The 55,404-nt window shown below is 71.9% G+C and carries 50 protein-coding genes and 1 pseudogene (2 of these 51 only partly in view); 16 read left to right on the top strand and 35 right to left on the bottom strand.

What is annotated here, in order from left to right; all coding sequences use genetic code 11:
• Positions 1-176, top strand: a pseudogene (locus EOE48_RS08605) (HAD family hydrolase) (its annotated part extends 391 nt beyond the left edge of the window); the annotation flags it as partial.
• 290 nt (positions 177-466) lie between these two features.
• Positions 467-1,150 carry a response regulator transcription factor gene (locus EOE48_RS08600; RefSeq protein ID WP_127728384.1) on the top strand — a complete coding sequence of 228 codons (684 nt, stop codon included), beginning with the start codon at positions 467-469 and terminating at the stop codon, positions 1,148-1,150.
• A gap of 189 nt (positions 1,151-1,339) precedes the next feature.
• On the opposite strand, the gene EOE48_RS08595 is transcribed toward EOE48_RS08600, so the two are convergent.
• From EOE48_RS08595 to EOE48_RS08565, 7 genes are all read right to left on the bottom strand, one after another.
• Positions 1,340-6,268: a choice-of-anchor I family protein gene (locus EOE48_RS08595; RefSeq protein WP_127728383.1), complete on the bottom strand. Its 4,929-nt coding sequence runs from the start codon at positions 6,266-6,268 to the stop codon at positions 1,340-1,342.
• A gap of 153 nt (positions 6,269-6,421) precedes the next feature.
• Positions 6,422-7,069: a riboflavin synthase gene (locus EOE48_RS08590; protein WP_127728382.1), complete on the bottom strand. Its 648-nt coding sequence runs from the start codon at positions 7,067-7,069 to the stop codon at positions 6,422-6,424.
• Entirely contained in the window at positions 6,997-8,184 is a 1,188-nt protein-coding gene (ribD, locus tag EOE48_RS08585; RefSeq protein WP_281292735.1) for a bifunctional diaminohydroxyphosphoribosylaminopyrimidine deaminase/5-amino-6-(5-phosphoribosylamino)uracil reductase RibD, read from the bottom strand. The genes EOE48_RS08590 and ribD overlap by 73 nt, the downstream gene beginning before the upstream one ends.
• Before the next feature lie 104 nt (positions 8,185-8,288).
• On the bottom strand, positions 8,289-8,813 hold the full coding sequence (nrdR, locus tag EOE48_RS08580; RefSeq protein ID WP_127728381.1) for a transcriptional regulator NrdR: 525 nt from the start codon (positions 8,811-8,813) through the stop codon (positions 8,289-8,291).
• 213 nt (positions 8,814-9,026) lie between these two features.
• On the bottom strand, positions 9,027-10,328 hold the full coding sequence (glyA, locus tag EOE48_RS08575; protein ID WP_127728380.1) for a serine hydroxymethyltransferase: 1,302 nt from the start codon (positions 10,326-10,328) through the stop codon (positions 9,027-9,029).
• Between the two features lie 255 nt (positions 10,329-10,583).
• Positions 10,584-10,793: a SlyX family protein gene (locus EOE48_RS08570; protein WP_127728379.1), complete on the bottom strand. Its 210-nt coding sequence runs from the start codon at positions 10,791-10,793 to the stop codon at positions 10,584-10,586.
• A 152-nt stretch (positions 10,794-10,945) separates the two neighbouring features.
• Positions 10,946-12,235 carry a L,D-transpeptidase family protein gene (locus tag EOE48_RS08565; protein WP_127728378.1) on the bottom strand — a complete coding sequence of 430 codons (1,290 nt, stop codon included), beginning with the start codon at positions 12,233-12,235 and terminating at the stop codon, positions 10,946-10,948.
• Positions 12,236-12,919: 684 nt separating this feature from the next.
• Here EOE48_RS08565 and EOE48_RS08560 point away from each other — a divergent pair.
• Positions 12,920-13,540 carry a LysE family transporter gene (locus EOE48_RS08560; protein WP_187371351.1) on the top strand — a complete coding sequence of 207 codons (621 nt, stop codon included), beginning with the start codon at positions 12,920-12,922 and terminating at the stop codon, positions 13,538-13,540.
• Positions 13,541-13,655: 115 nt separating this feature from the next.
• On the top strand, positions 13,656-14,528 hold the full coding sequence (locus EOE48_RS08555; RefSeq protein ID WP_127728376.1) for an SDR family oxidoreductase: 873 nt from the start codon (positions 13,656-13,658) through the stop codon (positions 14,526-14,528).
• Positions 14,529-14,535: 7 nt separating this feature from the next.
• Here EOE48_RS08555 and EOE48_RS08550 read toward each other — a convergent pair whose 3' ends face one another.
• From EOE48_RS08550 to EOE48_RS08505, 10 genes are read right to left on the bottom strand one after another with little or no spacing between them, the layout of a single operon-like run.
• Positions 14,536-15,474, bottom strand: coding sequence for a choline kinase family protein (locus tag EOE48_RS08550; protein WP_127728375.1), 939 nt, complete (start codon positions 15,472-15,474; stop codon positions 14,536-14,538).
• 19 nt (positions 15,475-15,493) lie between these two features.
• Complete coding sequence (locus EOE48_RS08545) at positions 15,494-16,444, bottom strand: phosphotransferase family protein (protein ID WP_127728374.1); 951 nt, start codon at positions 16,442-16,444, stop codon at positions 15,494-15,496.
• Positions 16,441-17,757: a Zn-dependent hydrolase gene (locus tag EOE48_RS08540; RefSeq protein ID WP_127728373.1), complete on the bottom strand. Its 1,317-nt coding sequence runs from the start codon at positions 17,755-17,757 to the stop codon at positions 16,441-16,443. Before EOE48_RS08540 ends, EOE48_RS08545 begins: the two co-directional genes overlap by 4 nt.
• Positions 17,732-18,484 carry a DeoR/GlpR family DNA-binding transcription regulator gene (locus EOE48_RS08535; protein WP_127728372.1) on the bottom strand — a complete coding sequence of 251 codons (753 nt, stop codon included), beginning with the start codon at positions 18,482-18,484 and terminating at the stop codon, positions 17,732-17,734. The genes EOE48_RS08540 and EOE48_RS08535 overlap by 26 nt, the downstream gene beginning before the upstream one ends.
• 53 nt (positions 18,485-18,537) lie before the next feature.
• Entirely contained in the window at positions 18,538-20,079 is a 1,542-nt protein-coding gene (locus EOE48_RS08530; RefSeq protein ID WP_127728371.1) for an amidase, read from the bottom strand.
• A 56-nt stretch (positions 20,080-20,135) separates the two neighbouring features.
• Positions 20,136-20,861 carry an ABC transporter ATP-binding protein gene (locus EOE48_RS08525; RefSeq protein ID WP_127728370.1) on the bottom strand — a complete coding sequence of 242 codons (726 nt, stop codon included), beginning with the start codon at positions 20,859-20,861 and terminating at the stop codon, positions 20,136-20,138.
• Between the two features lies 1 nt (position 20,862).
• The gene (locus EOE48_RS08520; RefSeq protein ID WP_127728369.1) at positions 20,863-21,609 is read right to left on the bottom strand and encodes an ATP-binding cassette domain-containing protein; all 747 of its coding nucleotides are present in this window, start codon (positions 21,607-21,609) and stop codon (positions 20,863-20,865) included.
• The gene (locus EOE48_RS08515) at positions 21,606-22,676 is read right to left on the bottom strand and encodes an ABC transporter permease subunit (RefSeq protein WP_127728368.1); all 1,071 of its coding nucleotides are present in this window, start codon (positions 22,674-22,676) and stop codon (positions 21,606-21,608) included. Before EOE48_RS08515 ends, EOE48_RS08520 begins: the two co-directional genes overlap by 4 nt.
• A complete protein-coding gene (locus tag EOE48_RS08510) occupies positions 22,673-23,539 on the bottom strand; it encodes an ABC transporter permease subunit (protein ID WP_127728367.1) in 867 nt (288 codons plus the stop codon). The genes EOE48_RS08515 and EOE48_RS08510 overlap by 4 nt, the downstream gene beginning before the upstream one ends.
• A 6-nt stretch (positions 23,540-23,545) precedes the next feature.
• A complete protein-coding gene (locus EOE48_RS08505) occupies positions 23,546-24,796 on the bottom strand; it encodes an urea ABC transporter substrate-binding protein (RefSeq protein WP_127728366.1) in 1,251 nt (416 codons plus the stop codon).
• Positions 24,797-25,085: 289 nt separating this feature from the next.
• Here EOE48_RS08505 and EOE48_RS08500 point away from each other — a divergent pair, with 289 nt between their 5' ends.
• On the top strand, positions 25,086-25,418 hold the full coding sequence (locus tag EOE48_RS08500) for a PilZ domain-containing protein (RefSeq protein WP_127728365.1): 333 nt from the start codon (positions 25,086-25,088) through the stop codon (positions 25,416-25,418).
• Complete coding sequence (gene map / locus EOE48_RS08495) at positions 25,415-26,167, top strand: type I methionyl aminopeptidase (RefSeq protein WP_127728364.1); 753 nt, start codon at positions 25,415-25,417, stop codon at positions 26,165-26,167. Before EOE48_RS08500 ends, map begins: the two co-directional genes overlap by 4 nt.
• Before the next feature lie 208 nt (positions 26,168-26,375).
• Here map and EOE48_RS29125 read toward each other — a convergent pair whose 3' ends face one another.
• Positions 26,376-26,585, bottom strand: a complete 210-nt coding sequence (locus EOE48_RS29125) for a hypothetical protein (RefSeq protein ID WP_187371350.1) — start codon at positions 26,583-26,585, stop codon at positions 26,376-26,378.
• Between the two features lie 347 nt (positions 26,586-26,932).
• On the opposite strand from EOE48_RS29125, the gene EOE48_RS08490 reads away from it, so the two are divergent.
• A complete protein-coding gene (locus tag EOE48_RS08490; RefSeq protein ID WP_127728363.1) occupies positions 26,933-29,287 on the top strand; it encodes a putative bifunctional diguanylate cyclase/phosphodiesterase in 2,355 nt (784 codons plus the stop codon).
• On the opposite strand, the gene EOE48_RS08485 is transcribed toward EOE48_RS08490, so the two are convergent.
• The 11 genes from EOE48_RS08485 to EOE48_RS08435 all read right to left on the bottom strand — a co-directional run bounded on the left by EOE48_RS08485 (position 29,257) and on the right by EOE48_RS08435 (position 39,389).
• On the bottom strand, positions 29,257-30,138 hold the full coding sequence (locus EOE48_RS08485) for a MurR/RpiR family transcriptional regulator (protein WP_187371349.1): 882 nt from the start codon (positions 30,136-30,138) through the stop codon (positions 29,257-29,259). The genes EOE48_RS08490 and EOE48_RS08485 overlap by 31 nt on opposite strands.
• Positions 30,135-31,298, bottom strand: a complete 1,164-nt coding sequence (locus EOE48_RS08480) for a M20 family metallopeptidase (RefSeq protein ID WP_127728361.1) — start codon at positions 31,296-31,298, stop codon at positions 30,135-30,137. Before EOE48_RS08480 ends, EOE48_RS08485 begins: the two co-directional genes overlap by 4 nt.
• 348 nt (positions 31,299-31,646) lie before the next feature.
• Positions 31,647-32,765, bottom strand: a complete 1,119-nt coding sequence (locus EOE48_RS08475; RefSeq protein WP_127728360.1) for an ABC transporter ATP-binding protein — start codon at positions 32,763-32,765, stop codon at positions 31,647-31,649.
• Positions 32,765-33,865 (bottom strand): ABC transporter substrate-binding protein, encoded by a 1,101-nt coding sequence (locus EOE48_RS08470; protein WP_127728359.1) that lies wholly within the window; start codon positions 33,863-33,865, stop codon positions 32,765-32,767. The genes EOE48_RS08475 and EOE48_RS08470 overlap by 1 nt, the downstream gene beginning before the upstream one ends.
• A gap of 45 nt (positions 33,866-33,910) precedes the next feature.
• Positions 33,911-34,729: an ABC transporter permease gene (locus EOE48_RS08465; protein WP_127728358.1), complete on the bottom strand. Its 819-nt coding sequence runs from the start codon at positions 34,727-34,729 to the stop codon at positions 33,911-33,913.
• A gap of 11 nt (positions 34,730-34,740) precedes the next feature.
• Positions 34,741-35,643, bottom strand: coding sequence for an ABC transporter permease (locus EOE48_RS08460; protein ID WP_127728357.1), 903 nt, complete (start codon positions 35,641-35,643; stop codon positions 34,741-34,743).
• On the bottom strand, positions 35,615-36,361 hold the full coding sequence (locus tag EOE48_RS08455) for an SDR family NAD(P)-dependent oxidoreductase (RefSeq protein ID WP_127728356.1): 747 nt from the start codon (positions 36,359-36,361) through the stop codon (positions 35,615-35,617). Before EOE48_RS08455 ends, EOE48_RS08460 begins: the two co-directional genes overlap by 29 nt.
• Positions 36,362-36,509: 148 nt before the next feature.
• Positions 36,510-37,406: a polysaccharide deacetylase family protein gene (locus tag EOE48_RS08450; protein WP_127728355.1), complete on the bottom strand. Its 897-nt coding sequence runs from the start codon at positions 37,404-37,406 to the stop codon at positions 36,510-36,512.
• 192 nt (positions 37,407-37,598) lie between these two features.
• Complete coding sequence (locus tag EOE48_RS08445; RefSeq protein WP_127728354.1) at positions 37,599-38,318, bottom strand: glycosyltransferase family 2 protein; 720 nt, start codon at positions 38,316-38,318, stop codon at positions 37,599-37,601.
• A gap of 53 nt (positions 38,319-38,371) precedes the next feature.
• A complete protein-coding gene (locus EOE48_RS08440; protein WP_127728353.1) occupies positions 38,372-38,974 on the bottom strand; it encodes a glycosyltransferase family 2 protein in 603 nt (200 codons plus the stop codon).
• 16 nt (positions 38,975-38,990) lie between these two features.
• Positions 38,991-39,389, bottom strand: coding sequence for a flagellar biosynthesis repressor FlbT (locus EOE48_RS08435; protein ID WP_127728352.1), 399 nt, complete (start codon positions 39,387-39,389; stop codon positions 38,991-38,993).
• A gap of 200 nt (positions 39,390-39,589) precedes the next feature.
• Between EOE48_RS08435 and EOE48_RS08430 the strand changes: the two genes are divergently transcribed.
• Both EOE48_RS08430 and EOE48_RS08425 read left to right on the top strand, forming a co-directional pair.
• Positions 39,590-40,795: a flagellin N-terminal helical domain-containing protein gene (locus tag EOE48_RS08430; protein WP_127728351.1), complete on the top strand. Its 1,206-nt coding sequence runs from the start codon at positions 39,590-39,592 to the stop codon at positions 40,793-40,795.
• 211 nt (positions 40,796-41,006) lie between these two features.
• Positions 41,007-42,215: a flagellin N-terminal helical domain-containing protein gene (locus EOE48_RS08425; RefSeq protein WP_127728350.1), complete on the top strand. Its 1,209-nt coding sequence runs from the start codon at positions 41,007-41,009 to the stop codon at positions 42,213-42,215.
• Between the two features lie 51 nt (positions 42,216-42,266).
• Here the strand turns inward: EOE48_RS08425 and EOE48_RS08420 are convergent, their stop codons facing one another.
• Genes EOE48_RS08420 through EOE48_RS08410 form a run of 3 tightly spaced genes read right to left on the bottom strand, consistent with a single transcriptional unit; the run spans position 42,267 to position 44,337 of the window.
• Entirely contained in the window at positions 42,267-42,590 is a 324-nt protein-coding gene (locus EOE48_RS08420; protein ID WP_127728349.1) for a cupin domain-containing protein, read from the bottom strand.
• 20 nt (positions 42,591-42,610) lie between these two features.
• The gene (locus tag EOE48_RS08415) at positions 42,611-43,636 is read right to left on the bottom strand and encodes a histone deacetylase family protein (protein ID WP_127728348.1); all 1,026 of its coding nucleotides are present in this window, start codon (positions 43,634-43,636) and stop codon (positions 42,611-42,613) included.
• Positions 43,633-44,337 (bottom strand): GntR family transcriptional regulator, encoded by a 705-nt coding sequence (locus EOE48_RS08410; protein ID WP_127728347.1) that lies wholly within the window; start codon positions 44,335-44,337, stop codon positions 43,633-43,635. The genes EOE48_RS08415 and EOE48_RS08410 overlap by 4 nt, the downstream gene beginning before the upstream one ends.
• Positions 44,338-44,459: 122 nt before the next feature.
• Here EOE48_RS08410 and EOE48_RS08405 point away from each other — a divergent pair, with 122 nt between their 5' ends.
• The 7 genes from EOE48_RS08405 to EOE48_RS08370 all read left to right on the top strand — a co-directional run bounded on the left by EOE48_RS08405 (position 44,460) and on the right by EOE48_RS08370 (position 52,269).
• A complete protein-coding gene (locus tag EOE48_RS08405) occupies positions 44,460-45,224 on the top strand; it encodes a class II aldolase/adducin family protein (RefSeq protein WP_127728346.1) in 765 nt (254 codons plus the stop codon).
• 355 nt (positions 45,225-45,579) lie between these two features.
• Positions 45,580-47,139 carry an ABC transporter substrate-binding protein gene (locus EOE48_RS08395; RefSeq protein ID WP_127728345.1) on the top strand — a complete coding sequence of 520 codons (1,560 nt, stop codon included), beginning with the start codon at positions 45,580-45,582 and terminating at the stop codon, positions 47,137-47,139.
• Complete coding sequence (locus EOE48_RS08390; RefSeq protein WP_127728344.1) at positions 47,136-48,107, top strand: ABC transporter permease; 972 nt, start codon at positions 47,136-47,138, stop codon at positions 48,105-48,107. The genes EOE48_RS08395 and EOE48_RS08390 overlap by 4 nt, the downstream gene beginning before the upstream one ends.
• Entirely contained in the window at positions 48,104-48,961 is an 858-nt protein-coding gene (locus tag EOE48_RS08385; protein WP_127728343.1) for an ABC transporter permease, read from the top strand. Before EOE48_RS08390 ends, EOE48_RS08385 begins: the two co-directional genes overlap by 4 nt.
• Before the next feature lies 1 nt (position 48,962).
• Entirely contained in the window at positions 48,963-50,585 is a 1,623-nt protein-coding gene (locus tag EOE48_RS08380) for an ABC transporter ATP-binding protein (protein ID WP_127728342.1), read from the top strand.
• A 373-nt stretch (positions 50,586-50,958) separates the two neighbouring features.
• On the top strand, positions 50,959-51,891 hold the full coding sequence (locus EOE48_RS08375) for a 2-hydroxyacid dehydrogenase (protein WP_127728341.1): 933 nt from the start codon (positions 50,959-50,961) through the stop codon (positions 51,889-51,891).
• A gap of 144 nt (positions 51,892-52,035) precedes the next feature.
• Complete coding sequence (locus tag EOE48_RS08370) at positions 52,036-52,269, top strand: hypothetical protein (RefSeq protein WP_127728340.1); 234 nt, start codon at positions 52,036-52,038, stop codon at positions 52,267-52,269.
• 3 nt (positions 52,270-52,272) lie between these two features.
• On the opposite strand, the gene EOE48_RS08365 is transcribed toward EOE48_RS08370, so the two are convergent.
• The 3 genes in view from EOE48_RS08365 to EOE48_RS08355 are tightly spaced (at most 5 nt apart) and all read right to left on the bottom strand, a layout consistent with a single transcriptional unit that may run on beyond the window.
• On the bottom strand, positions 52,273-53,862 hold the full coding sequence (locus EOE48_RS08365) for a nitric oxide reductase activation protein NorD (protein ID WP_127728339.1): 1,590 nt from the start codon (positions 53,860-53,862) through the stop codon (positions 52,273-52,275).
• Complete coding sequence (locus EOE48_RS08360; protein ID WP_127728338.1) at positions 53,859-54,656, bottom strand: CbbQ/NirQ/NorQ/GpvN family protein; 798 nt, start codon at positions 54,654-54,656, stop codon at positions 53,859-53,861. Before EOE48_RS08360 ends, EOE48_RS08365 begins: the two co-directional genes overlap by 4 nt.
• A 5-nt stretch (positions 54,657-54,661) precedes the next feature.
• A protein-coding gene (locus tag EOE48_RS08355; protein WP_127728337.1) for an aliphatic amidase crosses the window boundary here: on the bottom strand, positions 54,662-55,404 show its 3' portion. Its footprint extends 304 nt past the window's final position; only the last 743 of its 1,047 coding nucleotides appear in the window; the start codon falls outside the window, past its right edge — the gene reads right to left on this strand; it ends in the stop codon at positions 54,662-54,664.

The following is a 55,404-nucleotide window of genomic DNA, read 5'->3' as shown; positions in this document are numbered from 1 at the left end:
CGCCCTACGACGCCGAGGCCGCCGGCAAGGCCGGCCTCGCAGCGCTCGGGGTCCTGTGCGGCGGCTTCCCGGAGGCCGATCTCGGCGCCGCCGGCTGCCGTATGGTCTACCGCGACCCGCAGGATCTGCTCGACGGCTACGACCGCTCGCCCCTGCGCCTCGGCCTGCCGGATTAGGCCGCGTCGGCGGGGCCGGTGGGATACCACTGTGTGTTGCATCGCCGCCATTGACCGGGCCGGCAGCGGTGGACAATGTGAAATGACAGTGACGAGTTCATCGCTTCCCACATCGCTGCCGTAGCGTCCGCAGGGTCCCGCCCCGGGCCGACCGGAGCCGATTACGCTGTGAGCATTCGTGGCGGCCCGGACGAGGCTCCGGGGCCGGACGGGTGCCGTGCGCGTGCCGGCCTCCGCGGCACGGGGCAGGAACCGGCCGGGCTCGGGCACCCTCTCGGGGTTCTGGTTTCATGTACATCTTCGTCGATGACCGGCAGAGCGTGACTGCGGGATACACGGCGAGCTTCGACCGCGAGGGCATCTCCTCCCTCGGACTGGTCTCCGGCGAGTTCCGGAGCTGGTTCCAGGCGGCCTCCCCGGTCGACATCGACGCGATCCAGGGGTTCCTTCTCGGCGATTTCGACGACCGCCTCACCTGCGCCGGCCTGATCCGCAAGCAGTCGCGGGCGCCGATCATCGCGCTCAGCGACATCCGCTCCCTGGAGCAGACCCTGTCGCTGTTCACCGCCGGCATCGACGACGTGCTGCCCAAGCCCGTCCACGTCCGCGAGATCCTCGCGCGCTCGGAGGCGATCTGGCGCCGGGTCAACGCCCTCTCGGCCCAGCCCGAGGAGGCGCCGCCGGCGAACGAGCGCCTGAAGGTCCACGGCGACGGACGCGACCCCGAGATCGACGGCGAGCCGCTGCCGCTGCCCCGGCGCGAGCGCCACATCCTCGAATACCTCGTGCGCAACCGCGGCCGGCGCCTGACCAAGACGCAGATCTTCAACACGGTCTACGGCGTCTACAGCAACGAGGTCGACGAGAGCGTCGTCGAGGGCCATGTCAGCAAGCTGCGCAAGAAGCTGCGCGACCGCCTCGGCCACGACCCGATCGAGGCCAAGCGCTACATCGGCTACACCTTCGTCGGGTGAGCATCGGTTCGATCGGACGGGATGGCCTGTCTTACGGCTTTCGATTGATCGCTCGGCGATCCCTGCGGGATCGCATTCGCGATGCGAAAATCGGCTTCGCTCATGCGCCGCGCGGTCTGGTGATACGGTTTTCGGAACAGATCGTCCGAAAACCGTATCAGCGGGTCGAAGGGGCTGCGAGCCCCCGGCTCACCCGAAGGAAAAGTTCGCCGCCGTCAGGGTGGCGACCTGCACGCCACGCAGCGTCAGCCCGTCGTCGGTGCCGTAGGCGATCACCGCGTCAGATCCCTCCTGACGGCTCGCCGCCTGCACGGCCGCGAAGTCGGCGAACACCCCGCCGTTGAACGCGATCACGTCGGCCTCCGACCCGCCTGTCACGAAATCGGTGATCGCGTCGCGCCCGTCGCCGCGCCCGAACCCGAAGATGTCCGCCCCCGCCCCACCGGTCAGCACGTCGTCGCCGCTGTTGCCGAACAGGAGGTCGGCTCCATCGCCGCCCTCGATCGTGTCGGCGCCGGCCCCGCCCGAGAGGTCGTCGCCGCCCTCGCCGCCAAACAGCCGGTCCTCGCCGTCCTCGCCGCGCACGAGGTCGTTGCCGGCGTCGCCGGTCAGATAGTCGTTGCCGGTGCCGCCGTAAACCTGGTCGTCGCCGTCCTCGCCGTAGACGCCGTCGTTGCCGTCGTCGCCGAACAGCAGGTCGTTGCCCTGCTCGCCGTGCACCTCGTCGTTGCCCCACCCGCCCGAGCCGAAATCGTTGCCCGAGCCGGTGCCGACGAAGTCGTTACCGTCCTGGCCGTAGACCTGATCGTTCCCGGCGCTGCCGTAGACGGTGTCGGTGCCGGTGCCGCCGTAGACGAGGTCGTCGCCGTCGTTGCCGTCGACGAGATCGTCGTCGTCGTCGCCGAACAGCAGGTCGTTGCCGGCCTCGCCGAGCACCGTGTCGCTGCCCCACCCGCCCGAGCCGAAGTCGTTGCCGGCGCCGCCCTGCACCGAATCGGTGCCGTCCTGGCCGAAGACCTGATCGTCCCGCTCCCCGCCCCGGAGCGTGTCGTCGCCGGCACCGCCCTGGAGGGTATCGGCGCCGTTGCCGCCCGACAGGGCGTCGGCTCCCGCGGTGCCCGTCGCCGCGCGCCCGACCGCCGGGATGCGGAAGCGGCCGAGCAGCGGGTCGTGGTCGCTGGTCTGGTCGGCGAAGTCGGCGTTGATGTGGACCGGCTCGAACCCGGCCCCCTCGGTCAGCGCCGCCGTGGTCAGCATGTGGTCGAGGGTCTGGGCGTTGCCCTCGAACACGTAGTCGTAGCGCCGGTCGGCCGGCAGCAGGTCCTGGAGATCGGTGAGGATCGGGGTGCCGCCGGGGGTCAGCACCGCGCCGGTGCCGGCGGAGGTGGTGCCGGTCAGGGTCGCGGCGCCGCGCAGCACGGTCAGCGGCTCCTCGAAGCCGTAATCGTTGAGATCGCCGGTCACCACCACCCGCGCCCCGGCATCCGCCGCGAGCAGGCCGTCGACGAAGCTGTTCACCGCCTGGGCCTGCGCCGCCCGGGCGATCTCGCCGGCGTTGAACGGCGGCTGCTCGGAGCCGAACAGCGCGCCGCTGCCGCCCTTCGAGGTGAAGTGGTTGCTCACCACCGTCACGGTCGCGTCGTTGAAGACGAAATCGGCGGCGAGCGGCGGGCGCGAGCCGAAGAACGGGTTGTCCGCGTTGGTCTGCTGGTCGGTGTAGGGGCCCGACGCGATCGCGCTGCCGTCGGCCGCGATGGTGCGGACCGAGCCCGGCGCCACGCTCACCCGGTCGGTGCGGTACAGGAACGCGGTGCGGATGTTGCCGCCGGGCTCGCCGCCGTTGGTGTCGTCGCCGATGAAGCCGTTGTCGAGGAAGCCGTAGACCGGGCCGCCGGCCGCCGCGATCGCGTCGACGAGCCGCTGCAGCGTCCCGGAGGCCGAGGTGACGGTCGAGGCGGTGTTGCCCGGGCCGTCGTCGTCCTGCACCTCCTGGAGCGCGATCACGTCGGGGGTGTTGAGCTTGCCCAGGATCTCCGACGCGATGGTGGCGAAGCGGGCGGCGCCGTCGGTCGGGTCGAGGTTCTCGGCGTTGTAGCTCGCCACCAGCAGGTGATCGGCGTCGCCGGTGAGCGTCCCGGGCGCCTTGGCGAGCGGGCTGTCGGCCGTGACGGTGACCGGGGCGGTCGCCAGGACCTCGTAATTGCCGAAGCTGTAGTTGATGACGCCCGTCACGTCGGCGAAGCGGGTGCCGGTGTTCACCTGCGGCAGCGTCACGCCGAGGCCCGGATCGAGGCGGATGCGCTCGGGGTTGAAGTCGCCGCCCCCGCTGTTGGTGGCGCCGAGCACCGGCGTGCCGCCGGCGATCAGCAGGTTGCCGCGGTCGGTGAGGCCGGTCGCGCCGGCGCCGCCGTCGGCCACGGCGAAGATCTCGCCGAAGCCGTTGGTCGGCCCGGTGGCGATCGGCGCCGTCACGGTGGCGCGCATGCCCTCCAGGCTCTCCCAGAACGCGCTGCCGGCGGCGAGGTCGGCGGTCGGCGGGAGGAGGCCGCCGGCGCCGCCGATGCGGACCGCGGCCGGCAGGGCGTTGTCGCGGCTGGTGACGGTGACGCTCGGCGTGCCGCCGATCTGGGTGACGCCGAAGGCGCCGCGGGCGGCGTTGGAGGGGCGGAACTCCTGCACCTGACCGGTCACCGTCACGCCGTCGCCGGCGGTGACGCCCGGCCGGGTGCCGGTGAACACGAACAGCGCGTCGGAGGTGGCGGCGTTGCCGTCGCCGGTCCGGTCCTGGAGGTAGAAGCCGTTGCCGGCGACCGCGGTGACGATTCCGGTCGTGGTCACGGTCTGGCCGACGAGGGCCGAGGTCTCGCCGGTGCCCTGGATCAGCGGGATCGCGGTGAGCGCCGGAGCGGCCTGGTAGACGGTCGTGGTGTTGCCGACCTCGTTGGCCGAGACGACCAGGGCCTGCCCGGTCGGGCTGTCGGCGGCGGAGATGAAGGTCAGCACCTCCGGCGCCGCGTCGGTGGTCCCGCTCGCCGGCGGCTGAAAGGTGACGAAGCGGGCCTGCGACGGCACCGTGATGTCGTAGACCATCACGCCGCCGGTGCGCTCCAGCCCGACGAAGGCGTAGGTGCGGCCGGCCACCGTGCCGATCGTGACGCCCTCCGGCTCCGGCCCCTTGTCGTCGGAGCGGTCGTCGACGGCGCCGTTGCCCTGGTTCTGGTTGAAGATCGCCGGATAGTCGCGGGCGAGGATTTTTTCGAACTCGCCGCCGGTCTCGCGGACCTTGGTGATGGTCCCGTCGGCCTCCTGGCGGAAGATCGAGATGCCGCGACCGCCGAAGGTGACGATCCGGTCGAGGTCGCCGTCGCCGTCGGTATCGCCGTCGATGGTCGAGACGTTGAGGCGGCCGAGTTCCGCATTGGCCTGGAGCGCGGCGGCGTTCGGGAAGGCGGTCGGGTCGAGGGTCAGGGTGCGCAGGCGCGCCACGTCGCTGTCGTCGCTGCGGGCGTCGCCCTCGTTGGCGGTGACGAGGTAGACCGCGCCGTCGGCGGCGGTGAACGACGCGATGGCGTCGGGCATCGGCAGGCCGAAGACCGGCTCGGTGCGGATGCGGATCGAGGCCGGGGTCGCCGGGCCGTCGTCCGAGGCGTCGAGCTCGTTGCCCGGCAGCGAGCGGTCGATGGAGCCGAGCGGCTTGAGGGCGGTCAGGACCGGCGCCGAGCCCGAGATGTCGAACACCGCGATGGCGTTGGCTTCCTGGAGCGTGACGTAGGCGGTGGTGCCGGAGATCGCCGTGTATTCCGGCTCGATGTCGGCGATCGCGCCCGAGCCCGGCGGCAGGCGCACGCCCGCCGCCCGCAAGGCGGCCTCCTGCCCGGCCAGCGCCGAGAAGTCGTAGCTCGCCACCGTGGCGGCAGCCGCGCCCGCCGAGAGGTCGATCAGCGAGACCGAGCCCGACGGGTTGACCGCGACGCCGCCGACCGTGGCGCGCTCGCCCTCGTTGGCGACGAGGATCCTGGTGCCGGCGGCGTTGAAGCTGAGTTGGTCGGGCAGGTTGCCGACCGTCAGCGGCGTGCCGAGCAGCGCGAGGCTCGTGGCGTCGAACAGGGCGACCGCGCCGTTCTGGCGCGGATCAACGTTCTGATAGCCGACCGCCAGCAGGCCGTTGCGGACCGCCACGGTGTTGGCGGCGCCGTAGCCCGGCAGCGCGGTGAGCGCGATGCTGCCGGTGCGGGTCAGCGACCCGTCGGCGCCGATCCGCGTCACGTCGATCACGCCGTCGCGGGCGTTGAGGGTGAACAGCCGGTCGGTCGCGGGATCGAAGGTCACGACCTCGGCCCCGCCGCCGGCCGAGTTGGTGCCCGAGGCCGCGATCGCGCCGAGGCGGGTGAGGACGAGGCTGCCGGTGCCGACCGGGGTGGCGGTGTCGCCGGCGAGCGACGGCGCCGGGGCGAGCAGGGTCGGGGTCACCGGCGTGGCGCCGGCGGCTCGGCTCGTCACCGCGATGTCGTCGACCCCGACCCACTCGTCGCTGCCGGCGGCGTTGGCGGTGATGATCCGCACCTGCAGCCCGGCCTGTCCGTCCGCGGCGGCGGGCAGCACCGCCTCGACCCGGATGTCGGGGCCGGCGGCGTTCGGGCCGGTGGTGGCGTCGGCGACGAAGCCGGCGGGCACGTCGGTCCAGGCACCGCTCGCGCCGATCCGGTATTGCAGCGCCACCGGCTGCACCGCGTTGTCGCCGCCGGATTCGAGGTCGCGCAGGGTGTAGGCCACCGTCACGTCCCGGCGCCCGGTGGCGTCGAGGTGCAGGACGAGGTTCGGGGCGTCGGCGGTGCCGGAGCCGGCGAGCGCGATCGTCGGGTTGGCGAGAGCGAACTCGGTCACGCCGCCGGAGGTGAAGCCGTTCGGGTCGGCGCGGTCGGCGTTGACGTCGACCGTGACGGTGCCGTCGCCGGTCAGCGTGCGCGGGTCGGCCGCCGTCGTCGCCGTGATGTCGTCGCCGCGATAGCCGACGATGCTCGGCACGCCGCTCCAGTCGTCGTCGCGGGCGATGAGGGTCGCGTCGGTCCAGGTCTGGACGAGGTCGCCGTTGGCCAGGACGTGCGGGACGGTGGTCATCGGCGGCTCCGGGGCGGCGGGGAACGGCGGCCCGGAGATCCGTGAACGCGGGTGTCCTCGCGGGGCGAGGCGGCTTAGCGTGGGTGTGCGACACTCCGATGAAACGAACGAGTTACAATACCCGCGGGATCTGCAACCGCAGGTGGCCCGGGCTCAGGGCGCCCGCTCGACCGCCGCCCGCGCCTCGGTCAGCCGCGCGGCGTAGCGGGCGATGAGGTCAACCTCGAGGTTGAGCCGGTCGCCGGCCCGGCGCTCGCCCCAGGTCGTGACCGCGAGGGTGTGGGGGATCAGCAGCACCGTGAACCGGTCGCCCTCGACACCGTTCACCGTGAGCGAGGTGCCGTCGAGGCAGACCGAGCCCTTCTCGGCGATGAAGCGCGACAGTTCGGGCGGCGCGCGCAGGACGAAGCGCTCGCTCGGGCCCCAGGCGTCGTCGGAGGACGTCGTGACCGGCTCGCGCGCGACGATCTCGGCGAGGCCGTCGACGTGGCCGGTGACGAGGTGGCCGCCGAGCTCGTCGCCGATCTTCAGCGAGCGTTCGAGGTTGAGCCGCGTGCCGGCGACCCAGCTCCCGGCGGTGGTGCGGGCGAGCGTCTCGGCGGCGACGTCGACCTGGAACCGGCATCCGCCGTCGCGCGGCTCCACCGCCACCGCGGTGAGGCAGGGACCGGAACAGGCGATCGAGGCGCCGAGCGCGATGGTCGCCGGGTCGTAGGCGGCGTCGATGGTCAGCCGGCGCAGGCGCTCGCCGCCCTCGGCGGCGACGACGCGCCCGACATCGGAGACGAGGCCGGTGAACATGGGGAACTCCGCTCGTAATGGGTGAACAGGTCGGGGCCGGCCCGGACCTCCGCGACGCGGTCGAGGCCGTCGGCGAGGCGGGCGGCGAGCGCCGGTCCGACCGCCGGCAGCCCCGGGACGCTGAGGGACGTGGCCCCGGTGACGAGGCAGCAGGCGTCGATCAGGTCGAGCCGCGCGAGGGCGTCGGCGAGGGTCGGCCCGCCCTCGGAGCAGATCCGGGTGAGGCCGCGGGCGCCGAGCGCCGCGAGGGCCGCCGGAAGGTCGATCCGGCCGGCCTCGTCGCCGGCGACCGTCAGCACCTCGGCGCCGGCCGCCTCCAGCGCCGCGGCGGCGGCGCGGGGCGCTCCCGGTCCGGCGACGACGAGCGTCGGCACCGTGTCGGCGGAGCGCACCAGCCTGGCGTCGATCGGCAGGCGCAGGTGCGAGTCGAGCACGATCCGCACCGGCGAGCGGTCGGCGAGGCCCGGCAGCCGCACGGTCAGTTCCGGGTCGTCGGCGAGCGCGGTGCCGATCCCGACCATGATCGCGTCGCAATGCGCCCGCAGCAGGTGGACCCGGGCATTGGCCAGCGGCCCGGAGATCATCAGCCTCCCCTCCCCGCCCGCGGCGTAGCCGTCGCGGGTGCGGGCGAGCTTCAGCATCACCGCCGGCCGGCCGAGCCGGACCCGGGTGAGATGGCCGCGCTGGTCGCGCGCCGCCTCGCCGGCCCGTACCCCGACCGTGACGGCGATGCCGGCGGCGCGCAGGCGGGCATGGCCGCGGCCGGCGACCCGGGCATCGGGATCCTCGATCGCGCTCACCACCCGGGCGACGCCCGCCGCGATCACCGCGTCGGCGCAGGGCGAGGTGCGGCCGTGATGCGAGCACGGCTCCAGGGTGACGTAGAGGGTCGCGCCGCGGGCCGACTCGCCGGCCTGCGCCAGCGCGACGCGCTCGGCGTGCGGCCGCCCGCCGGGCTGGGTGACGCCCTGGGCGAGGATCCGCCGGGCGCCGGGCGGTCCGCCGACCAGCACCGCCCCGACCGAGGGGTTGGGCCAGGTCCGGCCGAGGTTGCGCCGGCCGAGCGCCAGGGCGAGGCCCATGTAGCGGCGGTCCTCCGCCGCCTGCTGGCCCATGTCGCGGCGGTCTTCCGCCGCCTGCTGGCCCATGTCGCGGCGGTCTTCCGCCGCCTGCTGGCCCATGTCGCGGCGGTCTTCCGCCGCCTGGAGCGAGTCCGCGCTCACGCCCGGCCCCGGGCGCGGCGCGGGGCCGGCTCGTCGGGGACGGCCTGCGCCGGCCCGGCGGTCTCGGCCTGCCCGGCGGCGAGCCGGCCGACCCATTCCTCGAAGTCGCGGGCCTCGCGGAAGTTCTTGTAGACCGAGGCGAAGCGCACGTAGGCGACGTCGTCGAGGCCCTTGAGCGCCTCCATCACCGCCTCGCCGATCGCCTCGCTCGTCACCTCGCCGTCGCCGCCGCTCTCAAGCTGGCGGGTGATGCCGCTGACGAGGCGCTCGACCCGCTCGGGCTCGACCGGGCGCTTGCGCAGCGCGATGTCGACCGAGCGCTGGAGCTTGTCGCGGTCGAACGGCACGCGGCGGCCCGACCGCTTGACCACGGTCAGCTCGCGCAACTGCACCCGCTCGAAGGTGGTGAAGCGGCCGCCGCAATCCTCGCAGACCCGGCGCCGGCGGATCGCCGAGCTGTCGTCGCTCGGGCGCGAATCCTTCACCTGGGTGGCGAGGCCGCCGCAATAGGGGCACCGCATCGGCCGGCCATCTCCTCAAGGCGGTCCCGAGGACCGGGAGGCGCCGCGAACGGGAAGGGCCCGGCCCCGGGAAACCGGGACCGGGCCCTGACGCCCCCGATGTAGGGGATCATACGAAATCCGAAAGATCGCTTCGCGATGCGGATTTCGGATTCGCTCAGGTGCCGCGCGGGCTGGTGATACGATTTCCGGAACGAGGGTCCGGAAATCGTATCAGCCGTAGATCGGGAAGCGGTCGGTGAGCGCGTGGACCGCCTCCTTGGCCTTCGCCTCGCCGGCGGCGTCGCCCGCCTCGCCGGCGCGGTGCAGCCCGTCGAGCACCTGCACGATCAGCTCGCCGACCTTCTTGAACTCGGCGACGCCGAACCCGCGCGAGGTCGCCGCCGGGGTGCCGAGCCGGATGCCCGAGGTGATCGTCGGCTTCTGCGGGTCGAACGGCACGCCGTTCTTGTTGCAGGTGATGCCGGCGCGCCCGAGCGCGGCCTCCGCCGCCTTGCCGGTCAGGTTCTTCGACCGCAGGTCGACCAGCATCAGGTGGTTGTCGGTGCCGCCCGAGGTGATGTCGTAGCCGCCCGAGATGATGGTGTCGGCCAGCGCCCGGGCATTCTCCACCACCTGCTTGGCGTAGAGCTTGAACTCGGGCTTGAGCGCCTCGCCGAACGCCACCGCCTTGCCGGCGATGACGTGCATCAGGGGCCCGCCCTGCAGGCCGGGGAAGATCGCCGAGTTCAGCTTCTTGGCCAGCGCCTCGTCGTCGGTGAGGATCATGCCGCCGCGCGGCCCGCGCAGGGTCTTGTGGGTGGTGGTGGTCACCACGTGGGCGTGCGGGAACGGGGACGGGTGCACGCCGCCGGCCACCAGCCCGGCGAAGTGGGCCATGTCGACGAAGAACACCGCCCCGACGCTGTCGGCGATCTCGCGGAACTTGGCGAAGTCCCAGTGGCGCGGATAGCCCGAGCCGCCCGCGATGATGACCTTCGGCTTGTGCTCGTGGGCGAGGCGCTCGACCTGCTCCATGTCGATGCGCTGGTCCTCGCGGCGCACGGTGTAGGAGACCGGCTTGAACCACTTGCCCGAAACGTTGGGCGGCGCGCCGTGGGTGAGGTGGCCGCCCGCCGCGAGGTCGAGGCCGAGGAAGGTGTCGCCCGGCTGCATCGTGGCCATGAACACGGCCTGGTTAGCCTGGGAGCCGGAGTTCGGCTGGACGTTGGCGAAGCCGCAGCCGAACAGGCGCTTGGCGCGCTCGATGGCGAGGTCCTCGGCGATGTCGACGAACTCGCAGCCGCCGTAGTAGCGCCGGCCGGGATAGCCTTCCGCGTACTTGTTGGTCAGCACCGAACCTTGCGCTTCCAGCACCGCGCGCGAGACGATGTTCTCGGAGGCGATCAGCTCGATCTCGTGCTGCTGGCGGCCGAGTTCCTTCTGCACCGCGCCGGCGATCTCGGGATCGACGTCGGCGAGCGAGGCGGCGAAGAACGAGTTCGACAGGGACGGGTTGGCGGTGCCCACGCTCATGATGGCCTCGGGAGTTGATCAGGACCGCCCGGACGGATCGTCGGCGCGGTTCGGAGGTTTTTCGGGTTCGGCAGGCTTCTACACGCGGTCGCCGGGCAGGCCAATGCCGCCGATTCCCGGCCGCAGCACCGTCCGCGGCGACGGTGCAAGTGGACCGGGCCTCGACCTCAGAGGTAAGATTCAGTCAGACTTGCGTCAAGTCGTTGGCGCTTCAGAAAAAATGAAGACACCGTCAGAAAAACTTGTGCTCGCGGATCAGTAGTGCGGCGGCGGCGGCTCCTCGCCGGTCCCGGCGGGACGCTCGGCCATCTCGCGCAGGCGCTCGCGCAGGGCGGCGACGTGCCGCGTCAGCGCGTCGATGGCGCTCCATTGCTGGGTGACCACCCGGTTCAGGTCCTCGATCACCGAGTCCTGGTGGGCGATCCGGGCCTCAAGCGCATCGAGGCGGTCGTCGGGCTGGGACATCGTCGACACCTCGGGTCTTCCGTCAACGCGAAGCGGCCCGGGCACGGGCCCGGGCCGCTGTCAGGGTCGCGATCGCGGCGTTCCAACGGATCGCGGCGATCCGCGGGATCGCGGCAATCGCCGGATCGTGGCGATCCGCCGGATCGCGAGGATCAGTTGGTCTGGTCGTCGTCGGCGTCGGGGTTGAAGTTGCGCGGGCCGGCGGCCGCGGCGGTCATCGCGGCGGTCGGGGCGCCGACGCCGTCGCGCTTGTAGATGTCGTCGCGGAACTGCACGAGGCCGTCCGGGGTCGACCACGCGGTGATGTAGGTCCAGTAGACCGGGATCGGCGCCACCGGACGGGCATCGACCCGCTGGCCGCCCTGGATGATCGCCTCGATCGTCTCCGGGTTGCTCTGCGGCGTGCCCTGGAGGATCCACGACACGTAGTCGCGCACGTTCTGCACGCGGACGCAGCCCGACGACACGAAGCGGAAGTCGTCGCCGAAGATGCCCTTGGCCGGCGTGTCGTGCATGTAGACGCCGTGCGGGTTCGGGATGTTGATCCGCACGAAGCCCATCGAGTTCAGGTCGACGCCCGGATCCTGGCGGAAGCGGTAGCGGGTCGCCTCGTCGGAGTTCCAGTTGACCTGGTTGGGCGGGATCTCGCGGTCGCCGCTGAAGATGCGGATCTTGTTGTCCGTCAGGTAGGACGGATCCTTCTGCATCTTCGGGATCAGGTCCTTCTTGATGATCGAGGCCGGCACGGTCCAGTAGGGATTGAAGTTCACCTCCTGGATCTTGGCGTTCATGATCGGCGACTGGCGGTCGATCTTGCCGACGCCGGCGGCGTGGCGGGTCGCGACGTGGTCGTTCTCGACCGTCTCGACCAAAGCGGCCGGGATGTTGACGATGACGTAGCGCTCGCCGAGGTTGCCCGAGTAGGAGCGCAGCCGGACCGCGTTCAGCTCGAGCTGGCGCAGGCGCACGTCCGCCGGGACGTTCATCGCCTGCACGGTGGTGATGTTCATCGACCCGGTCTGGTTGAGGCCGTGCCGGGCCTGGAAGCGGCGCACGCCCGCCTCGACGTAGGAATCGTAGACCGGCGAGGAGCCGGCGGCCGGGTCGAGGTCGCCCGAGACGATCAGGCGCTGGCGCAGGGCCGCGACCGCCGGGCTGCGCACGCCGACGCGCAGGCGGTCGGCGCCGTTCACCGCCTGCCAGCCGCCGCGGCCGACGATGTCGCGGTAGCGCTCGATCATCTGCTCGGTCGCAGCCAGGGTCTGGGGCGACAGGATCGGGGTGTTGGAGCGCTGGACCCGCATCGTCGAGGCGGAATCGTAGTTCTGCGCCCACTCGGCCTGGGCGAGGCTGCCGCCGCGATCCTGAGCGAGGGCCGGCAGGGCGAGAGAGGCCAGCAGCGCCAGGCCGAGCGGACCGGAGAGGGGAGCGCGAGACAGCATGGTGGGAAGCTCTTGCACCGTGACGAAGGGGAGGAAGGGGGCCGGAGGAACGGGTCGTCCGAATGCCGGAACCCTGTCGAAGTGCAGTTAAGACTCCATGAGGAGCAGGCCAGATTGTGGCGGCGGGCAGGCTCGGCCGTGGCAGGGGTCCGGGCCGGGTTGATCGTGTCCGAATCGCCACAGTCGCGGCGTCCGGCCGCCGGCGCCTCCCGCCTGATGCCGGGCGAAACGCCAGGATTCTCAACGGCCGGCCGGATCCGGCCACCGCGTCCGCCATAACCCGGCTGAGGCGAGCGGACGGGCACCGGCGCCGGGCACGCCGGCCCGAACGAGGCCGAGGGTGCGGGCCGACCGGAACCGGCCGCTGGTCACGTCGCCGTGAACGGGGCCGGTGACGTGCGCCCCCGCACGTCCCGGGGGAGCGGACGCACCGGTCCACGGAGTCCGGGCCGGCCTGCCGGACGTCAGCAGAGCGGCATGGGGCAACTCTGCCGACGTCCTTGTTCCTGCATCATTTTCGCCGCCGAAACGGTGACCGTTTCGGCGAAGGGGGCCTACGAGGTTCCGCCACCGCCGCCGATGCGGGAATTGCGCGAAATCTCGTTCGCCTCATTCGATTGCAGGAAGCGCTCAGGAGGATTTTCGCGACATCTCGGGCGCGCTGTTCCCGTACCGGTCCACCCGATGCCCGACCCCCTGCCCGCCTTCCTGGCGCCCCTCGCGGCGTCCTATGCCTTGGTCCTGGCGGTGCCCGGTCCGAACCTCCTGGTGGTCCTGCGCAGCAGCCTGTCGGCCTCGACCGGACGCACGGTCTGCACCGCGCTCGGCATCGGCTGCGGCGCCGCCCTGGCGACGGCGCTCGCCGCCGGCTGCGCCGCCCTGCTGCCGGACGGACGGATGATGCAATGGGCCGGCACCGGCCTGTTCGCCTGCCTGCTGGTCCGGATGGCGCTCCAGATCCTCAGCGAACCGGACGCCGGAACCGGACGGGCCGATCCCGCCGGGCCCGGCCGGGGCAGTTTCCTGCCCGGATTGCTGGCGGCGGCCTCCAACCCGATCACGGTGTCGTTCTTCGCCGGCTACTTCCTCGGTCATCCCGGCTCCGGGCTCGGCTCCGGCCCGGCGCTCGCCTGCGTCACGGTGTTCCTGATGGCCGCCGCGTGGTTCAGCCTCGTCGGCATCGCCTGCGTGCGCTTCGCCCGACGGGCGGTGCCGATGCGGTCGGGGCCGTGGCTGCGCCGCTCGCTGGCGGCCGGCCTCGTCGGCTCGGCGGCGCTGGCGCTGTGGCGGGTCGCGCTCGTCTGACCGGCGCACGGGCATCGCGCGGCGACGGTGGCCATCGCGGTCAATGATGCGTAGAGGAAGGTCGGCCCGCACCGTCGGCGGAGCCTCCGCCTCGCCGCCGTGCAGGGTCCCGCGCATGAATCTGTTCGTCTTCGGCCTCGGCTTCACCGCCCGGTGCTTCGTCGCGCGCGAGCGCGCCCGGTTCGGCCGGGTCGTCGCCACCACCCGCGGCACGGAGCGGACGGGCGAGGCGCCGGACGGCGTGACGATGCGTCTGTTCTCCCCCGGGGAGGCCGATCCGCGCATCGCCGACGACCTCGCGGCGAGCGACGCGGTGCTGGTGTCGATCCCCCCCGACGACGGCGGCGACCCGGCGCTCGTCCGCTACGCCGACGCGCTGGCGGCGGGCCCGGCGCGGTGGATCGGCTACCTCTCGACCATCGGCGTCTACGGCGACCAGGGCGGCGCCTGGATCGACGAGGCGACGCCGCCGGCCCCGACGCACCAGCGCACCCGCGACCGGGTCGCGGTCGAGGAGGCGTGGCTGGATTTCGGCCGGCGCACCGGCAAGGCGGTGCAGGTCTTCCGCCTGTCGGGGATCTACGGCCCGGGCCGCAACCCGTTCGTCAAGCTGCGCGAGGGACGCTCGCAGCGCATCGTCAAGGCCGGGCAGGTGTTCAACCGCATCCACGTCGCCGACATCGCGGCGACGCTCGCCGCCTCCCTCGACCGGCCGCATCCCGGCGCGGTCTACAACGTCACCGACGACGAGCCGGCGCCGCCCCAGGACGTCACCGCCCACGCGGCGGGGCTCGCCGGGCTGCCGCTGCCGCCGGAGGTCGATTTCGAGTCGGCGCCGCTCAGCCCGATGGCGCGCAGCTTCTACGGCGAGAACAAGCGGGTCCGGAATGCCCGCATCAAGGCGGAACTCGGCGTCGCCCTCGCCTACCCGACCTACCGCGAGGGGCTGGCGGCGCTGAAGGACGAGGGCGCGGCGGCGGGACCTTGAGCCTTGCTCACAGCCGCCGCAGCCACGCCGGCCAGTCGGGATGGTGGAACAGCGTGCGGGCGCGCTGGTGCTTCCACGAGCCGTACTTGTAGTAGTCGAAGTCGAGGGTCGAGACCGCCTCCTGGATCGTCGCCCAGGTCGCCCATTTGAGGTCGCCGAGGGCCTTCAGCACCTGGATGCGGGCGTCGAGGGCCGGGGTCCAGCGGCCGAAATAGGTCTCGATCATCTCGCGCTCGACCGCCTCCGGAAACGCCATCTCGTCGAACCACAGGGCGAGCTCGTAGGCGCGCTCGTTGTTCGAGGCGTATTCGAAGTCGACCAGCAGCACCCGGTCGGCCTCGTCGATGAGGAAGTTGCCGGCGAGCGTGTCGTTCATGCACGGCACGAGGTCGAGGCCCGCGGCGGTCAGCGCCGCCCTGGCCTCGGCGTAGCCGCGCATCAGGTGGGCCTGATCGGCCGGCAGCCGGCCGCCGACCGCGCGGACCTGCTCGACATGCTCGTCGATCATGTCGAAGATCGTCTTGGTGAGCCCGAGCGGGGCCGAATCGTTGAAGGCCCGCAGGGCCGTGACGGCGTTGCGGCGCACGGCCGGGCGCAGGAAGTCGAGGTTCGAGGAGGCGCGAAAACCCTCGGCGAAGGCGAAGATCTCGACCCCGTCCTCGGGCAGGTAGTCGATCACCGGGACGCCGAAGCCGCACGCCTGGGCGCGCCGGCTGGCGTCGTTGGCGGCGTCGCGGGCGATGAACATCTCAGTGCCGCGGCCCGGGACCTTCAGGAAGCAGTCGGGCTCGCCGTCGACCGCGATGCGCCAGTTGGTGTTGCTGATCCCGCCCGGCACCGGGCGGTAGCGAAGCGCCCGGCCCCGCCACGCCGGAACCCGGGCCAGGATGGCTTCGAGGGCCCGCTCGCTGTCGGTGTCGGCATCGCCGAGGGACGTCCACGTCACGCCAGATCTCCCACGCCGGTCACAGGTTCCGCAGCCACGCCTCGCACTCCCGCGCGCCCAGCGTGGTGCGGGCGTGCAGGAGCCGCCAGGTGCCGTACTTGTAGAACTCGATGCCGGTGCGGGCGGAGGTTACCGCCCGCACCACGCCCCACAGCCCCCACATCACGTCGTCGACGGCGCCGTAGAGGCGGCAGCGGTTGTAGAGGCGCTCCTCGCAGCGGCCGGCGTACCGCTCGATGCCGGCGCGGCGCTGGTCCTCGAACAGGCAGGTCTCGTTGAGCAGCGCCCCGACGTCGAACCACGGGTCGCCGTCGCCGGCGAGGTCGAAGTCGACGAGCCGCACGCCCCCGCCGCCGATCATCACGTTCGAGGCGATGCCGTCGTGGTGGCAGAAGGCGCGGTCGACCCCTGCGGCCGCCACCGCCTCGCGGATCAGGCCGGTCGCGGCGACGAGGCGCCCGGTGTCGTCGGGCAGCGGCGCCCCGACGGCCCGCGCCTCGGCGGCGAGGTTCTCGATGCGGGCGAACGGGCAGAAGCCGGCGCCGATGGGTCCTGCGGCATGCAGGCGCCGCTTGGCGTCGAGGGCCTGCCCCAGCAGGTCCGGATCCTGGAGGTCGCCGACGCGGGCCTCGCGCCAGGGCGCCGGCAGGTCGGCGAGGCCGAGCACGCCGTCCTCGTCCAGCACGACCGCCGGCCCGACCCCGAGATCCCCGGCGCGGCGGGCGGCGGCGGCGGCGTGCGGAACGACGTCGGCGGCCATGTCGGCGTGGCGGATCTTGAGGAAGACCGGGTCGCCGGTCTCGAAGGTCACCCGCACGCAGTCCGAGGCGGTGGCGCGGTGGGTCGGCGAGGCCAGCGGCGCGGCCGCGAGCGTCCAGGCCGGGCCGCGGGCGAGCCAGTCCGGCCGGCCGGCGAGCACGGCCGCGACGCGCCGGTCGAGGGCGGTGGGGCCGGGTCCGTCAGGGTTCATCGCGGGTCTCCGCTCGGGTCGCCGGCGCGATGCAAGGCCCGCACCGGATCGCCCCCGGCCCGGCACAGCCGCGCCGCCGCCCGCAGGGCCACGCGCAGGCCGGCCTCGAGGTCGGCCTCGGCAGTGAACTCGGCCTCGTTGTGGGCGACGCCGTCGCGGCTCGGCACGAAGATCAGGCCGGTCGGGCACAGGCCGAGGAGGCTGATGGCATCGTGCCCCGCCACCGTGTCCATGCGCAGGCTCGGCAACCCCTCCGCCTCGGCGCAGGCGGCGGCGAGGTCGCAGACCGCCCCGGGCAGCGGCCGGATCGGGCGCAGCGAGCGGGAGCGCACATCGACGGCGACGCCGGCCCCCGCCGCGGCGGCGGCGATCGCGGCCTCGGCCCGGGCGGTGGCGGCGGCGAGGAGGTCGTCCTCGCCCGAGCGGATCTCGACCGACAGCACCGCCTCGGCCGGCACCACGTTGGCGGAGTTCGGCGCGACCAGCAGGCGGCCGACCGAGGTGTGGACGCGGTCGGGCCAGTCGTCGGCCAGCGCCCGGACCGCGGTGATGAGCGCGGCGGCGGCGACCAGGGCGTCGCGGCGCCGCCCCATCCGGGTCGGGCCGGTATGGGCCTGCTCGCCGGTGAACACGACCTCGATCTTGGCCGCGCCCCAGTTGCGCGCGACGACGCCGATCGTCGCCCCGGCCTCCTCCAGCCGCGTGCCCTGCTCGACGTGCAATTCGAGGTAGCAGGCCGGCAGCGGCGGCGGCGCGTCGGTCCCGAGCGCCCCGATCGCGGAGAGCGCCTCGCCCAGGCTGGTCCCGGCATCGTCCCGGCACTCCAGCGCCGCCGCGGCGGCGTGATGCCCGGCATAGACCCCGCTGCCGAGCAGGCTCGGGCGGAACCGTGCGCCCTCCTCGTTGGTCCAGTTCACGACGCAGAGATCGGCGTCGAAGGCGGCTCCGGCCCGGCGCGCCCGCATCAGGTCCGCCCCGACCGCCGCCGCTGCCGCGACCCCGTAGGTGCCGTCGAAGCGGCCGGCCCGCGGCTGGCTGTCGAGGTGCGAGCCCAGCATCACCAGGGGCGCGCCGGCGGCCCCGGCGAGGGAAAAAATCCCGAACTGGTTGCCGACCGCGTCGGTGCGGATCGCCGCCCCGGCCTCGCGCAGGAAGCCGGCGAGGACAGCGCGGGCGGCGCCGTCCTCCGGGCTGGCGCACAGGCGGGTGACGCCGCCCGCCGGGGTCGCGCCGCAGGCGCAGAGGCGGGCGAACAGGGCGTGCAGATCGGCCGCCGCGGCGGCGGCGTCAGGAACAGACGATGGCGATGTCATGCTGGGCGAAGCGGTCCTGGAAGGGCGGCGGCGGCGGGCGGTCGGTGACGACGCGCAGGCGTTCGTCGAGGGCGAAGGTGCAGAGGTTGGCCTGACGGCCGAACTTGCGGGAATCGGCGAGCAGCACGGCCTCGCGCGCCTGGCCCTTCAGCACCTTGCGCAGGGCGGATTCGTGCTCCTCGTAATCCATCCAGCCATGGACGATGTCGCAGGCGGCGATGCCCATGAAGGCGATGTCGAAGAAGAACCGGCGCGCATACGCGACGGTCTCGTAGCCGACGAGGGCGTTGTCGCGCGCCCGCAGGGTGCCGGGGGTCAGGTTGATCCGGGCCGGGCCGGACCCGAGCAGCAGCGCGATGTCGATCGAGTTGGTGGTCACCGTGAGGCTGCGCCCGGCGAGCCGGCGGGCCAGCGCCAGCGTCGTGGTGCCGGTGTCGAGGAACACCGACATGCCGTCGCGGATCAGCCCCTCGGCGATCGTCCCGACCCGCGCCTTCTCGCGGGCGTTGGTCTTGCCGCGCTCCTGGAGCGGCCGGTCCTCGTCGAGGCGCAGCGGCACCGCGCCGCCGTGGATGCGTCGCAGGATGCCGCGCTCCTCCAGCGCCTTGAGGTCGCGCCGGATCGTCTCCTCGGAGACGCGCAGGAACGCGGCCACGTCCGAGACCCCGACCCGCCCGCTGCCGTTCAGGCGCGACAGGATCTCCTGGTAGCGGTGATCGGTCAGCATGGCCCGCCCCTCCCTTTCGGCGCAGGACCCTCCGGGACCGGACCCGGCCCCGGTCAGCCAGCGGCGAGAGCGGGCGCCCTCCGGTGGCGGGTGGCGGTCTCGTAGTCGTAGGCGAGGGCGAGCAGGTCGGCCTCGCTCCACAGCCGGCCGACGAGGATGAGGCAGAACGGCGCCCCCGACGCATACTGGCCGGCCGGCACCACGACGCCCGGCAGCCCCGCGATGTTGATCTCGCACACCGTCGTCTCGTGGATCGTCTCCGGGCCGTGCAGCGGCGGCAGGGTGTCGCGCATCTGCGGGAAGACCAGCGCGTCGAGGCCGTGCTCGGCCATCACCGCGTCGAAGACCGCGAGATACTGCTCGCGCGCCGCCAGGAAGTCCGACAGGTCGGGGGGCGCGAGCGGGTCGGCGAGGCAGGGCGCGAAGGCCGGGACCTCGTGCATCCAGGCGAGCACGCCGCCGGGGGCGAACGGATCCTCGGCCTTCGTGGCCGCGGCGAACTCGGCGAAGGAGCGGTAGGCGGCGTCGGGCCCGAGCCGCTGGAGATAGAGCTGGAGGTCGTGGACCACGCTCTCGATGCCGCGGGCGTCGTAATGGTCGAGGCCCGCGACCGGCCGGCCGATCGCCGCGAAGCCGCTGCCGGCGAAGGGGTCCGGCACCAGGGTGGCGCCGCGGGCGGCGATCTCGTCCTGCGCCCGCTCGTAGAGCGCCGTGGTCTCGCGCGACAGCGGGCGGTCGCGCCAGCCCGGCCCGTAGAGGCCGAGGCGGCGGCCCTGGAGCGCGTCCGGCGACAGCCGCGAGGCGTAGCCGCCCTTCGGCCGCCGGCCGATGCCCGCGACGGTCTTGGGGTCGGCGGCGGTGTAGCCGGCGAGCGCGTCGAGGGTCAGCGCCGCGTCGCGCACGCAGCGCGCCACCGGCCCGACCACGTCGCGGGTGCTGCCGGCGAGCGGCACGACGCCGGCATTGGGCACCAGCGCGAAGGTCGGCTTGATGCCGACGAGGCCCTGGGCCGAGGCCGGGTTCTGGATCGAGCCGCCGGTCTCCTCGGCGAGCCCGAGCACCGCGAGGCTCGCGGCGACCGCCGTGGCGGTGCCGGCGCTGGAGCCGCCGGGCAGCAGGTCCGGCGCCATGGCGTTGAGGGTCGGCCCGGCCCAGCTGTCGTTGGCGTGGCTGCCGGTGGCGCTGAGCACCGGCACGTTGGTCTTGCCGAGGATGATGCAGCCCGCCGCCCGCATCCGGGCGACGACCGGCGAGTCGGTCCCCGGCATCAGGTCGGTGCCGCCGGCCCTGGCGCACAGGAAGTGCCAGCCGGCGGTGGTCGGCAGGCCGGCCATGTCCATGGTGTCCTTGACCACCACCGGCACTCCGGCGAGCGGGCCCAGTTCCTCCCCGGCCGCCCGGCGCCGGTCGATCGCCCGGGCGTCGTCGAGGGCGTGCGGGTTGAGGAAGATCACCGCATTGTAGCGCGGGTTGTAGGTCGCGATCCGGTCGAGGAAGGCCTGCGCCAGGGCCTCGGCGGTGACGCCGCGGGCGAAGGCGGCGTGGACGTCGGCGACGGTCATCTCGACGAGGGCGGAGTCGAGGGCGGCATCCATCTGGGGGCTCCGGGGATGGGCGGGAGATGCGGGGGGAGAGAGGAGCGTCGGCGGGATCAGTTCATGCCGACGAACTCGTCGATGAGCGCCCGGTCGCGGGCGACCTCGGGCGGGACCTCGCGGGTGATGACGCCCTTCTGGAGAATCAGGACGCGCTCGGAGAGGCCGGCGATGCAGCCGAGATTCTGCTCGACGAGGAGGAGCGCGATGCCGCGCTCGCGGCCGATCCGCTGCAGCGTCTCGATGATCTCCTCGATGATCGAGGGCTGGATGCCCTCGGTCGGCTCGTCGAGGAGCAGGATGCGCGGGCCGCCGCACAGGCAGCGGGCCAGCGCCAGCAATTGCTGCTCGCCCCCCGACAGGGCGCCGCCGGGCCGGTCGAGATACGCCTTGAGCCGCGGGAAGGTCGCCAGGATGTCGGCGATGGTCTCGTCCTCGCTCCGGCGCGACAGCAGGCAGCCCATGCGCAGGTTCTCGCGCACGCTCAGCGCCGGGAAGATCTCGCGGCCCTGCGGCACGTAGCCGAGGCCGGCCTTGGCGCGGGCGGTGGAGCTGCGCCGCGTCACGTCCTGCCCGTCGAACCGCACGCGGCCGGCGGTGGCCGGCAGGTAGCCCATCAGGGTGCGCAGCAGCGTCGTCTTGCCCATGCCGTTATGGCCGAGGATGCCGACGAACTCGCCCTCGCGCACCGACAGCGTGATGCCGCCGAGGATCGGGATGCGGCCGTAGCCGGAATGCAGGCCCTCGACGGCGAGCAGCGGCGGGGTGGCGGGGTCGCTCATGTCAGGCCGCCTGCTTGCCGAGATAGACGTCGCGCACCCGGGAATCGGCCAGCACCCGGTCGACGCTGTCCTCGACCAGGATCCGGCCCTGGTTGAACACCGTCACGGTCTTGGCGATCATCCGGATGAACGGCATGTCGTGCTCCACCACGATCAGGGCGTGGGTGCGGTTGATCTCGCGGATCAGCGCGGCGGTGCGGTGGACCTCGTCGTGGGTCATGCCGGCGGCCGGCTCGTCGAGGAGGATCAGCTCCGGCTCCTGGGCCAGCACGGTGGCGATCTCGACCCATTGCCGCTGGCCGTGGGCGAGCTGGCCGACGAGGCTCCGGGCGATGCCGGTCAGGCCGAGGCGGGTCAGGGTCTCGTCGACGATGGCGCGGGTGCGGGCGAGGGACTTGCGCCGCCCGGCGGCGACGAAGACGTTCTCGTGCACCGACAGGCCGTTGAAGACGTTCGGCACCTGGGTCTTGATGCCGACCCCGAGCCGCGCGATGGCGTGCGGCTCGGCGCCGGTGATGTCGGTGTCGCGCAGGCGGATTGTTCCCTCGGTCGGCTTGAGCTGGCCGGTGAGGATCTTGAAGAACGTGCTCTTGCCGGCGCCGTTCGGGCCGATGAGGCAGCGCAGCTCGACCTCGCCGAGGGTGAAGTCGACGCCCGCCACCGCCGCGACGCCGCCGAACCGCATGGTGACGCCGCGGGCCTCGATCAGGGGGCGCAGGGGAGCGCCGGGGGTGATGGGGGCACTCATCGGGCTCTCTCCGTCGCGAGGGCGCCGCCGGCCTCGGGGGCGGGGCGGGACGGCGTCCGGCGCTCGATCAGGCGCAGCAGCAGGCCGCGCACCACCGGCACGAGGCCCTGGGGCACCAGCAGCACGAAGCCGACCAGCACGAGGCCGAGGCCGAGGTTGGAATCGACCACGGTCTGGCTGCCCGCCGCGATGATGAGCCACTGGATCAGCACCGCGCCGAGCATCGGCCCGACCAGGGTGCCGAGCCCGCCGACCAGCACGTAGATGATGACCTGGGCCGACATCGACAGGCCGAACACCGTCGGGCTGATGAAGCCGCCCCAGTTGGCGTAGAGGCAGCCGGCGAGGCCCGCGACCCCGGCGGCGATCATGAAAGCGAGGAGCTTGTAGAGGCGCGGATCGTAGCCGATGAGCTGGGCCCGGGTCTCGTTCTCGCGGATCGCGACGACCACCCGGCCGAACCGGCTCGCGAGCACGGCGCGCAGCAGGACGTAGGCGAGGACCAGCGCCCCCATGGCGGCGTACCACAGGCCGTCGTTGTCGAGCGGCTCGTCGGGATGGCCCGGCAGGTTGAGCGCGGGAATCGCCGGGATGCCGTTGAAGCCGCCGAGCTCGGCCGCGCCGATCCGGTACTGGCTGCCCGAGGTGGCGTTGACGAGCTGGAACAGGATCACCGAGACGGTGAGCGTGATGACGCCGATATAGGCGTCGCTGATCCGGCCGTAGAACATGAAGTAGCCGAGCAGGCCGGCGAACAGCATCGGCACCACGATCGCGATCAGCACCGGCAGGGTGCTGTCGCCGAGGTTGATGACCGAGACCGCGTAGGCGTAGCCGCCGAGCCCGAGGAAGGCGGCCTGCCCGAACGACATCACCCCGGCGAAGCCCCAGACGAAGCCCTGCGACAGGCCGAACATCGCCAGCGCCGCGAAGCCCGTGCACTGCACGAGGCCGAACGTGTCGAGGGTGCGGGGCGCGCCGAACAGGATCGCGAGCCCGAGGGCGAGGGTCGCCAGAAAGCCGAGCAGGGACAGGCCCACGGCCGGCGATGGACGGGAGGGGGTCATAGGCTGCGCCTCAGGTAGCGGCCGGTGATGCCCTGGGGCAGGACCCGGATCAGCAGGATCGCGGCAGCGAGCAGCGCCACGTCGCCGATGACCGGCGTGGTCTTGAACGAGACGAGTTCGTTGATGGTGCCGAACAGGCCCGACGCGAGGCCGGTGCCGGTGATGATCGCCGGCCCGCCGCCGAGCACCGTGATGAAGGCGCGGGCGATGTAGGCCGCGCCCATCGCCGGCGAGACGCCGGAGATCGGCGCCAGCACCCCGCCGGCGAGGCCGGCGAGGGCGGCGCCCAGCGCGAAGGTCGCCATGTAGATCCGGTTCGGCGCCACCCCGAGCGCCGCCGCCATGCGCGGGTTCTGCATCGTGGCCCGCAGGATCAGGCCGAACTTCGTCAGCCGCAGCAGCAGGAACATGCCCACGAGGGCGGCGAGCGCCGCCGCCACGATGACGAGGCTGTACAGGCTCGCGCCGTAGCGGCCGATGTCGAAGCTGCCGACGGGGGTCGAGACCCCGCGCACGACGTTGCCGTAGAGCGTGGTGACGAGCCCGATCAGCCCGAGGCTGACGCCCCAGGTGGCGAGCATCGTGTCCATCATCCGCCCGTAGAGGAAGCGGATGACGGTGCGCTCCAGGACCAGCCCGATCAGCCCGACCACCAGCGGCGGCAGGACCAGCATGGCGACCCAGATGTTCACGCCGGCCCCGCTCGCCATCACGGCGGTGTAGGCGCCGAGCATCATGAACTCGCCGTGGGCGAGGTTGATGATCCGCATCATGCCGTAGATCACCCCCAGCCCGAGGGTGATGAGCACGAGCGTCGCGATGCCCGTGACGACGTTGAAGGCGAGCAGGCCGGCGAGGTCCATCCCCGGTCAGCCCTTCATGTCGGGAGTGAACTGCTTGTTCATGCGCGGGTTCTTGACGAGGTCGCAGGCGCCGCCGGTATCGGCCGGGAACGAGTTCGGGAAGGTGGCGAGGATCTCCCACTTCCGGTCCTTGGGCCGGGCGAGATAGGTGTTGCGGATGGTGTGGTGGGTGCCGGGATCCATCGTGACCTTGCCGGTCGGCGAGTCGATGGTGATGCCGGTCTCGAGGGCGGCCACGACCTTGTCGCGCTCGACCGAGCCGGCCTTCTTCACCGCCTCGGCCCAGAACATGATGCCCTCGTAGGTGGCGGTGCACAGCTCGCTGAGGTCGGTGACGTCGGCGCCGAACTTCGCCTGCATGCCGGAGACGAACGCCTTGCTCGCCGGCGTGTCGAGGTCGTTGTACCAGCCGTAGCAGGTGATGATGCCGTTGGTGGTCGAGGTGTCCATCGTGGTCAGCTCGTCGCCGAGGCCGAACACGCTCGACGCGAGCGGGATCTTCGCCTTCATGCCGGCGGCGTCCCACTGGCGGTAGAAGCCCGAATGGTTGGCGCCCACCAGCGCAGACAGCACGAGCTCGGGCTGGGCCTGCTGGATCCGGCTGATCGCCGAAGAGAAGTTGGTGACGTCGAGGGGGAAGAAGTCGGTGCCGGCGACCGAGCCGCCGCCGTCCTTCATGAACTTCGTCATCCAGCTCGCGGTGATGTGGCCGTAATTGTAGTCGGCCGCGATGATGTAGGCCTTCTTGCCCCAGTTCTTGAGCCCGTAATCGACGATGTGGTTGACGGTCTGGGCCGGGGTCGAGCCGGTGCAGAACACGTTGCGGTCGCAGACGCCGCCCTCGTACTGGGTGTTGTAGAAGTACAGGGTCTTGGAGCGGCCGAAGATCGGGCGGATCGCCTCGCGCGAGGCCGAGGTGATGCCGCCCTGGATGACGTCGACCTTGTCCTTGAGGGCGAGCTGCTGGGCGTACTGGGTATAGAGCTGCATCGTCGACTGGGTGTCGTAGGCGACGAGCTGGATCGGCCGGCCGATGAGGCCGCCGGCCTTGTTGAGGAGTTCGACCGCGTACTCGGTCGTCTCGATCATCCGCTTGCCTTCGAGGCCGAGCGCGCCCGAGCCGTCGAGCAGGCTGCCGAGCTTGATCGGCTCGGCGGCGAGCCCGTTGCGGGCGACGAACGGCATCGCGACGGTGCCGGCGGCCGCCGACAGCCCCAGCCTCAGCGCCTGACGGCGGCTCCACCCCCCTTGGGTCATCGGCATCACTCCTGTGTCGGCTCGGGTCGGACGTTCGGTCGCCGGCGGGGGCCGGCCGCCCCGCTCCTTCAAGTTCGATGCCAACAAATCCCACAGATCGGACATCGCCCCGCCTCGCTCGCCGAGTGCCGTGCCGCTGGGCAGGCTGTGCGTCGGCTGACCAGGGCCTGCACCGAAAACCCACAATCCGGTCACGATCCCACATCCCGCCGCGGCCGGGCCCGGCCTCGACGCCGCGCCCGTCCGGCTCTAGGGTTCGCCATCGACCGCCAGGACACGCGCCGCACCGATGAGCCGCCCCCCAGGGACCCAGGGGTCCGCCCCGCCCCGGGCGCGCCCGGATGCCCGCACGCCGGAGCTGCGCGCCGTGCGCCGCCGGCGGGTGCTGCAGCAGGGCCGCATCGTGCTCGGCCCCGACCGGCTGCTCGCCTGCACGGTGAGCGACCTGTCGCCGGCCGGCGCCCGGCTCCTGGTGCCCGGCGACGTCGCGCTGCCCGAGCACTTCGACCTGATGATCGCGGCGCACGACCTGCGCCGCTACCCGGCCCGCCTGCGCTGGCGGCGCGGCGACGTCGCGGGCGTGACCTTCGCGCCGGAGGCCCCGGGAGAGGACGCACCATGACGGTGTCGAGCGACGACGAGCTGACGGCGCTGAAGCGGATCGGGCGCATCGTCGCCGACGCGCTGGAGGCGATGGGCCGGGCGATCGAGCCCGGCATGACCACCGGCGACCTCGACCGGATCGGGCGCGCGGTGCTGGAGGCGGCCGGCGCGCGCCCGGCGCCGGAACTGGTCTACGGCTTTCCCGGGGCGACCTGCATCAGCGTCAACGAGGAGGTCGCGCACGGCATCCCGGGCGAGCGCCGGATCGCGCCGGGCGACCTCGTCAACATCGACGTCTCGGCCGAGAGGGACGGCTACTTCGCCGATACCGGGGCCTCGTTCGCGGTGCCGCCGGCCACCCGCGCGGTCGAGCGGCTGTGCCGGGACGGGCGCCGGGCGCTGTGGACCGGGCTGCGGCAGGTCGGCAGCGACCGGCCGCTGGCGGGGATCGGCCGGGCCGTCGGCGATTTCGCACGCAGGAACGGCTACACGCTGGTGCGCAACCTCGCCAGCCACGGCGTCGGCACGGCGCTGCACGAGGAGCCGACCGAGATCGCGACCTGGCCCGACGCCGCCGAGCGCCGGCGGATGCGCGAGGGCATGGTGCTGACGGTCGAGCCGTTCCTGTCGCTCGGCGCCGAGTTCGCCGAGGACGGCGACGGGCCGTGGACGCTCTACAGCCGCCCCCGCGCCCTGACGGTCCAGTACGAGCACACCGTCGTGGCGACGCGCAACGGGCCGCTGGTCCTGACCATGCCGGGGCGCTAGAGCGCTTCACGATCGCGTTGCAATCGCGAATCTCTCTAGGTCTTTGATTTTGCCGCATTTTCTTCGACGAACCGGTATCCACTTCGTCGGAAAATGCTCTAGGCCGCCGTCGCCGGAGCATCCGGGATTCCGTCGTTTCATACGATTTCCGATTGATCGCTCGGCGATCCCTGCGGGATCGCTGTCGCGATGCGGAAATCGGCTTCGCTCAGGTGTGTGGAGCCTTCGGCTCCACCGCGCGGGCTGGTGATACGGTTTTCGGAACTGATCGTCCGAAAACCGTATCATACGAAATCCGATCGATGGCTTCGGGCGATCCTGCGGGATCGCTTTCGCGATGCGGATTTCGCATGACGATCCGGTGCCGGAAGCTGTCGTTCGCGACCATCGTCACCGCGATGGTGCAGGACGGCAGCATCGTCCGCCGGTGCGAATCCTCGCGCGCAAGTCCTCGGATCTCGGTCGGGCCTCTGAAAATACACGTATCGGTTGTTTTTTCGATCTCGGGCCGGCGCGGGGGCGGCAAGATTGCACGGCGCCGAAGGCCGCGCTCCTCCGGTCCAGCCTCATCATGCAATAAGAGGGAGCAGGCAGGTTTTATACAGGCCGGCCTTTTGAAGTTTTCTCCAGCGGAATCCGTCGCTGCATCTGCGAGAAACATTCCAGCACAGAATAATGCCAAGTGCCCTATCATTGACATTTACAGATTGATAATGATCGCAATGCCAATATCGACGAGTCCTGAAGAGGTCGAACGGGCGCGGAATGGGTCTGAGGCTGAAGGAACTGCCCAGGTTGGTGGTCGAACGGCGAAGCTCTGTCCTGCTCGGCCTGCTCGTCGTGGCGCTCGCCTGGATGGGCGTGGCCTTCAAGCATTGGAGCGACCTGCGCACGGCCCGCCTCGATTCCGACCGGACCAACCACAACTTCGCGATGGTGTTCGAGGAGAACGTGCTGCGGTCGATCGGCGAGATCGACAAGTCGCTGCTCTACATGCGGCGCAGCATCGAGATGCGCAGCGGCTCGGAGGATTACGGCACCATCGCCAACACGACCGACCTCCTGAGCGAGATCATCGTGCAGGTGGCGATCATCGACGCGGCCGGGATCATGCGGGCGACCAATGCCGGGCCGCAGCCGCCGCCGCCGACCGACCTGAGCGACCGCGCCCATTTCCGCGTCCACGTCGACAGCGGCGAGGACCGGCTCTACATCAGCAAGCCGGTGGTCGGCCGCGCCAGCGGCCGGCTCTCGGTGCAGTTCAGCCGGCGCTTCGTCGACCGGCTGGGCCGGTTCGCCGGCGTGGTCGTCGCCTCCCTCGATCCCGGCCACCTGACCAAGTTCTACGACAAGATCGACTTCGGCTCCCCGGCCTCGATCTCGCTGATCGGCAGCGACGGCATCGTGCGCTCCAGCGGCGGCGCCGGCGGCGGCTTCGCGGTCGGCGCCGACCTCACCGAATCGCCGACCGTCGAGCGGATCCGGGCCGGCCGCTCCGGCACCTTCGAGATGCGGTCGGTGGATGACGGGACTCCGCGGGTCGTCACGATCCGCAAGGTCCGCGACCAGCCGCTGTGGGTCAGCGTCGGCGTGCCGGCCCGGGAGGTCTACCGCGACGCCGCCGTCGCGCTGCGCCACGACAGCCTGATCGCGGCGCTGGCGACGCTGCTCGTCGGCCTCGCGGTGGAGCGGCTGCTGCGCATCGAGGAGAAGCGCTCCGAGGCCGAGGCCCACGTCGCCCGCCTCGCCGCGCAGGACCCGCTGACCGGGCTCCCGAACCGACGCGTCTTCCGCGCCGGCCTCGCGGCGGTCGCGGAGCGGCCCCGCACGGGGCCCGAGCCGCAGTCCTTCGCGGTGCTGTTCCTCGACCTCGACCGCTTCAAGCTCGTCAACGACACGCTGGGCCACAAGGTCGGCGACGGCCTGCTGCAGGAGGTCGGGCGCCGCCTCTCGGGGCTGCTCGGCGAGGGCGAGATGCTGGCCCGGCTCGGCGGCGACGAGTTCGCGGTGCTGATGCCGGCCGCCGGCCGGAGCGACGCCGAGCGGCTCGCCCACCGCATCGCCGAGGCGATCGCCCGGCCGCTCCAGGTCGAGAGCCACCAGATCCGCACCAGCGTCAGCGTCGGCATCGCGATCGGCCCCGACGACGGCGCCGGCGCCGACGACCTGCTGATCGCCGCCGATCTCGCGCTCTACGCGGTCAAGTCGAGCCGGCGCGGCGCCTTCCGGTTCTTCGACCGCGCGATGAGCGAGGGGCTCGAGGAGCGGCGGGAGATCGAGGCGGAGTTGCGCCGGGCGCTGGAGCGCGACGAGCTCGAACTCTACTGCCAGCCCTCGGTCGCCCTCGCCGGCGGCCGGATCGCCGGCTTCGAGGCCCTGACCCGCTGGAACCACCCGGTGCGCGGGCCGATCCCGCCGTCGCTGTTCATCCCGATCGCCGAGGAATGCGGCCTGATCCACGCCCTCGGGCAATGGTCGCTCGAGGAGGCGTGCCGCCACGCCGCGACCTGGCCGGGGTCGCCGCGGATCGCCGTCAACCTGTCGCCGGTGCAGTTCGCCGGCCAGGATCTCGTCGCGATGGTGCGGCAGATCCTGACCCGGACCGGCCTGCCGGCCTCGCGGCTGGAGCTGGAGATCACCGAGCAGATGCTGCTCGACAACAGCGAGCACACAAGGCGCGTCCTGCGCGACCTCAAGGCGCTCGGCCTTCGCATCGCGATGGACGATTTCGGCACCGGCTACTCGTCGCTGAACTACCTGCGGGCGTTCCCCTTCGACAAGATCAAGATCGACCGCTCGTTCGTGGCCGGCCTCGGCGAAGGCCCCGGGAGCGGCACGCGGGACGGCGCCCAGACCGGGGCGCACAACGCCGCCATCGTGCGCGCGGTGATCGAGATCGCCCGCAGCCTCGGCATGCACACCACCGCCGAGGGCGTCGAGACGCCCGAGCAGAACCGGGCGCTGGCCGCCCTCGGCTGCGACGAGGCCCAGGGCTACTTCCACAGCCGGCCGGTGCCGGTGGCGGCCGTACCCGGCCTCATCGCCCAGTGGAAGCCGGGCGCGGCGCCCGCCGCCCGGGCGGCGCCGGCTCAGCCGAGGAACGTCCCGAACGTCGCGTAGAGCCGCTCGCCCCGGGGCAGCACGTCGAGCATCGCCTCGCGCCGGCGCCGGGCGACGGCGCCGACGATCAGGCCCGACAGGCTCATCGCCGCAGTGAACGAATCGAACACCGACTGGCTGCGGGTCTCGATCAGCAGGCGGTGGGTGGCGTGCGGGCACAGCGGCGAGAGCGGGCTGTCGGTGAGCGCGATCACGTCGCCGCCCATCTCCCGCCAGTGCGCCGCCGCCCTGGTGGTGTTGGGCGAGTAGCGCCGGATGCTGATTCCGATCAGCAGGTCGTCGGGGGTCGACCACAGCAGCCGGTCGGCGATGCGCGCCTCGCCGGTGTCGAGCAGCACCACGTCGGGCAGGCAGAAGTTCAGGTGGGTCTGGATGTAGCAGGCAATCGGGTAGCTGTTCTTCTCGCCGATGACGTAGATCCGGCCGCGCCCGGCGCAGAGCCGGGCGACCACCGCCTCGATCTGCTCGGGGGCGGCGGCCGCGTAGGTGGCGCGCAGGTTCTCGATCTCGGTCGCCAGCGTCCGGGCCGCGACCTGGGCCAGGGAGGCGTCGTCGTCCGGCAGGCGCGCCCGCTCGGCCGGGGAGTTGAGCTTGCGCGAGACCTCGTCGCGCACCTCGCGCTGCACGTCCTGGAACCGGGCATAGCCGAGCTTGGAAAACAGCCGAACCACGGTCGCCGGGCTCACCCCCGTCGCCCGCGCCATCGCCGAGGCGCTGTCGAGGCAGGATTGCGGGTAGTGGGCGAGCAGGTACTGGACGATGTCGGTCTCGCTCGCCGTGAGGGTGCCGTGGCCGATCTCCAGCCGTTCGAGCAGGGTCGGCGGCTTCCCCCGCGCGGCGGTCGCGGTCACCGGGCGGCCCGGCGCAGGATCGTCAGCGCCGCGGCCTGGGCGCGCGGCACCATCGTGTCGAGGCGGCAATATTCGTCGGGCGTGTGGGCGCCGCCGCCGACCGGGCCGGTGGCGCACAGGGTCGGGGCGCCGGCCGAGGCCGCGACGCCGCTGTCGGCCGAGCCGCCGGTGAACTCGCCCTCGACCGTGAAGCCGAGGTCGCGGGCGCAGGCGGCGTAGTCGGCGAACAGCGCCCGGCCGGCCTCGTTCTCGACCAGCGGCAGGAAGCTGCCCTCGTGGACGATCCGGGCGCGGGTGCCGGCCGGCTCCCCCGCCGCCACGATCGCGTCGATCGCCTCCCGCACCGCCCGCATGGCGGCGTGGTCGCGAAACCGCACGTCGACCTCCAGGCTCGCCTCCGGCGCCACGGTGTTGACCGAAACCCCGCCGCGGACGAGGCCGACATTGACCGTGGTGCCGGTTTCGAGGTCCTGGAGCGCGTGCAGGCGCAGGATCTGGCGCGCCATGGCGTCGATCGCGCTCGCGCCCTTGCCGGGCTCGACGCCGGAATGGGCCGCCCGGCCCTCGATCGCGATGCGCAGGAACAGCGCGCCCTTGCGCCGGGTGACGACGTTGCCCGAGGCCCGCCCCGGCTCGGCGTTGAGGACGAGGACCGCCCCCCTCGCCGCCGCCTCGATCACCGGCCGCGAGGCCGGCGAGGCGATCTCCTCGTCGCCGGTGCACAGCACGGTGAGCGGCATCGGCGCGCCGCCGGTCGCCGCGAAGGCTTGCGCGACGAACACGTTCATGACGAGGCCGGCCTTCATGTCGGCGACGCCCGGGCCGGTGGCGATGCCGTCCGCGACCCGGAACGGCCGCGCGGCGGCGGTGCCGGCGGGAAACACCGTGTCCATGTGGCCGAGCAGCAGGGCGTGCCCGCCCGCCCGCTCGCCGGGCAGGTCGGCCACGAGGTTGTCGCCGTGGGCGGCGTGCGCGACCACCCGGGTCGACAGGCCGGCGGCGTCGAGCCGGCGGCGCAGGACCGCGCCGACCCGGTCGATGCCGGCCTTGTCGGCGCTGCCGCTGTCGAGGTTCACGATCTCGCCGAGCAGGTCCACCATGGCGTCGTGCCGGGCGGCGAGCCAGTCGAGGACGGTGCGCTCGCGGGGGGTGAGGGTCATGGGGATGTCCTGGGTGGGGGCGTTGTGGCTGACCGAGGACGCTTCCGGAGCCGGAAGTGGCGCGGTAGCCCTCCTCTCCCCGCGGGCGGGGAGAGGGTCACGACCCCCTTGTCGGGGTCGTGACAAGCGCAGGCGCAGCCGGAGCGAGGGTGAGGGGGTGGTGCCGGAGTTGCCTCATCCGGAAACTCCCCCTCACCCTCGCCCTGCGGGCTTCCCGAGTACCCGACAAGGGGTACTCGGGCCTCTCCCCGCCGGCGGGGAGAGGAGACAATCTGCGCCATCCTGGTCGGAACCGCGCGCCCGGACAGCGCTGCCGCAGAGGGGGGAGGGTAAGACCGCGCGCCGTCCTCACCCCGCCCGCGCGAAGACCAGCATGTTCTCGGGCCGCACCCCGAGGGTGACCGGGCTGCCGAGGGCCGGCGGGCCGGCATGCCCGTCGCCGTTCGGCGTCATGGCGATCAGCGTCTCGCCGCCGCCGATGTCGACGTGGTGGTAGGTGACCGCCCCGGTATAGACGCTGTGGCGCAGGGTGCCGGCGATGAGGGTGCGGCCGGGCCGGGCGGCCTCGGGCGGGTCGACCTCGACCTTCTCGGGCCGGACCACGAGGTCGACCGCCTGCGCCGGCGCGATGTCGGCCTCGGCCGGGACCCGGATCGTCTGGCCCGAGCCCATCGCCACCGTGGCGGTGCCGGCCTCGACCGCCTCGACCCGGCCGCGCACCGCGTTGGTGAAGCCGATGAAGTCGGAGACGAAGCGGCTGCGCGGGCGCTCGTAGACCTCCGACGGCGTGCCGGTCTGGACCACCCGGCCCTCCTCCATCACCACGATCCGGTCGGACAGGGTCAGCGCCTCCTCCTGGTCGTGGGTGACGAAGACCGTGGTGATGCCGACCTCGCGCTGGAGCTGCTTGATCTCGACCTGCATCTGCTCGCGCAGCTTGCGGTCGAGGGCGGCGAGCGGCTCGTCGAGGAGCAGCACGCTCGGCCGGGTCACGATCGCCCGCGCCAGCGCCACCCGCTGGCGCTGGCCGCCGGAGAGCTGCGACGGGCGCCGGTCGGCGAGGGGGGCGAGGCGCACCTGCGCCATCGCCGCCGCCACCTTGGCGTCGATCGCCGCCCGGCCCTCCCGCCGCATGGCGAGGCCGAAGGCGACGTTCTCGGCCACGCTCATGTGCGGGAACAGGGCATAGTTCTGAAAGACCATGCCGATGTTGCGCTTCCACGGCGCGACGGCGTTCACCAGCGCGCCGCCGATCCGGATCTCGCCGGCATCCGGGTGTTCGAGCCCGGCGATCATCCGCAGGGTCGTGGTCTTGCCGCAGCCGGAGGGTCCGAGCAGGCTGACGATCTCGCCCGGCCGGATCGCGAGCGAGACGTCCCGGACCGCCTGGACCGGGCCGTACCACTTGCGCACGGCGCGCAGGTCGACGCCGACGGCGTCGGAGGAGGGCTGGCTCGACGCGGCCATCAGGATTTCAGGGTCCGGTCGATGAGGCTCTTGAGCCGCGGCATCTCGGCGCCGAGCTTGACGAAGTCCGGCCGCACGAGCTGGGCCACCGCATCCGCCGCGGTGAGGATCGCCGGGTTCGACTTCAGCGCGTCGGGCACCGCGACCCGGGTGCTCGCCGGCGAGTAGAAGCCGCGCTCGATCCAGGCGCGCTGGCACTCGTCGGAGAGCCAGGTGTTGAGGTAGCGCTGGGTCAGCTCGCTCACCGCCGGGGAGAAGCCGGCGCAGACCTGCATGTGGCCGGTCCACTGCACCGCCCCCTCCTTGGGGATGGTGAAGGCGACGTTCTTGCCCTGGGACTTCGCCATCGCGGTCCACGAGCCCCAGTGCGGCGCGAGCCAGACCTCGCCGCGATGGACGAGATCCTCCTCGGCGGTCGGCGAGTTCACCCAGGCGCCAATGTTCTCCTTGTGGGGCGCCCAGGCCTTGATGCCCTCCTCGACGCTCGGCCCCTTGCCGGTGACGACGCCTGCCATGACGTAGGTGTCGTAGTAGGCGTCCCACATCGACACCCGGCCCTTGTATTTGGGGTTCCAGAGGTCGGTCCAGGATTTCGGCTCCTCGACCTTGTCCGGGTTGTACATGATCCCCCAGGGCGTGAGGTGGAACGGGATGCCGAAGCCGCCCGGGGTGGCGAGCCCGTCCGGCAGGGCGGCGGCGTTCGGCACCAGGGCGGGGTCGAACTTCGCCCACATCCTGTCGTTGACGCCGCGCTGGGCGAACAGGTCGTTGACCATCGCGCCGCTGACCACCGGGTTGCCGCGCTGGGCCAGCATCTTCGGGTAGGCGACGGCGTTCGAGGCCGCCTCGAACGCCACCTCGGTCTTCGGGAAGTCCTTGCGGAAGGCCGGCAGCGTGACGTCGCGCAGGATCTCCGGGACGAGGCCGGGCTGCGACAGGATCACCAGCCGGGCGACCTCGGCGGCCGGCGCCTGGGCCAGCGCCTCGGCGAAGGACAGGAGCGAGGCGCCCCCGGCCCCGGCGGCGACGAGGCCCTGGAGCAGCCCGCGGCGGTGGGGGTGGCGCGCGAAGGCGGCCAGCAGGTCGTCGGTCTCGGCCATGGATGCGGTCCCGGTTGGGGTGGAAAGGGGAAGTGGGGGCGGGGGTCAGCCGCCGAACTGCTTGCCGAGCCCGACCAGCTTCTCGATGACGAGGATCGCGATCGAGGTCAGGACGAGGAGTACCGTCGAGATCGCGGCGAGCGTCGGATCGAGGGTGAACTCGCTGTAATTGTACATCTCGAGCGGCAGCGTCATCACGCCCGGCCCGACGAGGAACATCGACACCGTGAACTCGTCGAACGAGATGATGAGCGCGAAGGTGGCCCCGGCGAGCAGCCCCGGGCGCAGCATCGGCAGGGTGACGTGGCGAAAGGCCTGCCAGCGGTCGGCGCCGAGGGTGTGGGCCGCCTCGGCGTAGCTGCGGTCGATCTCGGTGAGGGTCGCGACGGCGGTGCGCAGGATGTAGGGCAGGGTCAGCACGACATGGGCGAGCGCCAGCCCCCAGAAGCTGCGCAGCAGCCCGAGCGGGGTCATCACCAGGGCGAGCGCCGCCGCGAGCACGATCGCCGGGAAGACCAGCGGCGTCATGAACAGCATCAGCAGGGCGTCGCGGCCGGGGAAGGCGTGGCGCACGAACGCGATGGCGGCGAGCACGCCGGCCACCATCGAGATCGCGGTCGCCACCACCGCCACCGCGGCGCTGAGCCCGAACGCGGAGAGGAATTCCGGCCGGGCCCAGATGTTGGAGAACCAGCGCAGGGAGACGCCGCGCGGCGGGAAGGTGAGCGAGACGTCGCTGCTGAAGGCGAGCGGCACCACGATCAGCACCGGCAGGGCCAGGAACAGCACGATCAGCCCGACATAGGCCGCGAGCCACCGTTCGCTCGCGGGCACCGGACGGACGGGCGGGGCGAGGTCGGCCATGGCTCCTCTCCTCAACGGCGGGCGTGGCGGCGCAGGAACAGGCCGTAGGCGGTGAGCACGACGAGGGTCCCGAAGGTGAGGATCATCGCCAGGGCCGCCCCGGTGGGCCAGTCGACCAGCACCACCATCTGCTCGTGGATGGTGACCGCCAGCACCGTGACCTGCCCGCGCCCGAGCATGACCGGCGTCACGAAGGCCCCGACGGTGAGGCAGAACACGATCACCGAGCCCGAGGCGAGGCCCTGGACCGAGAGCGGCAGGGCGACCCGCAGGAAGGCGCGGACCGGATCGGCGCCCAGCACCGTGGCGGCCTCGATGACGCCGCGGTCGATCTTGCCGACCACCGCGGCGACCGAGAGGATCATGAACGGCAGCAGGATGTGGACCATCCCGAGCACGACGCTCCAGAAGCCCTGCATCAGCTTCAGCGGCTCGTCGACGAGGCCGAGGCCACGCAGGACCGCGTTCACCAGCCCCTCGTTGCCGAGGATGATCGTCCAGCCGAGGGTGCGCACGATGATGCTGACCAGCAGCGGCGCGATGATGCCGAGGAAGATCAGGTGCTTGCGCCGCGACGACGAGCGCGCGAGGTACCACGCCACCGGGTAGCCCAGCACCGCGGTGACGAGCGTGACGACGGCGGCGAGCCAGAAGGTCCGGCCGATGATGCGCAGGTAATACGCGTCGGTGAGGATCGTGCGGTAATGCTCCAGGGTGTAGCCGGTCGGATCGGGGAAGCGGTCCTGGAGCGAGACCTGGAGCATCGTCAGGCACGGCCACAGCAGGCCGGCGGCGAGGATCAGCAGGCCCGGCCCGAGCAGCAGCCCGAGGCCGAGGGCGCCCCGGCCGGCCGCGCGCCGCGGCGGCGCGGCCTCGACCGCGACGTCAGTTAATCCACTGACCGCCGTCGACATCGATGATCTCCCCGGTGAGGTAGTTCGGCTCGACGGTGGCCAGGAACGCGATCACCACCGCGACGTCCTCGGGCGTGCCGATGCGGCCGAGCGGGATGGTGCCGGTGATCGCCTCGCGGTTGGCCGCGATGAGGCCCGAGGTCAGCGCGGTCTCGATCGAGCCCGGGCAGACCGCGTTGACGCTGACCGCCGGGGCCAGTTCCTTGGCCAGCGCCCGGGTCATGCCGAGGATGCCGGCCTTGGCGGTGCAGTAGGCGAACTTGCTCACCGCCGAGCGGGCGCCGCCGGTGTTGGCGCTCACCGACGAGACGTTGACGATGCGGCCGCGCCCGGCCTCCAGCATCGCCGGCGCCACCGCCTTGCACCAGTTGAAGCAGCCCTTGAGGTTGACCGCGATGGTGCGGTCGTACTCGTCCTCCGAGATCTCCACGAGGGTCTTGGGCTGGGAGATGCCGGCATTGTTGACCAGCACGTCGATGCGGCCGAACCGGGCCAGCACGGTCGCCGCCTGCTCCTGCACGGCGGCGAAGGCGCCGACGTCGCCGGGGAGCGCCAGGGTCCCCTCCCCCACGCGCCCGACCGCGGCGGCGAGGTCCGGTCCGTCGAGGTCGGCGAGCGCGATCCGGTAGCCCTTGCGGGAGAGGTCCAGGGCGGTGGCGAGCCCGATGCCGCGGGCACCGCCGGTCACGATCGCGACCGGCGCGGTCTCGGCGGGCATGGCGGCCTCTCTCGGTTGCATTAGCTGTGGCTGCAACCTGGGGTCGCGGGCCGTTGCAAAGATCATTGCATCGGCCCGCAAAAGCGTAAAGCTCATTTCATGAGCGAGCCCCCATGCAACTGCCGCTTGCAGCAGCAGGGCTCCCGGCTCAGCCCTCGGCCTTGGCGTAGGCGGCGATCTCGGCGTGGGTGGCGAACCAGACGTCGCCCTTGGCCTTGGCGTGCCGGACGATCTCCTCGAGGATCCAGATCCGCGAGCGGTAGCCGATGATGTGCGGGTGCATGGTGAGCTGGAACAGCCCGCCCTCGTCGTAGGCGGCGTCGAGCTCGCGGCGGAACACGTCGAGGACGTCGGTCGGCGGGGTGTAGGGCCGCAGCGACTGGAACCGGTGCATCATGAAGTACACCGCGTCGTCGCGCACCCACTCCACCGGCAGTTCAACGATGCCGGTCGGCTCGCCGTGGAGCAGCAGCTCGTAGCAATCCTCGTCCGCCATCAGCGAGGAATCGTAGGCGAGCCCCATCTCCTTCTCGATCGCCAGCGTGTTGGGGCTGAAGTCCCAGGACGGGGTGCGCAGCCCGACCGGGCGCACGCCGGTGATCGTCTCCAGCGCGTCGGCCGAGCGCAGCATCAGGTCGCGCTCGGCCTCGCCGGGCAGGATCGAGTTCAGCTCGTGGATCCAGCCGTGGATGCCGATCTCGTGGCCGCCCGCGACGAGGCGGCGCTGCTCGTCGGGGTAGAGCAGCGCGACGACGGCGGGGACGTAGAAGGTCGCCTTGACGCCGTGGCGGTCGAGCAGCGCCTCGATGCGCGGCACGCCGACCCGGTTGCCGTACTGGCCCCACGACATCCGGCCGATCGACTTGCCGCCCTCGCGCAGCTCGTTGGTCTCGTGGTCGGAATCGAACGACAGCGCGACGGCGCAGCGCGCGTCGCCCTTCCAGCGTTGCGGGCGGTAGCGCCGCCCGGCCCGGACCTGATCGACCAGTTGGCGCCAGTGCGGCTCGCTCCACTGCCACGGCTCGGCGGACGGGGTCTCGGACATGGGGCGCTCCTGCTCGCGATGCGCCCGCCCGGCCGCCGGAAGGGCGCGCCGCGGCGGGCGGCGCCATGGTTCACGAGCCCGCCCACGCCGCGCAAGGGCGGCGCCCGCGCGGCGGCCATGCGACCGGGGCGTGTCGCAACCCCGGCTGCTAAACCGGAGGATGCGCGCCCCGGCGCCGTGCAATGCGGCCGGTCAGTGTCCCTTGAGCAGCGCGTGGCGCTGGAAGTCGTTCATCCGCTCCCAGCTCTTGTAGCCGAGCGCGATGTGATCGACGTCGATCGCCCCGGGCGGGGGCTCCTCGTTCTGGCGCCGGTAGTGGTTGGCGAACTTGGTGCGGTAGTTCAGGGTCGGCAGCCCGGTATGCGCGCAGGGGTAGCCCCGGCTCTTGATCGCGCCCCAGATCACCTGGTCGCCGACCGAGCCGAGGTCGCGGGGCATCAGCGCCCACAGGCTGATGACGTCGAGGATGCTGCGGTGGAACAGGATCGTGCCGGTATCGGCGAAGGTGTCGCCCTCGCTCTCGGGGCAGATGCGGCGCATCAGGCTGCCGTCGAGGCGCCGCAGCGAGCGCCGCGAGATCGTGACGGCGGTGCCGCTGTTGAGGGCCTGGACCGCGAGGCTGGAGGCGTGGTTGGGCTCGAGCCAGTTGTCGGCATCGAGGAAGGCGACGAAGTCGACGCCGTCGTGGATCGCGTGCATCGCGCCGACGCCGCGGGCGAAGTCGCCCCAATCCTTGTGGGCCGCCGGCAGCACGATGTGCTCGCAGTTCCAGCCGTCGATCTCGGGGCGTGGATGGCCGTCCGCCACCAGGACGTGCCGGCAGGCGAAGTCCTGGGCGAGCACGCTCTCGTGCGCCTGCCGGATGAGGGCGATGTCCTCGTTGTGGTAAGGGGTGACGATCGCGATCTGCATGGTGGTTCGGAATCCGTCTCGTTCGGGTGTCGCGCGATCGGCCGGGGCGACGCTCAGATCGTGAAGACCTGCTGGCCGATATGGCCGAGTTCCTTGCTCAGCACCGGGTCGCACCAGATGCGGATGCCGAGGTCGCGGATGCGGTCGCAGAAATCGTAGTCCTCGCCGATGATCCGGCCATGATCCTCGTCGATGCGGTAGCGGAAATACGGCTCGCGCAGGCGCCGGAACACGCTGGTGCGCACCAGCAGGCAGCCGGTTGGCATCCGGGACATCTCGACGAGGCCGGTCGGGGCGTCGGCCGGCTGCTGGGGCAGCACCTCGCCCAGCGGCCTGAGCGGCGGCGTGCGGCGCGAATAGGTCGCGCCGATCACATCGACCTCGCGCATCAGCAGCCGCAGCAGCGTGTCCTTGGGGAACGTCATGTCGCTGTCGAGGAACAGGACGTACTCGGTCTGGCCATCCTGCGCCGCCCGAACGCCGATGTTGCGCCCGTCGGCGACGATCGACGACTTGGCGCTGACGAGCAGCATCGGCAGTTCGTTGAGGTTGTAGCACATCGCCGCGAGCGACATGCAGAAGTCGGCGTGCACGCTGAGGCCGGAGGGCACCGCGATCGCGACGCTCGGGAAGTTCTTCGGGGCGATGGGGTTCATGGTCGGGCGGCCGGGATCAGGCGGCGGGAGACGCGAGGCGCTCGCGCAGGGAGGTTTCCCAGGCGACGAGGTCGCGCCCGCATTTCAGGGCGCGGTGGTAGCGGCCGGCGGCGATCTCGTCCTGGATCGCCAGGAGGTAGGGCGCGGAGGTCGGCATCGCGGCGAGCAGCTCGGTCGCTTGCCGGATCAGCAGATCCTCGGCCTCGGCCGGCTTGTCGGCGAGGTAGATGAGCTGGAGCGTGACGCAGAGCCGCTTGCAGGCGGTGTCGGCCTCGCTCTCGCTGATGATCTCGCTCTCGCGCAGGAAGCGGCAGGTGTTCTCGATGAGGAAGCTCGAGGTGCGCTCGCCGTTGCGGATCGCCGCCCCGTTGATGATGAGGCGCTCGAACGGCTTCAGCACGATCTTGAGGGGCATGGCACGAGACCCGGAACCGCGTCGCGTCACGCTTCCACGCTTCGGGTTAACGCGGATTTAAGCATAACGGCGATTTTCGCCGGGATGCCGGATCGGAGCCGGGCGGTTTCGCGGACCGGCTTAAAGTCCGGGTAAGGCGCGGGATCGAGGGTCCTCGCAGGCGCCAAAAATGGCGGCCAGCGATCAAAAGGATCACCCCCATGTCCGGCATCACCCTCTCGGCCGCCACGCGTCAGAACCTGCTCACGCTGCAGGACACCGCCGTCCTGACCTCGACCACCCAGAACCGGCTGGCGACCGGCAAGAAGGTCAACTCGGCCCTCGACGCCCCGCTGAACTTCTTCACCGCGCAGAGCCTGACCGCCCGCTCCGGCGAGATCGGCGGCCTGCTCGACGGCATCTCCAACAGCGTGCAGGCGATCCAGGCGGCCAACCAGGGCATCACCAGCATCCAGAAGATCGTCGACCAGGCCAAGTCGGTCGCCAACCAGGCGCTCTCGACCCAGATCACCACCACCGGCAAGGCGACGACCGACTATTCGGCGAGCACGGCCTCGACGACCATCAGCTTCTACATCAACGGCAACCTGACGACCACCACCATCTCGGCGTCGGCCAGCGTCTCCGACGCGGTGAAGGCCCTCAACGACACGACGAACACCAACAACATCGGCAACGCCTTCTCGCTCGACTCGACCGGCAAGAAGATCGTGGTCAATGCCAGCGCCGACATCGAGTTCAGCAGCGCATCCGACCAGACGAACCTCGGCTTCGCCGCCGGATCGACGGCGTCGAGCGCGCTCAACACCTACGGCACCGTCACGACCGCCGTCGGCCAGAGCAGCGACCTCTCCGTCACCGGCGTCTCAGCCCGCAAGTCGCTGGCGGATCAGTACAACAACCTGCTCAACCAGATCACACAGCTCGCGACCGATGCCAGCTACAACGGCACCAACCTGATCGCGGGCAAGAACAACGACATGACGATCAACTTCAACACCAAGGGCAGTTCGAACCTGACGGTCGTCTCGACCGACCAGACCGCCGCCGGCCTCGGCCTCGACCCGATCACCAACAAGGGCAACGACGAGACCACCGTCGGCCGTGGCAGCTTCCTGCTCAACGACGACATCAAGGACGTCATCACGAACCTGTCGAAGGCGACCGACCAGCTGCGCAGCGACGCGACGACGCTGGGCTCGAACCTGTCGGTGGTGCAGAACCGCCAGGACTTCTCCAAGCAGCTCATCAACGTGCTCGACACCGGCGCGGCGAACCTGACCAACGCCGACCTCAACGAGGAGGCGGCCAACTCCCAGGCGCTCTCGACCCGCCAGTCGCTCGGCATCTCGGCGCTGTCGCTCGCCAACCAGGCCCAGCAGAGCGTGCTGCAGCTCCTGCGCTGATCGCGGCACCCGACGACAGCGCGACGGACGGCCGGGCGGGAGCCCGGCCGTTTCCGTTCGGGGCGGACCCCTCGATTCGCCGGACGGACCAAGGTCCCGAAAAATCTGGTTAACCGGCCGTTTCGCTTAACGGCTTATCAACCATGGCGAGCAGACATTCGACGAAACAGGCAGGGCGAACGCGCCTCCCCGTCGTCGAGGACCAGCCGCTATGTCGAGTAACATCACCCTCTCGGCCGCCACGCGCCAGAACCTGCTGTCGCTGCAGGATACGGCGCAGCTGACCGGGATCACCCAGAACCGGCTGGCGACCGGCAAGAAGGTCAATTCGGCCCTCGACAACCCGCTCAACTACTTCACGGCCCTGAACCTGACCTCGCGCTCGTCGGAACTCGGCGGGCTGCTCGACGGCATCTCCAACGGGATCCAGGTGATCCAGGCGGCCAACCAGGGCATCACCAGCATCCAGAAGATCGTCGACCAGGCCAAGTCGATCGCCAACCAGGCGCTCTCGACCCAGATCACCACCACCGGCAAGGCGACGACCGAGTATTCCGCCAGCAGCGCCTCGGCGAGCATCAGCTTCTACGTCAACGGGGCGCTGACCTCGGCCTCGATCGCCGCGTCGGCCAGCATCCTGGAGATGGTCAAGCAGCTCAACGAGGCGACGAACGGCGCCAGGATCGGCAACGCCTTCTCGGTCGACTCGACCGGCAAGAAGATCGTGCTGAACGCCAGCGCCGACGTCGAGTTCGTCAACGCTTCCGACCAGACCGCCCTCGGCTTCGCCGCCGGCTCGACGGCGTCGAGCGCGCTCGTCACCTACGGCGCCGCCACGACCGCGGTCGGCCAGAGCAGCGACCTCACGGTGTCGGGCGTCTCGGCCCGCGCCACCCTGGCGGAGCAGTACAACAACCTGCTCAACCAGATCACCCAGCTCGCGACCGATGCCAGCTTCAACGGCGTCAACCTGATCAACGGCAAGAACAACGACCTGACGATCAACTTCAACACCCGCGGCAGCTCGAACCTCGTCGCCGCCTCGACCGACGAGACCGCCGCCGGGCTCGGCCTGACCCCGATCACCAACCAGGGCGACGCCGGCACGACCGTCGGCCGCGGCAGCTTCCTGCTCAACGCCGACATCAACACCGTGCTCAAGGACCTGACCAAGGCGTCCGACCAGTTGCGCGCCGACGCGACGACGCTGGGCTCGAACCTGTCGGTGGTGCAGAACCGCCAGGACTTCTCCAAGCAGCTCATCAACGTGCTCGACACCGGCGCGGCGAACCTGACCAACGCCGACCTCAACGAGGAGGCGGCCAACTCCCAGGCGCTCTCGACCCGCCAGTCGCTCGGCATCTCGGCGCTGTCGCTCGCCAACCAGGCCCAGCAGAGCATCCTGCAGCTGCTCCGGTAAGCCGCCCGGTCCCCCGACCGGACGGGACCCGTCACGCGCCGTTCGGCGCCCTCAGCCCGACGCCGGCCCCAGGGCCTCCGGGCGTTTCACCTCGATCTCCACGAAGGCGATCGGGTGGTCGGAACCGTTCATCACGTCGTGGCGGATGCCCGCCGGACGGCGATAGGACTGGCCCAGCGCCAGCGGCACCTCGCTCACGTCCGTGCCGTCGTGGATGCGCAGCGTCCCCTCCGTGATCATCACCACGAAATAGGGCCAGCCGTGCTCGTGCCAGCCGGTGACGGCGCCGGGCGCGAAGTCCCAGCGGGTGATCCGCACCGCGTCGTCGTCGCACTGGACGGTCGGGACGGCCGGGATGGTGCAGGCGAAGGCCATGGGAGATCTCCGTTTTCCGGTCAGCGGGCCGCCTCGAAGCCGGCGAGCACCGCGGTCAGGTTGGGGCCGAGGATGTCGGACAGGTAACCGCCCTCCTGCACCAGCACTGTGGGCAGGCCGAGACGGGCGAGCGCGCCGCCGATGCGACGGAACCCCTCCGTGGTGAGGCTGAGCCCGGCGAGCGGGTCGTGCTCGGAGGCGTCGAGACCGAGCGCGACCACCAGGGCGGTCGGCGCGAAGGCCGCGAGGGTCCGGGCCGCGTCGTCGAGCGCCGCCATGTAGCCGTCGTCGCCGGTGCCGAGCGGCAACGGCAGGTTGCGGTTCGCTCCCAGCCCCGGCCCCTCGCCGCGCTCGTGGGCGTAGCCCCACACGAACGGGTAGAACCGCGACGGGTCGGCGTGGAGCGAGACCGTCAGCACCGTCGGGTCGGCGTAGAAGATGCCCTGCGTGCCGTTGCCGTGGTGCACGTCGACGTCGAGGATCGCCACCCGCTCGTGGCGCTGGCGCAGGTGGGCCGCCGCCACCGCGCTGTTGTTGAAGTAGCAGTGACCGCCGGCCCGGTCGCGGTAGGCGTGGTGGCCGGGCGGGCGGCAGAGCGCGTAGACGGCGTCCTCGCCGTCGAGGACGAGTTGCGCCGCGCTCGCCGCCACGTCGGTCGCCGCGCAGGACGCCGCGTAGGTGCCCGGCCCGATCGGGCAGGCGGTGTCGACGGTGTGCCAGCCGAGCCGGCCGACGATGTGGCTCGGATAGGAGGCGCCGTCCCGGAACGGATGGATGTTGGCGATCATCTCCGGGCCGGAATCCGGGAGCGCCGCCCAGGCGTCCCAGGCCTCGGCCATGAAGGCGAGGTAGTCCGGCCCGTGCACCCGGGCCCGCGGCCCGTGACCGAAGCGCACCGGCTCGACCACCGTGTGATGCCCGGCCCGCAGCCCGGCGAGCAGGCGGTCGGCGCGCTCGGGCTGGTCGGCGGCCGGGCGGACCTGACCGCGCACGAGGAAGAATTTCGGGTCGTGGCTGCGGTGGTCCTCGCAATGGACGGCTTTCATGAGATCTCCGTTGTCCGGGTGGAGAGGGCGCGCACCAGCCTCCCGACCTCGCGCCACGCGACGCCGATATGGTGGTCGACATGGGCGACGATGCGCTCGGGGTGGCCGGCCTCGATCGCGGCCAGCACCGGAGCGTGGGTGCGGGCGATCTCGTGCGGATCGTCGTAGAGCCGGCCGATCAGGCCGATCACCACCCGCATCTCCGCCGCCAGCCCGTCGAACAGGTGCAGGGCGCGGGCGTTGCCGGCGATCTCGCAGATCAGGCGGTGGAACTGGTAGTCGGCCTCGACGATCCGGGCCGGGTCGTCGAGGAACGCCGCCTCGGAGAGCGCCTCGCACTGCCGGCGCAGGGCGGCGCGGGTCTCCGGGGTGAGGCGCCGGGAGGCCTCGACCGCGGCGTGGCGCTCGATGCACAGCCGCAGGTCGTAGAGGTCGTCCACGTCCTCCGGCGACAGCGCCCGCACGAAGAAGCCCCGGCGCGGGCAGGCCCGCAGCAGGCCCTGGCTCTCCAGCAGGCGGGCGGCCTCGCGCACCGGCGCCCGGCTGATGCCGAGTTCCCGCGCCACCGCCGCCTCCGCGAGCTTCTGGCCCGGCCCGAGCCGGCCGCCGACGATCGCCTCGGTCAGCATCCCGGCGACCTGCCGCACGAGGTCGGTCCCGGCCAGGGCCGGCAGGCCGACGGGGGGTGACGCTGTCCGCATGGGGCCCTCGCTGCGGCCGGCACTGTGCAACGGTTCGGCGTCGATTGTCGACAGTTTAGGCTTGATCGTTTTGTAGGCATGCGCCAGTCTCCGGCCATCGCGACCACCGAGAGGAGCCGGCCATGGCGCCATCCGCGCATGACGAGGCGGCGACCCGCCAGATCCGCATCGATCTCGCCGCCGCCTACCGGCTGATCCACCGGCTCGGGCTCGACGACAGCATCTACACCCACATCTCGGCCCGGCTGCCGGGACCGGAGCACCGCTTCCTCATCAACCCCTACGGGCTGCGCTTCGAGGAGGTGAAGGCCGGCAACCTCGTCACGGTCGACCTCGACGGGCGGGTGGTCGACGATCCGGCCGGGCTCGGCATCAACCCGGCCGGCTTCACCATCCACAGCGCCGTCCACGCCGCGCGCGAGGACGCGATCTGCGTGCTGCACACCCACACGGTCGCGGGCGTCGCCGTGTCGTGCCAGGAGGAGGGGCTGCTGCCGCTCAACCAGTGGTCGATGCAGTTCGCCGGCCGCCTCGCCTACCACGCCTACGAGGGCATCGCCCTCGACCTCGCCGAGCGCGAGCGGCTGGTGGCGGACCTGGGCGACAAGCCCGTGATGGTGCTGCGCAACCACGGCATGCTGACCTGCGGCCGCTCGGTCGCCGAGGCGTTCAAGCTGATGCACAACCTGGAGCGGTCGTGCCGGGCCCAGCTCGCGATCCAGGCCGCCGGCGCCCCCCTGGTGCGGCCGCCCGCGGCCGTGGTGGCCAAGACCTCCGGCCAGTACGCCTCGTTCTACGACAAGATGGAGACCGGCGGGATGCCGGACACCGAGTGGGACGCGTTCAAGCGCATGCTCGCGCGCAGCGACCCGGATTTCATGGAGTAAGTTTTTGTCGGCGAGGAGGTCTCTTTGTCTCCGGATGAGACGCGGGTCTTCCCCTCTCCCCGCGGGCGGGGAGAGGGCTTCATCCCCCTTGTCGGTGATGAAGCGAGCGCAGGCGAAGCCGGAGCGAGGGTGAGGGGGTGGTTCCGGAGGAGCCACATCCGGCCTCGCCCCCTCACCCTCGGCTGCCGCCTCGCTTCGTTGACGGCAAGGTCAACGAAGCCCTCTCCCCGCGAGCGGGGCGAGGAGAATGCTACCGACCCGTCGCTTGCGTAAGCCATCCCATTCGGAGGCGGTGAAACCCTCACCAGACCCAAAAGCCACTGCCCCTCCCCCACCCCCTCCCGAGAGACGCGCCATGCTCAAGCGGACCCTGATCGGATCGGTTTTCTCCCTCGGCCTGATCGGGGCCGCCCTCGTGCAGCCGGCCCTGGCCCAGACCGCCGGCGGGGTCGCCAACGCGGTGATCCAGCCCGAGCCGCCCGGCCTGATGCTCGGCATGGTCCAGAACGGCCCGACCCAGATGGTCGCCGGCAACATCTACGAGGGGCTGCTGCGCTACGACGAGGCGCTCAAGCCCCTGCCCGGCCTCGCCGAGAGCTGGGAGATGAGCCCGGACGGCAAGACCTACACCTTCAAGCTGGTCGGCAACGCGACCTGGCACGACGGCAAGCCGTTCAGCGCCGCCGACGTGCTGTTCTCGGTCGATTTCCTGAAGCAGACCCATGCCCGCGCCCGCGGCAACCTCGCCAAGGTGGCGAGCGTGACGGCGCCGGACCCGCGCACGGTGGTGTTCACCCTCTCCGAGCCGTTCGGCCCGTTCCTCGGCATCTTCGAGGTCGGCTCGCTGCCGATGATCCCCAAGCACGTCTACGAGGGCACCGACTACAAGACCAACCCGGCCAACAACACGCCGATCGGCACCGGGCCGTTCATGTTCAAGGAGTGGAAGAAGGGCTCGTTCATCCGGCTGGTGAAGAACCCGAACTACCACGTCGCCGGAAAGCCCCTTCTCGACGAGATCTACTGGCACGTGATCCCCGACGCCGCCGCCCGGGCGGTGGCGTTCGAGACCGGCAAGGTCGACATCCTGCCCGGCGGCTCGGTCGAGAACTTCGACGTGCCACGCCTGTCGAAGGCCAAGGGCGCCTGCATGACCACCAAGGGCTGGGAGTTCTTCGGGCCGCTGTCCTGGCTGTGGCTCAACAACCGCCAGGGCCCGACCGCCAACAAGGCGTTCCGGCAGGCGGTGATGTACGCCCTCGACCGCGACTTCGCGCGTGACGTGGTGTGGAACGGCCTCGGCAAGGTCGCGGTCGGCCCGTCCTCGTCCTCGACCCGGTACTACAACGCCAAGCTGGCGAAGTATTCCTTCGATCCGGCCAAGGCCAAGGCGCTCGTGAAGGAATCCGGCTACAAGGGCGAGACCGTGCGCCTGCTGCCGCTGCCCTACGGCGAGACCTGGCAGCGCTGGGCCGAGGCGGTGAAGCAGAACCTCGAGGATGTCGGCATCAAGGTCGAGCTCGTCGCCACCGACGTGCCCGGCTGGAACCAGAAGACCTCCGAGTGGGACTACGACATCGCCTTCAGTTACCTGTACCAGTACGGCGACCCGGCGCTGGGCGTCGCCCGCAACTACGTCTCGTCGCAGATCAGCAAGGGCTCGCCGTTCAACAACGTCGAGGGCTACTCGAACCCGGCGGTCGACAAGGACTTCGCCGAGGGCGCGGTGGCGGTCGGCGACGCCAAGCGTCAGGAGATCTACGACCGGGTGCAGAAGACCCTGATCGACGACGTGCCGATCGCGTGGCTGCTCGAACTCGAATTCCCGACCATCACCCGCTGCAAGGTGAAGAACCTCGTCACGACCGGCATCGGCGTGAACGACGGCTTCCGGGACGCCTGGATCGAGCGATGATCGGCTTCGTCGCCGGGCGGGTCGGCAAGGGGATCGTGGTGCTGCTCGCCATCGTGGTCCTCAACTTCTTCCTCATCCGCCTCGCCCCCGGCGACCCCGCCCTGGTGATGGCGGGCGAGGCGGGCGCCGGGGACGAGCTGTTCGTGGCGCAGCTGCGGGAGAAGTTCGGGCTCGACCAGCCGCTGCCGAACCAGCTCGCCCTCTACGTGCGCAACATCGCGTCGCTCGACCTCGGCTACTCGGTGCGCCAGCAGATGCCGGTCGCGACCCTGATCGCCGACCGGCTGCCCGCGACCCTGCTGCTCACCGGCTCGGCCTTCGCGATCTCGCTGGTGCTCGGCGTGACCCTCGGCGCGCTGGCGGCGCGGCGGGCGGGCCGGGCCGCCGACACCGCGATCACCGGCCTCGCGCTGCTGTTCTACGCCACGCCGCTGTTCTGGGTCTCCCTGATGGCGATCATCGTGTTCTCGGTCCGGCTCGAATGGCTGCCGAGCTTCGGCTTCGAGTCGGTCGGCGCCGGCCATGCCGGGCTCGCCCGCGCCGCTGACATCGCCCACCACCTGATCCTGCCGGCGATGACCCTCGGGCTGTTCTTCATGGCGGTCTACGTGCGGATGACCCGGGCCTCGATGCTGGAGGTGGCGGGCCAGGACTTCGTCAAGACCGCCCGCGCCAAGGGGCTCGGCGACCGGACGATCCAGCGCCGGCACGTCCTGCGCAACGCGCTGCTGCCGGTGGTGACCCTGGCCGGCCTACAAGCCGGCACGCTGGTGGGCGGCGCGATCCTCACCGAGACGGTGTTCGCGTGGCCGGGCATCGGCCGGCTGATGTACGAGGCGCTGCTCCAGCGCGACTACAACCTGCTGCTCGGCGTCTTCGTGGTCTCGTCCGCGATGGTGCTGGTGTTCAACCTCGTCACCGACGTGCTCTACCGCGTCGTCGACCCGCGCATCGAGGCCGCCCGATGAGCGCCCCCCCGCGCCGCCGCGGCGCCCTCGCGGCCTTCCTGCGCCATCCCGGCGCGGTGATCGGCCTCGTCATCCTGCTCGCCGTGGTGGCGGCGGCGATCCTGGCGCCGATCCTCTACCCGACCTCGCCGTGGCGGATGGTGCAGCGGCCGTTCATGCCGCCCTTCACCCTCGACCGCTTCCCCCTCGGCACCGACGCGCTGGGGCGCGACATCGCCGCCGGGCTGATGCACGGGGCGGGCGTCTCGCTCCTCGTCGGCCTCGTCTCGACGCTGGCCGCCCTCGTCATCGGCGTGCCGCTCGGGGCGCTCGCCGGCTATTTCGGCGGCCGGGTCGACGACGGGCTGATGCGCTTCACCGAGCTGTTCCAGACCGTGCCGAGCTTTGCCCTCGCCATCGTGCTGGTGGCGATCCTGCAGCCGTCGCTGTCGTCGCTGATCCTCGCCATCGCGCTGGTGAGCTGGCCGCCGGTGACCCGGCTGGTGCGCGGCGAGGTGCTGTCCCTGCGCTCGCGGGAATACGTCCAGGCGGCGGTGGTGACCGGCCAGACCACCTTCACCATCCTGCGCCGGGAGATCCTGCCCAACACCCTGTCGCCGATCGTCGTGCTGGCCTCGCTGATGGTCGCGACCGCGATCCTGCTCGAATCCTCGCTGTCCTTCCTCGGGCTCGGCGATCCCAACCGGATGTCGTGGGGCTTCATGGTCGGGGCCGGCCGCACGGCGATCCGGCAGGCATGGTGGATCAGCACGTTTCCGGGCCTCGTGATCCTGCTCACCGTGCTCGCCCTCAACCTGATCGGCGAGGGCCTGAACGACGCCCTCAACCCGCGCCTGTCCCGGGGGGACCGCTGAGATGGACGCCCGCACTCCGCGCCGGACCGTCGTCTCGGTCCGCGACCTTCGCCTCGCGCTGCCGGCCGGCGGCGACCGGGCGCACGCGGTCGACGGCGTGTCGTTCGATCTCGTCGCCGGCGAGATCCTGTGCCTCGTCGGCGAGTCCGGCTCCGGCAAGTCGATGTGCGCCCACGCCCTGATGGGCCTGCTGCCGAAGGCGGTGAAACCGTCCGGCGGCGAGATCCGCCTCGACGGCGCCGACCTGCTCGCCCAGGACGAGGCCGGCTGGCGCGACACCCGCGGCCGGCGGATCGCGATGGTGTTCCAGGAGCCGATGACGGCGCTCAATCCGCTGATGCGGATCGGCGACCAGATGGCCGAGATGTTCGAGGCCCACGGCCTGCTGACCCCGCGGGAGCGCCGCGCCCGCGCCGTGGCGCTCGCCGGCGAGGTCGGGCTGCCGGAGCCGGAGCGGATCGTGCGCTCCTACCCGCACCAGCTCTCCGGCGGCCAGCGCCAGCGGGCGATGATCGCGATGGCGCTCGCCCTCGAACCCGCCGTGCTGGTGGCCGACGAGCCGACGACGGCCCTCGACGTGACCACCCAGGCGCAGATCCTCGACCTGATCCGCGGCCTGCAGCGCCGCCGCAACATGGCGGTGCTGTTCATCACCCACGATTTCGGCGTGGTCGCCGACATCGCCGACCGGGTGCTGGTGCTGCGCCATGGCCGCGTGGTCGAGGAGGGCCCGGCCGAGGCGGTGCTCGGCCGTCCGCGGGAGGACTACACCCGCACCCTGCTCGCCGCCGTGCCGAGCATGGACCCGCCCCGGCGCGAGCCGCGCTCCGGCCCCAAGGCCGTCGAGGTGGCGGGCCTGTGCAAGACCTACTCGACGGGCGGCGGGCTGTGGCGCAAGCCGCGCCGGGTCGAGGCGGCCCGCGACGTCGCCTTCGCGATCCACCAGGGCGAGACGGTGGGGCTGGTGGGCGAGTCCGGCTCGGGCAAGTCCTCGGTCGCCCGGCTGGTGATGCGGCTGATCGAGCCCGACCGCGGCGCGGTGATGCTCGGCGACGACGACCTCACCCGGCTCTCCGGCGAGGCCCTGCGCCGCGCCCGCAGCCGGATCCAGATGGTGTTCCAGGACCCGTTCGCCTCGCTCAACCCGCGCCGCCGGGTCGGCCAGATCATCGCCGACGGGCCAGTGGCGCACGGGGTGCCGCGCTCCGAGGCCGAGGCGCGGGCGCGCGACCTGCTCCGCCTCGTCGGGCTCGATCCCTCCGCGATGGAGCGCTTCCCGCACGAATTCTCCGGCGGCCAGCGCCAGCGCGTCGGCATCGCCCGGGCGCTGGCGCTGGAGCCGAAGATCCTCGTCGCCGACGAGGCGGTCTCGGCGCTCGACGTGTCGGTTCAGGCGCAGGTCCTGGCGCTGCTGGAGGACCTGAAGCAGCGCCTCGGCCTGTCGATGCTGTTCATCACCCACGACCTGCGGGTGGCGGCGCAGATCTGCGACCGGATCGCGGTGATGCGCCGGGGCGAGATCGTCGAGCTGAAGCCGGCCGGCGCGCTGTTCGCCAACCCGGAGCATCCCTACACGAGGGCGCTCCTCGACGCGGTGCCCGGGCGGACCCGGGCGGCGGCGTGACGCACTGGCTCCAACCCTCCCCCCTCTGCGACAGGGCTGTCCGGCGGAAGAAATGGGCGCTGGGTTCCCCCCTCCTCGCGGGCGGCACGGCTGTCCGGAGAAAATCCCTTTCAAAATCAAACGCGGGATCCCCTCTCCCGAGTGGGAGAGGGGTAGGGGTGAGGGTGGCTCGGGTTCCGTAAGTTGCACCGAGCATCGAGCTGCGCAGCTCGACCCTTTGCGCTTTCTTCTGAACCGTCTCCACCCTCACCCCCGACCCCTCTCCCACTCGGGAGAGGGGAGGCGCGCCTCCTTTTCCCGGGCAGCCCTGCGCAGAGGGGGGAGGGTTCCTGCCCGCGCGCCAGATCCTGCCCCCAACCCCGAGCCCCCGCCCATGCGCTGCGTCCTCCTCAGCGACACCCTCGACCTGCGCGCCCTGTTCGGGCCCGCCCTGGCGGCCGTCGCCGACCGGGTCGAGATCGTCGACCACCCGGCGGAGCACCCGGACGACGTGCGGCTCGCCCTCGGCTGGAACCCGCCGCAGGACGCCTTCGCCCGCTACCCGAACCTCGCGGCGATCTGCTCGATCGGGGCCGGGGCCGACAACCTCCTCGCCTGCCCGGGCCTGCCGGAGTCCGTCGCGGTGGTGCGGGTGGTCGACCCCGATCAGGCGCGGGCGATGTCGCACTTCGTGCTGTGGCACCTCATCGGCCACCAGCGCCGCTTTTCCGCCTACGCGGAGAACCAGCGCGCCGGGCGCTGGCAGCGCCTCGGCCAGCGCGCCGCCGCCGAGGTGCCGGTCGGGATCCTCGGCTACGGCCGGATCGGCCGGCAGGTGGCGGCCGACATCGCGGCGCTCGGCTTTCCCGTCGCGGCCTGGAGCCGCAGCCCCGGCGCCGACGAGCCCGGCCTCGCCCGCCACCACGGCGCCGACGGGCTGGCGGCGCTGCTCGCCCGCACCGAGGTGCTGGTGAACCTGCTGCCACTGACGCCGGAGACCACCGGCCTCCTCGACGCCGCGCGGCTGCGCCGCCTGCGCCCCGGAGCGTTCCTGATCCATGTCGGGCGCGGGCCGCAACTGGTGGAGGCCGACCTGCTCGCCGCCCTCGACGACGGCACGCTGGCCGGCGCCGCCCTCGACGTGTTCGCCCGCGAGCCGCTCGACGCCGGGCATCCGTTCTGGCGCCATCCGCGGATCGCCGTCACGCCGCACGAGGCCTGCGACGCCAGCGACGCCGCCGTCGCGGCGGCGGTCGCCGCGACCGCCGAGGCCCTGGAGGCCGGACGCCCGATCCCCCACGCGGTTGACCGGATGCGGGGCTATTGAGGGCCCGACTCAGCATTTCGTTAACCATTGCGGCCGCATGGTCGCCGGCAGGCGATCCACCGTTCCGTCGCCAAGCGAGACTTTGTTTCGCCGCGATACGGATCTAGTGTGAAGCTGGCGCATCAAACGAACGGGCCATCAACCATGCTCGGAGCCATCTCCGCCTTCCTGGCGATCATTCTGGTTCTCGCCCTTCGCAACGCCGCCAAGGTGGCGCTGATCCCGGTCTACGCCGTGCGCGACATTCACCATGGCCGCTACGCCCGCGGGCTGTTCCTGCTCTCCTGCACCGGGCTCGCCGCCTGGGCGATCTGGTCGATGTCGCATACCGGCCGCGTGCGCGCGACGCCGGTGACCGCGATGGTCTATACCGGCTGATCCTCACGCCGCGCCCGCCAGCCGGGCGAGGTGCCGCGACAGCCGCCCCGGATCGCGCAGGGTGACGAAGCGGCCGCGCCCGAAGATGCGGGCGAGGCTGGCGCCGGCGCCGTGCGTCAGGCCGATGCCGTAGACCGCGAGGCCCCGCGCCGCGAGCGCGCGGCGGGCCGCCCGCGCATCCTCCACCAGATAGGCCGGATCGTAGACGTCGATGTCGGCCGGCTCGCCGTCGGTCAGCACCAGCAGCGTGCCCGGCTCGCCGGCGGGAAACGCCCGCCCGGCATGGCGCAAGGCGACGCCGAGGCGGGTCGAGAGGCCGGGCCGCAGCCCGGCGAGGCGCGCGACCGCGAGCGCCGGCGGCTCGTGCCAGTCCTTGATCCGCCCGATCCGGGCGTCGCGCCGCCCGGCGGAGCGGAACGACCGCACGGCGAACGGGATGCCGGCCGCGTCGAGCGCCCGGGCGAGGTTCGCGGCGGCGATCCGCTCGGCGTCGAGGACGCGGATCCCCTCCCCCGGCACCGGATCGGCGGTCGATTGCGAGGCGTCGACCAGCAGCAGCACCGGTGCCGCGTCGGCCCGGCGCCGGGCGCCGACGTAGACCCGCGGATCCGGCGCGAGGCGGGCGCGCAGATGGATGGCCGCGTCGAGGGCGGCCGCGAGGTCGAGGTCGTCGCCGTCGATCCGGCGCCGCAGCCGGACCAGCCGCCGCGGCTGCACGGCGCGCAGCGCCGCCGCGAGCGCCGGGTCGCCGGGCGCCTGCGCCCCCCTTCCCGCCGCCACCGCCTCCTCGCGCAGGGTGACGAAATCCGGCCGGGCGCAACCGATGCGGTGGTCCCATTCCGGGTAGAGCCAGACCCGGCCGGGCTCAGGCGCGGCCTCGACGGCGGGTCCGGCGGCGACGCCCTGCGCCGGGGCGTCGCCGGGTGCGGGCTCCGCGCGCGGCGCCACGCCGGCCTCGTCGGCCTGCCACAGGCCGGAATGGTCGTCGCGATACGCCGGCTCGACGGTGTAGGAGCGCGAGCTGAACGGCAGCCGCATCTGGCCGAGATCGTTGCCGAGCCGGTCACCGATCCGCCGGCTCAGGGCCGGGTCGGTCCAGGCCGCCCGGTCGGCCCGGAACAGCGCGACGCCCTTGCGCACGAACGGGTCGGGGTCGTCGTGGTCGCCGTCGAGCAGCGCGCGGGCGAGGCGGGCCATCAGCCCGGTCGCCGTGCGGGCATCGTCCGGACCGGCCTTGTGGAACGGGCGCCAGAGATGGAGCAGGCCGGGCCGCTCGCGCAGGGCCAGGGCCTCGACCCGGGCATCCTCGATCAGCGAGACCAGCGCCACCTGCGCCGGCTTGAGCGACCCGGGCGCGAACCGTTCGCCGCCATGGACCAGATGCGCGCCGAGATGGGCGAGGCTCGCCTCGGCGAGACGGTCGTCGCCGCGCCGCGCCGGCGCGTCGCCGTGCGGCAGCGTCACCCCGGTCTCGGCGAAGGCCGGCCGCTGCGGCGGATCGCCGGGCGCTGGGCTTGGCCGCGTCGCGATCGGCAGGGCGAGGCCCCACAGCGCCCGCAGGGTCGCGGTGCGCCGGCGCTCGCCCGCCGTCATGCCGCCTGGGCCGCCACCGCCGCCGCCAGCGCGTCGAGGAGCACCGGGTCGTCGGTGAGCGGGGTCGTCACCGCGAGCGCGCAGGCCGGCGCGAAGCCGACGCCGCCGGCGATCAGCCGGCCGGCATGGACCAGCATCCGGGTCGAGGCGCCCTCGGCCAGTCCCTCGGCGACCAGCGCCCGCGCCGCAGTGCCGACCCGCACCAGCCGCATCGCCATAACCTCGTCCAAACCCGCCTCGCGGGCGACGATCTCGGCCTCGGCAGAGGGCTCCGGATACGTGAAGGCGAGCGCGCCGAAGCGCTGCCTGGTCGATTCCTTGAGGTCCTTCTGCAACGCCTGATAGCCGGGGTTGTAGGAGACGACGAGCAGGAAGTCGGGATGGGCCGGCACGACCTCGCCGGTCCGCTCCAGGGGCAGCATGCGGCGGGAATCGGTGAGCGGGTGGATCGCCACCAGGGTGTCCTGGCGCGCCTCCACCACCTCGTCGAGGTAGCAGATCGCGCCGTGGCGCACCGCGCGGGTGAGCGGCCCGTCCCGCCAGACGGTGCCGGCGGGCTCCAGCAGCCAGCGCCCGACGAGATCGGCCGCCCCCATGTCCTCGTGGCAGGCGACCGTGACCAGCGGGCGGCCGAGCCGCCACGCCATGTGCTCCAGGAACCGGGTCTTGCCGCAGCCGGTGGGTCCCTTGAGGATCATCGGCAGCCGGGCGGCGCAGGCCGCCGTGAACAGCGCCACCTCGTCGCCGACCGGGCGGTAATACGGCTCGGCCGGGATCCGATAGTCGGACAGCATCGCGGTTACCGGTGCGGCGCCTCGCCCTCGCCGACGAGGGGGATGCCCTCGATCGGGCATTCCGGCGTGCCGACCGTGGCGCGGGTGATGCCGCGCACCGCCTCGCGGGTGGCGTCGGGATCCTCGATCCAGCGGCGATAGAAGTCGTAGGGGCACGCGGATAGCCCGTGACGCTCCTCGCGCGAGTTGATCATGCCGGTATAGCCGCGGTGGAGCAGCTTGAAGAGGTGGTTCTCCGACTGCCAGTTCTGGCGCGCGTCGCGGATGAGGAACTTCGACAGGGCGGCGTACTGGATGCCCATCTCCTCCTCGCCGCACTCGCCCAGCGTGCGGCCGTCGAAGCCGATCAGCGCCGAATGGCCGAAATAGGTATAGACGCCGTCGAAGCCGGCCGCGTTGGCGACCGCCACGTAGACGTTGTTGGCGAAGGCCATCGCCTTCGACATCAGGATCTGCTGCTCCTTGGCCGGGTACATGTAGCCCTGGCAGCGGATGATGAGCTCGGCCCCGCGCATCGCGCAGTCGCGCCAGATCTCCGGATAATTCCCGTCGTCGCAGATGATGAGGCTGATCTTGAGGCCCTTGGGCCCGTCCGAGACGTAGGTGCAGTCGCCCGGATACCAGCCCTCGATCGGTACCCACGGCATGATCTTGCGGTACTTCTGCACGATCTCGCCCTGGTCGTTCATCAGGATCAGGGTGTTGTAGGGCGCCTTGTGCGGGTGCTCCTCGTGGCGCTCGCCGGTGA

The sequence above is a fragment of the Methylobacterium oryzihabitans genome (genome assembly GCF_004004555.2).
GTDB lineage: Bacteria > Pseudomonadota > Alphaproteobacteria > Rhizobiales > Beijerinckiaceae > Methylobacterium > Methylobacterium oryzihabitans.
This window is presented reverse-complemented; position numbering and strand designations above follow the sequence as displayed.

What these genes read in the sequence shown, in the direction of transcription:
- EOE48_RS08600 (WP_127728384.1), top strand. Translation starts at nt 467, where the DNA reads ATGTACATCTTCGTCGATGACCGGCAGAGCGTGACTGCGGGATACACG.
- EOE48_RS08595 (WP_127728383.1), bottom strand. Translation starts at nt 6,268, where the DNA reads ATGACCACCGTCCCGCACGTCCTGGCCAACGGCGACCTCGTCCAGACC.
- EOE48_RS08590 (WP_127728382.1), bottom strand. Translation starts at nt 7,069, where the DNA reads ATGTTCACCGGCCTCGTCTCCGATGTCGGGCGCGTCGTCGCCGCCGAG.
- ribD (WP_281292735.1), bottom strand. Translation starts at nt 8,184, where the DNA reads ATGGGCCAGCAGGCGGCGGAGGACCGCCGCTACATGGGCCTCGCCCTG.
- nrdR (WP_127728381.1), bottom strand. Translation starts at nt 8,813, where the DNA reads ATGCGGTGCCCCTATTGCGGCGGCCTCGCCACCCAGGTGAAGGATTCG.
- glyA (WP_127728380.1), bottom strand. Translation starts at nt 10,328, where the DNA reads ATGAGCGTGGGCACCGCCAACCCGTCCCTGTCGAACTCGTTCTTCGCC.
- EOE48_RS08570 (WP_127728379.1), bottom strand. Translation starts at nt 10,793, where the DNA reads ATGTCCCAGCCCGACGACCGCCTCGATGCGCTTGAGGCCCGGATCGCC.
- EOE48_RS08565 (WP_127728378.1), bottom strand. Translation starts at nt 12,235, where the DNA reads ATGCTGTCTCGCGCTCCCCTCTCCGGTCCGCTCGGCCTGGCGCTGCTG.
- EOE48_RS08560 (WP_187371351.1), top strand. Translation starts at nt 12,920, where the DNA reads ATGCCCGACCCCCTGCCCGCCTTCCTGGCGCCCCTCGCGGCGTCCTAT.
- EOE48_RS08555 (WP_127728376.1), top strand. Translation starts at nt 13,656, where the DNA reads ATGAATCTGTTCGTCTTCGGCCTCGGCTTCACCGCCCGGTGCTTCGTC.
- EOE48_RS08545 (WP_127728374.1), bottom strand. Translation starts at nt 16,444, where the DNA reads ATGAACCCTGACGGACCCGGCCCCACCGCCCTCGACCGGCGCGTCGCG.
- EOE48_RS08540 (WP_127728373.1), bottom strand. Translation starts at nt 17,757, where the DNA reads ATGACATCGCCATCGTCTGTTCCTGACGCCGCCGCCGCGGCGGCCGAT.
- EOE48_RS08535 (WP_127728372.1), bottom strand. Translation starts at nt 18,484, where the DNA reads ATGCTGACCGATCACCGCTACCAGGAGATCCTGTCGCGCCTGAACGGC.
- EOE48_RS08530 (WP_127728371.1), bottom strand. Translation starts at nt 20,079, where the DNA reads ATGGATGCCGCCCTCGACTCCGCCCTCGTCGAGATGACCGTCGCCGAC.
- EOE48_RS08525 (WP_127728370.1), bottom strand. Translation starts at nt 20,861, where the DNA reads ATGAGCGACCCCGCCACCCCGCCGCTGCTCGCCGTCGAGGGCCTGCAT.
- EOE48_RS08520 (WP_127728369.1), bottom strand. Translation starts at nt 21,609, where the DNA reads ATGAGTGCCCCCATCACCCCCGGCGCTCCCCTGCGCCCCCTGATCGAG.
- EOE48_RS08515 (WP_127728368.1), bottom strand. Translation starts at nt 22,676, where the DNA reads ATGACCCCCTCCCGTCCATCGCCGGCCGTGGGCCTGTCCCTGCTCGGC.
- EOE48_RS08510 (WP_127728367.1), bottom strand. Translation starts at nt 23,539, where the DNA reads ATGGACCTCGCCGGCCTGCTCGCCTTCAACGTCGTCACGGGCATCGCG.
- EOE48_RS08505 (WP_127728366.1), bottom strand. Translation starts at nt 24,796, where the DNA reads ATGACCCAAGGGGGGTGGAGCCGCCGTCAGGCGCTGAGGCTGGGGCTG.
- EOE48_RS08500 (WP_127728365.1), top strand. Translation starts at nt 25,086, where the DNA reads ATGAGCCGCCCCCCAGGGACCCAGGGGTCCGCCCCGCCCCGGGCGCGC.
- map (WP_127728364.1), top strand. Translation starts at nt 25,415, where the DNA reads ATGACGGTGTCGAGCGACGACGAGCTGACGGCGCTGAAGCGGATCGGG.
- EOE48_RS29125 (WP_187371350.1), bottom strand. Translation starts at nt 26,585, where the DNA reads ATGCTGCCGTCCTGCACCATCGCGGTGACGATGGTCGCGAACGACAGC.
- EOE48_RS08490 (WP_127728363.1), top strand. Translation starts at nt 26,933, where the DNA reads ATGGGTCTGAGGCTGAAGGAACTGCCCAGGTTGGTGGTCGAACGGCGA.
- EOE48_RS08480 (WP_127728361.1), bottom strand. Translation starts at nt 31,298, where the DNA reads ATGACCCTCACCCCCCGCGAGCGCACCGTCCTCGACTGGCTCGCCGCC.
- EOE48_RS08475 (WP_127728360.1), bottom strand. Translation starts at nt 32,765, where the DNA reads ATGGCCGCGTCGAGCCAGCCCTCCTCCGACGCCGTCGGCGTCGACCTG.
- EOE48_RS08470 (WP_127728359.1), bottom strand. Translation starts at nt 33,865, where the DNA reads ATGGCCGAGACCGACGACCTGCTGGCCGCCTTCGCGCGCCACCCCCAC.
- EOE48_RS08465 (WP_127728358.1), bottom strand. Translation starts at nt 34,729, where the DNA reads ATGGCCGACCTCGCCCCGCCCGTCCGTCCGGTGCCCGCGAGCGAACGG.
- EOE48_RS08460 (WP_127728357.1), bottom strand. Translation starts at nt 35,643, where the DNA reads ATGTCGACGGCGGTCAGTGGATTAACTGACGTCGCGGTCGAGGCCGCG.
- EOE48_RS08455 (WP_127728356.1), bottom strand. Translation starts at nt 36,361, where the DNA reads ATGCCCGCCGAGACCGCGCCGGTCGCGATCGTGACCGGCGGTGCCCGC.
- EOE48_RS08450 (WP_127728355.1), bottom strand. Translation starts at nt 37,406, where the DNA reads ATGTCCGAGACCCCGTCCGCCGAGCCGTGGCAGTGGAGCGAGCCGCAC.
- EOE48_RS08445 (WP_127728354.1), bottom strand. Translation starts at nt 38,318, where the DNA reads ATGCAGATCGCGATCGTCACCCCTTACCACAACGAGGACATCGCCCTC.
- EOE48_RS08440 (WP_127728353.1), bottom strand. Translation starts at nt 38,974, where the DNA reads ATGAACCCCATCGCCCCGAAGAACTTCCCGAGCGTCGCGATCGCGGTG.
- EOE48_RS08435 (WP_127728352.1), bottom strand. Translation starts at nt 39,389, where the DNA reads ATGCCCCTCAAGATCGTGCTGAAGCCGTTCGAGCGCCTCATCATCAAC.
- EOE48_RS08430 (WP_127728351.1), top strand. Translation starts at nt 39,590, where the DNA reads ATGTCCGGCATCACCCTCTCGGCCGCCACGCGTCAGAACCTGCTCACG.
- EOE48_RS08425 (WP_127728350.1), top strand. Translation starts at nt 41,007, where the DNA reads ATGTCGAGTAACATCACCCTCTCGGCCGCCACGCGCCAGAACCTGCTG.
- EOE48_RS08420 (WP_127728349.1), bottom strand. Translation starts at nt 42,590, where the DNA reads ATGGCCTTCGCCTGCACCATCCCGGCCGTCCCGACCGTCCAGTGCGAC.
- EOE48_RS08415 (WP_127728348.1), bottom strand. Translation starts at nt 43,636, where the DNA reads ATGAAAGCCGTCCATTGCGAGGACCACCGCAGCCACGACCCGAAATTC.
- EOE48_RS08410 (WP_127728347.1), bottom strand. Translation starts at nt 44,337, where the DNA reads ATGCGGACAGCGTCACCCCCCGTCGGCCTGCCGGCCCTGGCCGGGACC.
- EOE48_RS08405 (WP_127728346.1), top strand. Translation starts at nt 44,460, where the DNA reads ATGGCGCCATCCGCGCATGACGAGGCGGCGACCCGCCAGATCCGCATC.
- EOE48_RS08395 (WP_127728345.1), top strand. Translation starts at nt 45,580, where the DNA reads ATGCTCAAGCGGACCCTGATCGGATCGGTTTTCTCCCTCGGCCTGATC.
- EOE48_RS08390 (WP_127728344.1), top strand. Translation starts at nt 47,136, where the DNA reads ATGATCGGCTTCGTCGCCGGGCGGGTCGGCAAGGGGATCGTGGTGCTG.
- EOE48_RS08385 (WP_127728343.1), top strand. Translation starts at nt 48,104, where the DNA reads ATGAGCGCCCCCCCGCGCCGCCGCGGCGCCCTCGCGGCCTTCCTGCGC.
- EOE48_RS08380 (WP_127728342.1), top strand. Translation starts at nt 48,963, where the DNA reads ATGGACGCCCGCACTCCGCGCCGGACCGTCGTCTCGGTCCGCGACCTT.
- EOE48_RS08375 (WP_127728341.1), top strand. Translation starts at nt 50,959, where the DNA reads ATGCGCTGCGTCCTCCTCAGCGACACCCTCGACCTGCGCGCCCTGTTC.
- EOE48_RS08370 (WP_127728340.1), top strand. Translation starts at nt 52,036, where the DNA reads ATGCTCGGAGCCATCTCCGCCTTCCTGGCGATCATTCTGGTTCTCGCC.
- EOE48_RS08365 (WP_127728339.1), bottom strand. Translation starts at nt 53,862, where the DNA reads ATGACGGCGGGCGAGCGCCGGCGCACCGCGACCCTGCGGGCGCTGTGG.
- EOE48_RS08360 (WP_127728338.1), bottom strand. Translation starts at nt 54,656, where the DNA reads ATGCTGTCCGACTATCGGATCCCGGCCGAGCCGTATTACCGCCCGGTC.